This is a genomic window from Flavobacterium sp. YO64, assembly GCF_004119505.1.
Lineage (GTDB): Bacteria > Bacteroidota > Bacteroidia > Flavobacteriales > Flavobacteriaceae > Flavobacterium > Flavobacterium oncorhynchi.
This window is the reverse complement of the sequence record NZ_NRQV01000001.1, coordinates 1-57,671: the sequence shown is the minus strand read 5'-3', so window position 1 is coordinate 57,671 and position 57,671 is coordinate 1. Positions and strand designations below refer to the sequence as shown.

General features: G+C 32.7%; 56 protein-coding genes, 1 tRNA gene and 1 rRNA gene (1 of these 58 running past the window's edge). 28 read left to right on the top strand and 30 right to left on the bottom strand.

The window, feature by feature from the left end:
- Positions 1–681, top strand: the 3' portion of a protein-coding gene (meaB, locus tag BOW57_RS00290) for a methylmalonyl Co-A mutase-associated GTPase MeaB (protein WP_129052632.1). The gene continues 414 nt to the left of window position 1, outside the view; the window shows 681 of its 1,095 coding nt (coding positions 415–1,095); the start codon falls outside the window, past its left edge; it ends in the stop codon at positions 679–681.
- 184 nt (positions 682–865) lie between these two features.
- Here meaB and BOW57_RS00285 read toward each other — a convergent pair whose 3' ends face one another.
- The 3 genes from BOW57_RS00285 to BOW57_RS00275 all read right to left on the bottom strand — a co-directional run bounded on the left by BOW57_RS00285 (position 866) and on the right by BOW57_RS00275 (position 4,600).
- Positions 866–2,803 carry an LTA synthase family protein gene (locus BOW57_RS00285; protein WP_129052631.1) on the bottom strand — a complete coding sequence of 646 codons (1,938 nt, stop codon included), beginning with the start codon at positions 2,801–2,803 and terminating at the stop codon, positions 866–868.
- Between the two features lie 60 nt (positions 2,804–2,863).
- Positions 2,864–3,091, bottom strand: a complete 228-nt coding sequence (locus tag BOW57_RS00280; protein WP_055095484.1) for a hypothetical protein — start codon at positions 3,089–3,091, stop codon at positions 2,864–2,866.
- Between the two features lie 123 nt (positions 3,092–3,214).
- Positions 3,215–4,600 (bottom strand): MATE family efflux transporter, encoded by a 1,386-nt coding sequence (locus BOW57_RS00275; RefSeq protein WP_129052630.1) that lies wholly within the window; start codon positions 4,598–4,600, stop codon positions 3,215–3,217.
- Between the two features lie 191 nt (positions 4,601–4,791).
- Here BOW57_RS00275 and BOW57_RS00270 point away from each other — a divergent pair, with 191 nt between their 5' ends.
- Together BOW57_RS00270 and BOW57_RS00265 are read left to right on the top strand one after the other, a co-directional pair.
- On the top strand, positions 4,792–5,307 hold the full coding sequence (locus tag BOW57_RS00270) for a hypothetical protein (protein ID WP_089052898.1): 516 nt from the start codon (positions 4,792–4,794) through the stop codon (positions 5,305–5,307).
- Between the two features lie 169 nt (positions 5,308–5,476).
- Positions 5,477–6,412, top strand: a complete 936-nt coding sequence (locus tag BOW57_RS00265; protein ID WP_129052629.1) for a DUF6268 family outer membrane beta-barrel protein — start codon at positions 5,477–5,479, stop codon at positions 6,410–6,412.
- A gap of 2 nt (positions 6,413–6,414) precedes the next feature.
- Here BOW57_RS00265 and BOW57_RS00260 read toward each other — a convergent pair whose 3' ends face one another.
- From BOW57_RS00260 to BOW57_RS00245, 4 genes are all read right to left on the bottom strand, one after another.
- Positions 6,415–7,128 (bottom strand): LytTR family DNA-binding domain-containing protein, encoded by a 714-nt coding sequence (locus BOW57_RS00260; RefSeq protein WP_206734727.1) that lies wholly within the window; start codon positions 7,126–7,128, stop codon positions 6,415–6,417.
- A 241-nt stretch (positions 7,129–7,369) separates the two neighbouring features.
- The gene (locus BOW57_RS00255; protein WP_164973651.1) at positions 7,370–8,419 is read right to left on the bottom strand and encodes a sensor histidine kinase; all 1,050 of its coding nucleotides are present in this window, start codon (positions 8,417–8,419) and stop codon (positions 7,370–7,372) included.
- Between the two features lie 123 nt (positions 8,420–8,542).
- Positions 8,543–9,142: a porin family protein gene (locus BOW57_RS00250; protein ID WP_129052627.1), complete on the bottom strand. Its 600-nt coding sequence runs from the start codon at positions 9,140–9,142 to the stop codon at positions 8,543–8,545.
- 221 nt (positions 9,143–9,363) lie between these two features.
- Positions 9,364–10,242, bottom strand: a complete 879-nt coding sequence (locus BOW57_RS00245) for a PPK2 family polyphosphate kinase (RefSeq protein WP_129052626.1) — start codon at positions 10,240–10,242, stop codon at positions 9,364–9,366.
- Between the two features lie 97 nt (positions 10,243–10,339).
- Between BOW57_RS00245 and BOW57_RS00240 the strand changes: the two genes are divergently transcribed.
- The 7 genes from BOW57_RS00240 to BOW57_RS00210 all read left to right on the top strand — a co-directional run bounded on the left by BOW57_RS00240 (position 10,340) and on the right by BOW57_RS00210 (position 17,075).
- A complete protein-coding gene (locus tag BOW57_RS00240) occupies positions 10,340–11,176 on the top strand; it encodes a hypothetical protein (protein ID WP_129052625.1) in 837 nt (278 codons plus the stop codon).
- A 211-nt stretch (positions 11,177–11,387) separates the two neighbouring features.
- The gene (locus BOW57_RS00235; RefSeq protein WP_129052624.1) at positions 11,388–11,888 is read left to right on the top strand and encodes an RNA polymerase sigma factor; all 501 of its coding nucleotides are present in this window, start codon (positions 11,388–11,390) and stop codon (positions 11,886–11,888) included.
- Between the two features lie 2 nt (positions 11,889–11,890).
- Positions 11,891–12,865, top strand: a complete 975-nt coding sequence (locus BOW57_RS00230) for a hypothetical protein (protein ID WP_129052623.1) — start codon at positions 11,891–11,893, stop codon at positions 12,863–12,865.
- 71 nt (positions 12,866–12,936) lie between these two features.
- Positions 12,937–15,060, top strand: a complete 2,124-nt coding sequence (locus tag BOW57_RS00225; protein WP_129052622.1) for a VWA domain-containing protein — start codon at positions 12,937–12,939, stop codon at positions 15,058–15,060.
- A 57-nt stretch (positions 15,061–15,117) separates the two neighbouring features.
- On the top strand, positions 15,118–15,705 hold the full coding sequence (locus BOW57_RS00220) for an LURP-one-related/scramblase family protein (protein ID WP_129052621.1): 588 nt from the start codon (positions 15,118–15,120) through the stop codon (positions 15,703–15,705).
- A gap of 113 nt (positions 15,706–15,818) precedes the next feature.
- Positions 15,819–16,535, top strand: a complete 717-nt coding sequence (locus BOW57_RS00215) for a 3-ketoacyl-ACP reductase (protein ID WP_129052620.1) — start codon at positions 15,819–15,821, stop codon at positions 16,533–16,535.
- A 30-nt stretch (positions 16,536–16,565) separates the two neighbouring features.
- Positions 16,566–17,075, top strand: coding sequence for a hypothetical protein (locus BOW57_RS00210; protein WP_089052888.1), 510 nt, complete (start codon positions 16,566–16,568; stop codon positions 17,073–17,075).
- 208 nt (positions 17,076–17,283) lie between these two features.
- Here the strand turns inward: BOW57_RS00210 and mtaB are convergent, their stop codons facing one another.
- Positions 17,284–18,618, bottom strand: a complete 1,335-nt coding sequence (gene mtaB / locus BOW57_RS00205) for a tRNA (N(6)-L-threonylcarbamoyladenosine(37)-C(2))-methylthiotransferase MtaB (protein WP_129052619.1) — start codon at positions 18,616–18,618, stop codon at positions 17,284–17,286.
- Positions 18,619–19,107: 489 nt separating this feature from the next.
- Here mtaB and BOW57_RS00200 point away from each other — a divergent pair, with 489 nt between their 5' ends.
- Positions 19,108–19,626 carry a hypothetical protein gene (locus tag BOW57_RS00200; protein ID WP_089053087.1) on the top strand — a complete coding sequence of 173 codons (519 nt, stop codon included), beginning with the start codon at positions 19,108–19,110 and terminating at the stop codon, positions 19,624–19,626.
- Between the two features lie 106 nt (positions 19,627–19,732).
- Here BOW57_RS00200 and BOW57_RS00195 read toward each other — a convergent pair whose 3' ends face one another.
- The 11 genes from BOW57_RS00195 to hisS all read right to left on the bottom strand — a co-directional run bounded on the left by BOW57_RS00195 (position 19,733) and on the right by hisS (position 29,791).
- A complete protein-coding gene (locus BOW57_RS00195; protein ID WP_129052618.1) occupies positions 19,733–20,260 on the bottom strand; it encodes a GNAT family N-acetyltransferase in 528 nt (175 codons plus the stop codon).
- A gap of 6 nt (positions 20,261–20,266) precedes the next feature.
- The gene (locus BOW57_RS00190; RefSeq protein ID WP_129052617.1) at positions 20,267–21,070 is read right to left on the bottom strand and encodes a Cof-type HAD-IIB family hydrolase; all 804 of its coding nucleotides are present in this window, start codon (positions 21,068–21,070) and stop codon (positions 20,267–20,269) included.
- A gap of 78 nt (positions 21,071–21,148) precedes the next feature.
- Positions 21,149–21,367, bottom strand: coding sequence for a putative signal transducing protein (locus tag BOW57_RS00185; RefSeq protein ID WP_089052884.1), 219 nt, complete (start codon positions 21,365–21,367; stop codon positions 21,149–21,151).
- A gap of 27 nt (positions 21,368–21,394) precedes the next feature.
- Positions 21,395–22,060, bottom strand: coding sequence for a DEAD/DEAH box helicase (locus BOW57_RS00180; protein WP_089052883.1), 666 nt, complete (start codon positions 22,058–22,060; stop codon positions 21,395–21,397).
- A gap of 101 nt (positions 22,061–22,161) precedes the next feature.
- Positions 22,162–23,325, bottom strand: coding sequence for a sigma-54 dependent transcriptional regulator (locus tag BOW57_RS00175; RefSeq protein WP_089052882.1), 1,164 nt, complete (start codon positions 23,323–23,325; stop codon positions 22,162–22,164).
- Positions 23,326–23,434: 109 nt separating this feature from the next.
- Positions 23,435–24,751, bottom strand: a complete 1,317-nt coding sequence (locus BOW57_RS00170) for an ABC transporter permease (protein WP_129052616.1) — start codon at positions 24,749–24,751, stop codon at positions 23,435–23,437.
- Between the two features lie 72 nt (positions 24,752–24,823).
- Entirely contained in the window at positions 24,824–25,768 is a 945-nt protein-coding gene (locus BOW57_RS00165; protein ID WP_089053086.1) for an ABC transporter ATP-binding protein, read from the bottom strand.
- Positions 25,769–25,929: 161 nt separating this feature from the next.
- Positions 25,930–27,039, bottom strand: coding sequence for a molecular chaperone DnaJ (gene dnaJ / locus BOW57_RS00160; protein WP_089052880.1), 1,110 nt, complete (start codon positions 27,037–27,039; stop codon positions 25,930–25,932).
- 74 nt (positions 27,040–27,113) lie between these two features.
- A complete protein-coding gene (locus BOW57_RS00155) occupies positions 27,114–27,692 on the bottom strand; it encodes a nucleotide exchange factor GrpE (protein ID WP_089052879.1) in 579 nt (192 codons plus the stop codon).
- A 451-nt stretch (positions 27,693–28,143) separates the two neighbouring features.
- Positions 28,144–28,214 (bottom strand) — tRNA-Trp (locus BOW57_RS00150).
- A 149-nt stretch (positions 28,215–28,363) separates the two neighbouring features.
- The gene (hisS, locus tag BOW57_RS00145; protein ID WP_129052615.1) at positions 28,364–29,791 is read right to left on the bottom strand and encodes a histidine--tRNA ligase; all 1,428 of its coding nucleotides are present in this window, start codon (positions 29,789–29,791) and stop codon (positions 28,364–28,366) included.
- Positions 29,792–30,033: 242 nt separating this feature from the next.
- Here hisS and BOW57_RS00140 point away from each other — a divergent pair, with 242 nt between their 5' ends.
- Entirely contained in the window at positions 30,034–31,278 is a 1,245-nt protein-coding gene (locus BOW57_RS00140) for an ABC transporter permease (protein ID WP_129052614.1), read from the top strand.
- 54 nt (positions 31,279–31,332) lie between these two features.
- Here the strand turns inward: BOW57_RS00140 and prmC are convergent, their stop codons facing one another.
- The 3 genes from prmC to BOW57_RS00125 are packed head-to-tail and all read right to left on the bottom strand — an operon-like array spanning position 31,333 to position 33,517.
- Positions 31,333–32,187, bottom strand: coding sequence for a peptide chain release factor N(5)-glutamine methyltransferase (gene prmC / locus BOW57_RS00135; protein WP_129052613.1), 855 nt, complete (start codon positions 32,185–32,187; stop codon positions 31,333–31,335).
- A 33-nt stretch (positions 32,188–32,220) separates the two neighbouring features.
- Positions 32,221–33,027 (bottom strand): hypothetical protein, encoded by an 807-nt coding sequence (locus BOW57_RS00130; RefSeq protein ID WP_129052612.1) that lies wholly within the window; start codon positions 33,025–33,027, stop codon positions 32,221–32,223.
- 4 nt (positions 33,028–33,031) lie between these two features.
- Positions 33,032–33,517 (bottom strand): GNAT family N-acetyltransferase, encoded by a 486-nt coding sequence (locus BOW57_RS00125; protein ID WP_089052874.1) that lies wholly within the window; start codon positions 33,515–33,517, stop codon positions 33,032–33,034.
- 108 nt (positions 33,518–33,625) lie between these two features.
- Here BOW57_RS00125 and ribD point away from each other — a divergent pair, with 108 nt between their 5' ends.
- The 3 genes from ribD to BOW57_RS00110 all read left to right on the top strand — a co-directional run bounded on the left by ribD (position 33,626) and on the right by BOW57_RS00110 (position 36,034).
- Positions 33,626–34,675, top strand: a complete 1,050-nt coding sequence (ribD, locus tag BOW57_RS00120) for a bifunctional diaminohydroxyphosphoribosylaminopyrimidine deaminase/5-amino-6-(5-phosphoribosylamino)uracil reductase RibD (RefSeq protein WP_129052611.1) — start codon at positions 33,626–33,628, stop codon at positions 34,673–34,675.
- Positions 34,668–35,270 (top strand): HAD family phosphatase, encoded by a 603-nt coding sequence (locus BOW57_RS00115; protein ID WP_129052610.1) that lies wholly within the window; start codon positions 34,668–34,670, stop codon positions 35,268–35,270. Before ribD ends, BOW57_RS00115 begins: the two co-directional genes overlap by 8 nt.
- A 131-nt stretch (positions 35,271–35,401) precedes the next feature.
- Complete coding sequence (locus tag BOW57_RS00110; protein ID WP_089053085.1) at positions 35,402–36,034, top strand: YigZ family protein; 633 nt, start codon at positions 35,402–35,404, stop codon at positions 36,032–36,034.
- A gap of 31 nt (positions 36,035–36,065) precedes the next feature.
- Here BOW57_RS00110 and BOW57_RS00105 read toward each other — a convergent pair whose 3' ends face one another.
- Positions 36,066–36,470 (bottom strand): thioesterase family protein, encoded by a 405-nt coding sequence (locus BOW57_RS00105; protein WP_089052871.1) that lies wholly within the window; start codon positions 36,468–36,470, stop codon positions 36,066–36,068.
- A gap of 187 nt (positions 36,471–36,657) precedes the next feature.
- Between BOW57_RS00105 and dnaA the strand changes: the two genes are divergently transcribed.
- The 10 genes from dnaA (at position 36,658) to scpA (ending at position 46,803) form a co-directional block, all read left to right on the top strand.
- On the top strand, positions 36,658–38,085 hold the full coding sequence (dnaA, locus tag BOW57_RS00100) for a chromosomal replication initiator protein DnaA (RefSeq protein ID WP_065451227.1): 1,428 nt from the start codon (positions 36,658–36,660) through the stop codon (positions 38,083–38,085).
- A 9-nt stretch (positions 38,086–38,094) separates the two neighbouring features.
- Complete coding sequence (locus tag BOW57_RS00095) at positions 38,095–38,562, top strand: low molecular weight protein-tyrosine-phosphatase (RefSeq protein WP_129052609.1); 468 nt, start codon at positions 38,095–38,097, stop codon at positions 38,560–38,562.
- Between the two features lie 72 nt (positions 38,563–38,634).
- Positions 38,635–39,348 carry an SAM-dependent methyltransferase gene (locus tag BOW57_RS00090; RefSeq protein ID WP_129052608.1) on the top strand — a complete coding sequence of 238 codons (714 nt, stop codon included), beginning with the start codon at positions 38,635–38,637 and terminating at the stop codon, positions 39,346–39,348.
- A 17-nt stretch (positions 39,349–39,365) separates the two neighbouring features.
- Positions 39,366–39,866 (top strand): energy transducer TonB, encoded by a 501-nt coding sequence (locus BOW57_RS00085; protein WP_129052607.1) that lies wholly within the window; start codon positions 39,366–39,368, stop codon positions 39,864–39,866.
- Positions 39,867–39,877: 11 nt separating this feature from the next.
- Positions 39,878–41,005, top strand: coding sequence for a methionine aminotransferase (locus BOW57_RS00080; RefSeq protein ID WP_129052606.1), 1,128 nt, complete (start codon positions 39,878–39,880; stop codon positions 41,003–41,005).
- 74 nt (positions 41,006–41,079) lie between these two features.
- Entirely contained in the window at positions 41,080–41,961 is an 882-nt protein-coding gene (locus tag BOW57_RS00075) for an SDR family oxidoreductase (RefSeq protein WP_164973650.1), read from the top strand.
- A gap of 254 nt (positions 41,962–42,215) precedes the next feature.
- On the top strand, positions 42,216–42,824 hold the full coding sequence (udk, locus tag BOW57_RS00070) for a uridine kinase (RefSeq protein WP_089052866.1): 609 nt from the start codon (positions 42,216–42,218) through the stop codon (positions 42,822–42,824).
- Between the two features lie 82 nt (positions 42,825–42,906).
- On the top strand, positions 42,907–43,233 hold the full coding sequence (locus tag BOW57_RS00065) for a septum formation initiator family protein (RefSeq protein ID WP_089053084.1): 327 nt from the start codon (positions 42,907–42,909) through the stop codon (positions 43,231–43,233).
- Between the two features lie 17 nt (positions 43,234–43,250).
- Positions 43,251–44,615: a methylmalonyl-CoA mutase subunit beta gene (locus BOW57_RS00060; RefSeq protein WP_129052605.1), complete on the top strand. Its 1,365-nt coding sequence runs from the start codon at positions 43,251–43,253 to the stop codon at positions 44,613–44,615.
- A gap of 46 nt (positions 44,616–44,661) precedes the next feature.
- Entirely contained in the window at positions 44,662–46,803 is a 2,142-nt protein-coding gene (gene scpA / locus BOW57_RS00055) for a methylmalonyl-CoA mutase (RefSeq protein ID WP_129052604.1), read from the top strand.
- A 42-nt stretch (positions 46,804–46,845) separates the two neighbouring features.
- On the opposite strand, the gene BOW57_RS00050 is transcribed toward scpA, so the two are convergent.
- From BOW57_RS00050 to dapF, 4 genes are all read right to left on the bottom strand, one after another.
- On the bottom strand, positions 46,846–47,490 hold the full coding sequence (locus BOW57_RS00050; RefSeq protein ID WP_129052603.1) for a peptidoglycan-binding protein LysM: 645 nt from the start codon (positions 47,488–47,490) through the stop codon (positions 46,846–46,848).
- A 561-nt stretch (positions 47,491–48,051) separates the two neighbouring features.
- Positions 48,052–49,092 (bottom strand): endolytic transglycosylase MltG, encoded by a 1,041-nt coding sequence (gene mltG / locus BOW57_RS00045; protein ID WP_089052862.1) that lies wholly within the window; start codon positions 49,090–49,092, stop codon positions 48,052–48,054.
- A gap of 2 nt (positions 49,093–49,094) precedes the next feature.
- Positions 49,095–49,637, bottom strand: coding sequence for a GNAT family N-acetyltransferase (locus BOW57_RS00040; protein ID WP_129052602.1), 543 nt, complete (start codon positions 49,635–49,637; stop codon positions 49,095–49,097).
- Between the two features lie 10 nt (positions 49,638–49,647).
- Positions 49,648–50,430, bottom strand: coding sequence for a diaminopimelate epimerase (gene dapF / locus BOW57_RS00035; protein ID WP_129052601.1), 783 nt, complete (start codon positions 50,428–50,430; stop codon positions 49,648–49,650).
- A gap of 138 nt (positions 50,431–50,568) precedes the next feature.
- On the opposite strand from dapF, the gene BOW57_RS00030 reads away from it, so the two are divergent.
- Both BOW57_RS00030 and BOW57_RS00025 read left to right on the top strand, forming a co-directional pair.
- Positions 50,569–51,969, top strand: a complete 1,401-nt coding sequence (locus BOW57_RS00030; protein WP_129052600.1) for a trypsin-like peptidase domain-containing protein — start codon at positions 50,569–50,571, stop codon at positions 51,967–51,969.
- A gap of 197 nt (positions 51,970–52,166) precedes the next feature.
- The gene (locus tag BOW57_RS00025) at positions 52,167–53,615 is read left to right on the top strand and encodes a glyceraldehyde-3-phosphate dehydrogenase (RefSeq protein ID WP_089052858.1); all 1,449 of its coding nucleotides are present in this window, start codon (positions 52,167–52,169) and stop codon (positions 53,613–53,615) included.
- Between the two features lie 63 nt (positions 53,616–53,678).
- Here the strand turns inward: BOW57_RS00025 and BOW57_RS00020 are convergent, their stop codons facing one another.
- Positions 53,679–54,137, bottom strand: coding sequence for an Lrp/AsnC family transcriptional regulator (locus BOW57_RS00020; RefSeq protein WP_089052857.1), 459 nt, complete (start codon positions 54,135–54,137; stop codon positions 53,679–53,681).
- A gap of 201 nt (positions 54,138–54,338) precedes the next feature.
- Here BOW57_RS00020 and ald point away from each other — a divergent pair, with 201 nt between their 5' ends.
- Positions 54,339–55,457, top strand: coding sequence for an alanine dehydrogenase (gene ald / locus BOW57_RS00015; protein ID WP_089052856.1), 1,119 nt, complete (start codon positions 54,339–54,341; stop codon positions 55,455–55,457).
- Positions 55,458–55,590: 133 nt separating this feature from the next.
- Here the strand turns inward: ald and pafA are convergent, their stop codons facing one another.
- The gene (gene pafA / locus BOW57_RS00010) at positions 55,591–57,210 is read right to left on the bottom strand and encodes an alkaline phosphatase PafA (RefSeq protein ID WP_089052855.1); all 1,620 of its coding nucleotides are present in this window, start codon (positions 57,208–57,210) and stop codon (positions 55,591–55,593) included.
- A 254-nt stretch (positions 57,211–57,464) separates the two neighbouring features.
- Positions 57,465–57,574: ribosomal RNA gene (rrf, locus tag BOW57_RS00005) — 5S ribosomal RNA — on the bottom strand.
- Positions 57,575–57,671 lie beyond the last annotated feature (97 nt).

The following is a 57,671-nucleotide window of genomic DNA, read 5'->3' as shown; positions in this document are numbered from 1 at the left end:
AAAACCCGCATGGAGGAATTAGTAAAAGATGAAAATGCTTTTATACGCCCAAGTGCATCTGGAGAAACTTTAGGCGGTGTGGCTCGCAAAACTCGTGAATCAATAATTTTATGTGAAGCAGCTGGTTTTGATACTATAATTATTGAAACAGTAGGCGTTGGTCAAAGCGAAACTGCTGTTCACAGCATGGTAGATTTTTTTCTTTTATTAAAAATTTCTGGCGCAGGCGATGAACTTCAAGGTATTAAACGCGGGATTATGGAAATGGCAGATGCGATTGTAATTAACAAAGCCGACGGCGATAATATTAAAAAAGCAAATCAGGCAAAACTTGAATTCAACAGAGCTTTACATTTGTTTCCTCCAAAAAAATCAAACTGGCAGCCAAAAGTAACTACTTGCAGTGCTATAACTAAAGATGGAATCTTAGATATTTGGAATACAATTTCTGAGTATTTCGAATTAACAAAAGAAACAGGCTTTTTTCAAGAGAAAAGAAAGGAACAAAATCATTTTTGGATGATGGAAACAATAGACGAACAACTAAAGCAAAATTTCTATAACAGTCCTGAAATTATCTTCCTTTTAGAACAAAACAAAAAAGCAGTGCAAAATAATGAAATTTCACCTTTTACGGCTGCACAGAGTTTATTAAAATTGTATTTTAATAAAGGTTCATAGGAAATAGATTCAAAGTCGTAAAGGCTCAAAGTCGCAAAGGTTTTTTCTTAGTTTGCCTTTCTCTTTCTTTATCACACTTTCTAAAGGTATTTTAAAAAGGCTTAAAATAACAAAGGTTCAAAAAACAAAGTTTTTAACTCTGTTTTCTGAACCTTTGCTCCTTTGTTGCTATGCACCTTTTAACCTATTTTTTAGCTCTAAGCTTGTATTTACTTTCTTTATACAAATTACCTGCTGTAATTACGTGTGCCAAGGCATCTTTTGCCAATTCTTCGTTTAATTTTACAGGAACTAAAGTCGTATCATTTTTAACTTCAAACTGAAGAGGTTTTAAATTAGGCTGCATAATTACAACCTGATTTTCGACTCTAAATGCATTAATATCATTAAACTGCATTATTGCTCTTCCTTGTACCTTTTCATCAAGTTTGCTTAGATTTCTACCTACCATTGGTGTTTCAAACGGAAGTCCTAAATAACTCAATAATGTTGGCGGAATATCAATTTGACTTGCTAATTTATTATAAACAGCACCTTTTGGAACTCCAGGTCCCATAATAAAAGCTGGAATATGGAATTTGTTTATTGGCACTAAATTTTTTCCGTAAGTTCTTGTATTATGATCCGCAATTACAATAAAGATTGTATTTTTAAAATAAGGCTCTTTTTTAGCCATTTCAAAGAATTTTCCAATCGAAAAATCGGCATACTTCATGGCATTGTTTACCGTTGCAGGTTTTGCATCATAAGGTTTTATTCTGCCTGCAGGATATTCAAAAGGTTCGTGATTTGAAGTAGAAAACATTAAAGAGAAAAATGGTTTGTCGCCTTTTGCCTTAAAGTAATTATTAGCTTTAGTTACTAAATCTTCATCAGAATAACCCCAAGTACCTTTAAAAGCGTATTTATTTCCATCAGATTCAAAATCTTCTTGATCTACAATATCCTGAAAACCATTTCCATTGAAAAACGACGCCATATTATCAAAATTGGCCATTCCTCCATAGATAAAACTCGTATCGTATCCTTTTTGTTTTAAAGCATCAGCAAGTGTAAAAAATCCTTGTTGTGAGTTTCCTAATTTTACCACACTTTCAGATGGTGAAGGCAAAAATCCAGTTACAACGGCTTCTATTCCGCGTACACTTCTTGTTCCTGTGCAGTATAAATTGGTAAACAATAATCCTTCTTTTGATAATTTATCAAATTCTGGTGTCAAAGGTTTTCCTCCCAAAATTCCAACATATTCAGCACCTAGACTTTCTTGTAAAAAAATCACCAAATTGTATGGCTTTTTCATAACAGAATCTGGCTGTTGCACATGAAGAAACGGAATTTCAGCATCGGTAAAATCATTTGGACCAGCAATCATGTATTTTTTTACACGAGCTATTGCTTCTGCTTCATCCATTTTACCGTACATTTTTGTGTTTCCTTCATTCTTAATTGAATAAGCAGCAAAAGCAACAGTATAAAATGAATTTAATCCTAAAGTATTGGTCAATTGATCTGTTGAGAAAACAGCATTACTGGCATTAATAGGACGCTTTGAAGTAAGACTTGAACGTGCTCCAAAAAACAATAAAAATGCTAGTAATGGAAAAACCATTAATTTGAATTTATATTGAGTACTTGTAGTATGAAAATACTTTTTCCCTTTTTTGAAAGCAAAGTAAATCACAACTCCTAAAATTAAAAAAGTTACAATAATAGAAGTCAAATAACTTTTTAAAAGCATTCCGACAACTTCTTTTGGGTAAATAAGATAATCTAAGAAAATTTTATTGGGACGTGTGTCGTATTGTTTGACAAAATCAGGTGAAGCTAATTCTACAAAAAGAATCAGAAACAGGAATAAAAAACTATAAATTACCAAAAAATTATTGGTGAATTTGAGCCATTTATTGGGTAAAAAAGTAATCAAAACGGCTGGTAGAAATGACAAATAGCAAAGTAAAATCAAATCCATTCGCAAACCGATTGGAAAAATGTACCAGAAATTTGGTGTTTCTACTACTCTTTCTTTAAATAGAAAAAATAAAAAGATTCGGCTTAAAGTAGTAATCAGTAATCCGATTAAAATAAAATTAACTATAGGTTTTAAATAACGTAAATTTTTCATTAGATGATTTAAACTATTTTTTGATTAAGGCAAACTCCAGCGAAACACTCTGGTGCGTTTCTACTCTTCGTAACGTTTTATTTCTCTGTCATAGAACTCATTTGCCAAAACAATCAAGCCTTCCATTTCTGCATTTAACTCTGCTTCATCAAGATCTTCAGCTTCTTCCATAAATTCAACCTCATCATCTTTTAGATTGATTATAAATCTAGGGTAATCAAGGTGAATGATAAAAATATCATCTGGAAAATCAGTATTATCTCCAAGTAAAAATTTAGGTAGTTCCATTTTTATTTATTTATTATTTTGTTTTATTTTTTTTTCCCGAAGTTATCGAAACGCAAGGATTAAAAGATTTATTATTTGTTTAAGTCATTTAATCCGTGCCAAATTCTTATTTTCTGCTCAAATTTAAGTATTTGAAACTGAATTAGTATTTAATTTCTTAGTTAAATAATGAAAGCGAATGAACAAGAAAATCGCCGCCGCGGTTAATCCCGCTAAAAGTCCGATCCAAACACCTTGTGCTTTCCATTCAGTATGTTCGCCTAAATAATAGGAAATCGGGAAACCAATTATCCAATAGGCTACAAAAGTGATATACATTGGGATTTTTACATCCTGCAAACCACGTAGAGCTCCAAGAACAACTACCTGAATTCCGTCAGAAATTTGAAAAACTGCCGCGATTAAAAGTAATTTTGATGCAATACTTATTACTTCAGTATTATCAAGAATCTGCCCAGTATTTTCCATATTTAAAAAGATATATGGCAGGTAATCATGAAAAACAACAAAGAGTATCGCAAAAACAGTTTCTATTATAATGGCAAGCAGGAAAATAGAACGCGCCACAACAATTAACTTTTTATAGTCTTGCAATCCTCTCTGATTACTAACTCTAATCATCGAAGTTACGCTTAATCCCATCGCAAACATAAATGTCATCGAAGCAAGACTTAAAGCAATTTGATTGGCTGCCTGGCTCGTTTTACCAATATTGCCGCAAAGCCATATTGATGCTGTAAATAAAACAACTTCAAAAAGCATTTGCATTGCCGATGGAAATCCAATACTTATAATTTTTTTAATGGTAGCTTTTTTAATTTCCTGAAAGCTGAAATTCTTGAAAAAACGCTTTAAATCATTTCTTCTAGAAAGCATAATATGCATAAACATAACTAAGAAAATTCTAGAAATTACAGTTCCTAAAGCGGCACCAATAATTCCCATTTTTGGAAAAATCCATATTCCATAAATCAACACATAATTGATTCCTACGTGCAGTACATTTGCCATAATCATGGCATACATAGAGTATTTTGTCAATGATAATCCGTCAGCAAATTGTTTGTATCCTTGATACATAATTAGCGGAATCAACGAAAATGCCACCCAGCCTAAATATGGTTTTGCCAGTACAATTACTTCTGCCGGCTGCTGCAGTAATTCCATTATCGGTTTTGCAAACATAATTACCGTAAAAAGAACCAATCCTAAAATGGTACATAAAAATAATCCGTGATGAAAAGCAGATCTAATTTTAGTATCGTTTTTTTCAGCATCGCCTTCGGCAACTATTGGAGTAATAGCAGTAGAAAAACCAATTCCAAGAGACATTGCTATAAAAATCATACTGTTTCCAAGAGAAACTGCTGCGAGTTCAGTACTTCCTAGTTTCCCCACCATTATATTATCAACAATACCAATTAAGGTATGCCCAACCATTCCTAAAATTATAGGATATGCTAATTTTAAATTGTATGAAAACTCTTTGGTGTACTGCTTTAAATTCACTTCTATTCTTTTTTAGTGTGCAAAGATAATCAGAAGCTTCGAATTCTATTCTATTAATAAAAAGATAAGCCAATTTTAAGGTGAATTTTGGCTAAACGCAATATTATGTAACGATTTTTTAAAATTATATAACGAGCTCCAAAGGTCTTGATCCTACTTTTACAATATTAGAAATTCAAAAAAAAATTGTCATGAGAAAATTACAAATGTTATGCCTGGCGACTTTCGCTTTTTTATACGCCAATACCACTTTCGCTCAAGACAGTGAAACAAAAAATTACGATAAAGGTTTTAGATTAGGATTTGGTGTAAATGGCGGAATACCAACTGACAATGATTACAGATGGTCGCTTGGTGGAGATGTTCGTTTGCAATACGATTTATCTAAAAAAACATCGTTGACCTTAACTACAGGTTTTACAAACTTGTTTATGAAAGATCAAAATGGAGTTGAAGTAAAAGATCTTGGATTTATACCTGCTAAAGCTGGTTTTAAAGCCTTTATCTGGGAAGACCAATTTTATGTTTTAGGTGAAGTTGGTGCTGGTTTTGCTGTAACAAATGGCTATAACGACACTACATTTTTGTGGGCGCCGGGAATTGGATACGCCAATAAGTACATTGATATTAGTGTTCGCTATGAAGACTATAACAAATTCAATACCAACCAAGTGGCATTACGCTTAGCTTATGGTTTTAAATTATAAAAAGAAAGGTTTAATTTATTATTTTGTTTTTGGTAACAAGCCCGATAGTTTTCATAGTCTATCGGGCCTTGTTTTTTTATACCATTGGTCAAAAGAGAAGTGTCATTAGTCAAATGATTTTTTAGGATTGATTTAGAAGGCAGTAATTCGCGGAAAAATTAATCAAATCATGAACAAAACAGTTTTTTATTTAGCACAAGTTTTACTTTTTTTATTGCTTTCTGTTGCCACGAGGGCACAATCTGGAATCTCAGGAGAATTTAAAGTCGATTATGTTCCTTTTTCTAAGTACGTTCGACCAATGGACAGTACTAAGACAAATGCGGAAAGTAATTTCAAACGAGCTCAAATTGCTTTTGAAGTTCCATTATCTTTAAAAATGGATCAATACAATCATCCAAGGCTCTGGTCTATTTTTGTTAATGGAAGTTATGCCCGAATGGAGAACAAGAATTACGAAATTCAATCTCTGCCACCAGAATTTCAAGGAGGATTTCCAGATGAACTACTCAATGCACAAATTGGTATTAAACATTTACGCTCTCTTTCACCTTCTTGGTCATTATTGACTATGTTGTCCGTTGGTGTTTATACCGATATGGTCGAAATTAATAAAGATGATGTTTTAATACAAGGAGGTGTACTTTTTATCAAACAATTCAATCCTAATTTGGCTTTTGGTATGGGACCAGTTTTAACCAATAGTTTTGGTGTTCCGATGGTTCTGCCTGGAATTTACTTTAATTGGGAATCTAGAGGAGCTTTACATTTTAAAGTTGCGTTTCCTGAAGGTTTAGAATTAGGTTACCGAATGTCTGACAATTTTGATTTAAAAGCTGTCGCAGAAATAAGCGGAATGACTGCCGAAACAAGGGTTGGAAATAAATCGATGTTATTAGGATATCAGCAAATTATTGCGGGATTGCGTCCTCAGATAAAATTAGGAGAACACTGGACATTAGAACCTACAGCTGGAAGCACTATTGTTAGAAATTTCTCAACTAACAGCCGAAAAATTAAAGACATTTTTAAAGAAAAAGATATAGCCGATCCAAGATTCACTACTACTTTTTATGGAGCTGTCGCTTTAAAATGGAAATTCTAATGCTATCGACTTAATAAGTTTTTATACACTACCTCTTTCAGCAATGCTTCTCGGCGTGTTCTTGAAATAGGTAGTTCTTGCCCTTTTATAAACAATCGTCCGCCAGAAACAGAATCTATGTGTGTTATATTTACTAAAAAAGATTTATGAATTCTAAAAAAAATCTCTGTCGGGAGTGTTTCTTCTAATGAAATCATGGTTTGATGAATGACCAGCACTTTATCTTTAAAATGAAGTTTGGCATAATTCTGCATTCCTTCAATATACAAAATATCAACCCAAGAAATTTTTTGAAATCCTTCTTCCTGACGCACATACAAAAACGGATCCAATTGATTTTGCTTTGGAGATTGAATCATTTGACACCATTGTTTTGCTTTTAACGAAGCCTGATAAAAACGCTGAAATGTAATGGGTTTCAATAAATAATCAACTACTTGCAAACGATATCCATCTAAAGCATGTTCTGAATATGCCGTTGTAAAAATCACTAAAGGAGGATTATCCAGCGATTCTAAAAACTCTAAACCAGAAAGATATGGCATATTAATATCCAGAAATAATAAATCAACCTTTTTATCCTGAATATATGAAGTTGCTTCTAATGCCGAAGCACAAGTGCCTGCAACTTCAAGAAAATCAATTTTAGAAATAAAATCTACGATTCCGTTTCTTGCGATAGGTTCGTCGTCTATAACGAGGCATTTCATAGTCATAATCTTGTTTTGTTTCTGGTTTGGTGTTTTTTTGTTTCACGCAGATTTGGCAGATTTTTTTTGAAATCTTTTTAATCTGATAATCTGTGGCAAAAAATTTAACCGCAAAGAGCGCAAAGGTTTACGCAAAGTACGCAAAGTTTTAAGTCTTAAAAAGGATGCAAAGATCACAAAGCAACATGTTAAGATTCTACAGATTAAAAATTCGTGCTAATTCGTGCAATTCGTGGCAAAAGTAAAATCATTTTAAATCTAAAATCACTGTAACCGTAAAATCCGAAGCAGTTTTATTGATATTAAATTGATGTTTTTCTGGATACTGGATCGACAGTCTTTTCTTCACGTTTTCAAGCCCTAAACCTTGATTTTTAGACGGTATTTTATATTGTTCAGTATATGAATTTTCAATTCTAAAATTCAATTGATGGTTTACCTGTTCGCATGATAAATGCACATAACCTTTTTGGTTTGGAAGTCGAGAAACATGTTTAAAAGCATTCTCAATTAACGGAACCAAAAGTAATGGCACAATTTGAAGCTGTCCGTCTTCAATATTCCATTTGCTTTTTACTTCTAACTCATTTCCCCATCGGGTTTCTTCAACAGCAATTAAATCTTTCAAATATTTAATCTCAAGATGCAGCGGCACATATTCTTTGTTGCATTCATACAATTGATAACGCAAAATATCCGAAAACTGAACCAATAAAACAGACGCCAATTTTACATTACTCTGCATTAGAATATGAATATGATTCAGGATATTAAACATTAAATGCGGATTAATCTGATCTTGTAATATTTTGATTTGAGCTTCAAGATGTACTTGTTGCAATTGCGCGTGATTTCTTTCGATGACATTATGTTCCTGATAAAATCGAAGTCCGCAAGCAGTACCGCAAATTAAAATCGCTGACGGAATGTTGCCGTAAAATCGTGTCCATAAAAAATGAAGAGAATCCACATCTGCTTCTTCAGGATATATTCTGCTTCTCAAAACCGAATCTGAAAAAACAATATAAATCAATGACAGACAAAATGCCAAAAGCAGTACAACAATAACGCTTTGTACCGCAAAAGAGTTCATTTTATTTTGTTTTAGTGCTTTGGGTAATATAACATCGCTCAAAATATGAGCTAAAACGGCAGAACAAAACAAAACTAAAACAGCCTGAATTGTAGCCGTCAAAAAATCGTAATCTTCGATCATCTGCGCCCAGATTGTCATACCTAATAAGCTCCAAAAAAAGACTAAGAATATCCAATGCCTATTTTTATATTTTGCAATCATCTAAAAAAGATCTATAATTATGAGAAAGTTTGAGTTCAAAAATACCCCTATATTTTCTAAAGAAACAGCAAAGAACCAAAAAGATTCTGTGCTGTTCATAAGGCTAAACGATAAGTTGTGAACTTATAAGAAAAAGTATCCAACGCTTACATTAAACGAATTTGGTTTAGAGCTGAAATTATTACTTATATTATTTAATCCACCTTGGTAAATTACATCTACAGTAAATTTCCACATTTCAACTCCTGCCCCAACCTGATATCCAATATTCGATTTATCAAATTTCTTATACGAATCTTTTAACTGGTTCAATGACGAAAAATTTTCATCCAAAACATAAGAATAAACTCCGCCTCCAAATACTCTGATATTTAAAGCCTCAAGATCAATTACTTTGTAACCAATAAGTAAAGGCATTTCAAGACTTTTCCATTTTGCATTTTTAGATCCTGTTGAAGTCGTTTTTTCGATTTCTGAAGATTTCTCGCTGTATAAGATTTCATTTTGAATATAGAATCTCTTAAAATCAAATCGAGCCATAGCGCCTCCAAAATAACCAACAGCATATTTTGATTTGTAACCATCTGAAACTGGAAGCTCAGAATAATTAGATCCGCCTTTAATTCCAATATGAATTGGAAACGAAGATTGTGCATTAATTTTAGAAGAAACTAATCCGAAAATAAAAACTGTAGTCAACAATAATAATTTGTACATGTTCATAATAATAATGTTTATAATTTGATGCAAAGGAGCACAAACCTCAACCACTATTAAAATTAGTTTGATGAACTACATTAGTGTTTTGACAAACGGATTTAAATAATTGCTATTTAGCTGTTTTAACTAAACGATTCCTATTTAGAACCCAACTTCAAAAAACAAACCCAACAAATTTTAAAAACCTGTCGGGTTCATTATAAAAAAATGATCTAATGATCTAATTAATCATTTTCTAGTGCCTTTTTATACATTTCGAAATTAGCTTTTATTTTATCGTCTAATTCTGGTTCCTTAATATCGGTATGTTTTTGCATTTCTTCCCAAATAATTTTTGCCACAATGTAACGTGCCATTTCCTTATCATCGGCAGGAACTACATACCACGGCGCATAATCTGTAGAGGTTTGATTAATTGCTTCTTCATAATATTGCTGATATTCTGCCCAATGTTCACGTTCCTTCAAATCGCCTGGTGAAAATTTCCAATGGTGTTTTTCTTCTTCTAAGCGGCGCAATAAACGATTCTTTTGTTCGTCTTTACTTAAATGCAAAAAGAACTTCATGACAATAGTTCCGTTTTGAGCAATATGTTTCTCGAAATTATTAATCTGCTCAATTCTGTTTTCCCAAAATTTAGGCGTAATATCATCGATAGATTTTATATCTGGCAAATTCTCCGACAAAATATATTCTGGATGAACACGCGTTACCAAAACATTCTCGTAGTGCGTTCTATTAAAAATGGCAAACTTTCCTTTTTCGGGTAAGGCAATATAATGACGCCATAAATAATCGTGTTCCAGCTCTGTTGAATTGGGTGTTTTAAAACTATGCACCACGACTCCACGCGGGTTAAATTCTTTAAAAACTTCCCGAATCAAACTGTCTTTCCCTGACGTATCCATTCCTTGAAGGCAAATTAAAACTGCATATTTATTATGAGCATACATGACATCCTGCAAATCACTTAATTTCGCCTGAACCTTATCCAATTTCTCTTCCTTTTCATCGTCATCAGCATCAATATTTAACAAAGTAGGAAGTTTACTTAGTTTGATTTTATCTGTAACTTTAAAATCTTTCGGGTCTATTGATTTCATATTTTTTTAGTTTTTTGTATCATAAATATAGTAATTTTACGAATTCCGATAACTATCGGAACTGCTATTCATTGCAATACTTTTCAAAACAACATTCATGGAAAAATTCACTTTAGAAATATTATTTCAAATCATAGGAATCGGCTCAGCATCAGGATTATTTTATAATAATGATGCACTTTATGTAATTGGCGACAACAGTGGATTTTTATACGAATACAATATACAGAATCAGCAATTAAATCAACACGCTTTAATTGACAATCCAACACAGAATATTCCAAAAAACTTAAAACCCGATTTTGAGTCGCTGACAAATCATAATGACACTTTATATGTTTTTGGTTCTGGTTCAACCGAAAATAGAAACAAAATGATTGAGTTCGACCTTAAATCTAAAACTGTTTTACAAAAAAACAATTTGGTCGATTTATACGGTTTAATGCAAAATTTTGGAGAAATAAAACCAGAAGATTTCAATCTAGAAGGTTCTATTTTCGACGGCGAAAACTGGTATTTGTTTAATCGCGGCAATGGAGTTTCAAACAAAAACACCATTTTTACGATTCACGCCAAAAGTCTTGGTGAAGAATTTGCTTTAATTTCTGTTAATTATAAACTTCCAAAAATAAAAGGTATTCGTTCCAGTTTTACTGATGCAATTTTAGTCGAAGACAAAATCTATTTTCTTTCTACAGTCGAAAACACTAAATCAACTTACGATGACGGTGAAATCTTAGGAAGTTTCATTGGCCGAATCGATCAAAAAACCATGAAAATAGATTTTACTCAAAAAATTACTTCAACTAATAAATTTGAAGGTTTAACTTTTTACAAAAAAGAAAACAATAAAATTGAATTCTTGCTTTGCGAAGATAATGACACAGAAGTTTTAGAAACTAAGATTTATAAGTTGACGCTGCCAATTAAATAAAAACTATTCTACTACAATAATAACATGAAGACGCACTGCGGTGCGTCTCTACAATAAAACCTTTGAGCCTTTGTAGCTTTGTAACTTTGAACCTAAAAAAAATATTTTAATATTTTTTCACCCCTGTCCCAACCTTTTTATCTTTTTCTCTCTCTATATAAGAAAGACAACAATTGTGATAAACGAGACTCAAATAGCAAACTGTAAAAAAATGCATCGTGAAGCCCAGCGTCAGGTGTACGAATACATGGCGCCAAAGCTGTACCGCCTTTGCAAACGATATTTAAAAAAGGAAGAAGAAATCGAAGAAGCTTTGGCAGATTCTTTCTTTACCATTTTCACCAAATTGGATCAATTGAAAGAAGCGTATGCTTTTGAAGCTTGGGCAAGAAGAATAACGGTAAATCACTGTTTGGCGACCATTAGAAAAGAAACAAACTTCAATATGTATCTTGACGATGTTAAGCTGATTTCGCAGCCTTCAACAGATGAATTAACAACATTGGAAGAAGAAGATTTACTTAATTTATTAAACCATATTCCAGACGGCTGTAAAACAGTATTTAACCTTTTTGTTATTGAAGGTTTTGCGCACAAAGAAATAGCCGAAATGCTAAAGATCTCCGAGGGCACCTCAAAATCACAATTGAATGCCGCAAAAACCAAATTAAAAGAACTGGTTAATAAACTCTATTATCAAAAAGCAAAATAGTCATGGACAATCAAGATAAATTATTCGATAAAATAAAACAAGCTTCGCAAAATGCCGAGTTTAAAGACTTTCCAGGAATGGAAAAGGTCTGGTCACGCGTTGAAGAAAAACTGGACAAAAAAGAAGATAAAAAAACAATCGCATTGTGGAAAAAAATTGCTGTTGCTGCTTCTCTTCTTTTATTGATTTCTTTAGGTTCCCAATTTTTTCTTTCAGATAACAATGCTGTAACTGAATCTCCAAAAGTGGTAATTCAAGAAAATGAAAAACAAAAATCTAAAGAACCTGTTTTAAATCAAGAAAATACAATTCCTTCTTCTGGTTCCGGACTTATTTCAAATGAAGAAGCTGCTAAAATTTTAGAAAAACAAAATAAAGGACAAGAAGCTGTTGCCATTCATGAAACAGCAGCTCCAAATGCACAATCGATAGAGCCTTTAGCAGATAAAATAGTTTTAACAGAACCTGTTGGTTCAGCTCCTGCACTTGCTGCCCCAGTTCAACAAAATTATGCTGAAGAACAAGACAATGCTGCGTTTGCAAAAGAAGAAACAGTCTCAGCAGCTAGATATTCAAAAGCCAAAGAATCGGCTAAAGTCACTTATGCCGCAAAACAATTTCAAAGCGTTAAAAAAAGTACGCCTTTAGTAATTTTGAATGGGAATGCAGTAGCTCACAGCGATGATGCCAAAAAAGACAAAATGATGCAGGATGAGCTTCCGAATCTAAATCCCGAAAACGTAGATTCACTTGTAATTCTTGACGAACCTTTATATATTATTGATGGAATTTATTATTCAGAAAATGATTTATTTGGCAATAACCCAACGAGTCCATATGCGCCTTTAGACAAACAGGACATTAAAACAATAACCATTTTACAAGACCTTGAAGCTACAGAAAAATATGGCGAAAAAGGTAAAAAAGGAGTTGTCATAATTACTACAAAAACAGGGAAACCTACTCCGAAAAAATAATTCCAAGCTTTGTCAAAGTCTGCAGCTTTGACAAAGCTAAATCCGAACATTAATTCTTAAAACTTACTATCATGAAAAGTCTAAAACTTATTTCATCAGGCATTGCTATGCTTATATGTTTCGTAACCATGGCACAGCAAAGAACTATTACAGGAACAGTTATAGATGTAAATTCTGCTCCGCTTCCCGGCGCTAACGTCTTCATTAAAAAATCAAAAACATCTGCTGTCACCAATTTTGACGGAAAATATACTATTAAAGCTGAGAAAGGAGACATTCTCGTTTTTAGTTTTATTGGAATGAATACTGAAAATGTTGTTGTAAAAAATTCGAATGTAATTAATGTTACATTGAAAGAAAGTGCTAACCAACTGCAAGAAGTTGTTACAACAGCTTATGCTGCTACAAAAAAGAAAATGACAACAGGATCCGTAGTGATGATTCGAGGTACGGCAGCAGGCGTTGCAGTTTCATCAAATAACCAATATCTCGCAGCTCCGAGTGTTACTATGCGAGGCGTTGAGTCAATTTCTCCTAAAAATGAACCTATGTACATTGTGGATGGTGTTCCTGTAAAAGCAGATCAAATGGCAAAAATTAATCCGAATGATATTGATGATGTAAAAGTTCTAAAAGACGAATCGGCTGCCTCTCTTTATGGCAGTAAAGCTGCAAACGGAGCCGTTGTAATTGTCACTAAAAATGAACTTTATAAAAATCTTTCGGAAAAAGAATTAGACAAAAAATTAAACATTATTAGACCAATTCCAGCTCAACCAACTCAGGAAGATTATGATACTTTTGTTGAGAATGCTTTTGAAAGCCCAAAGACAGCTCCGCTTTCTACATTTTCTATAGATGTTGACAATGCTTCTTACACTAATATTAGACGTTTTCTGAACAACGGACAAGAAGTTCCAAAAGATGCCGTACGTGTTGAAGAAATGGTAAACTTTTTTAAATACAATTATCCGCAGCCAAAAGACCAGCACCCGTTTTCTATTAACACTGAAGTAAGTGACTCGCCTTGGAATTCAAAAAACAAAATTCTGAAAATTGGTTTGCAGGGAAAAAACATTCCAACAAATGATTTACCAGCTTCAAATCTTGTTTTCTTAATTGATGTTTCGGGATCGATGAGCGATATGAATAAACTGCCTTTATTAAAACAATCTTTAAAAATATTGGTAAATGAATTACGTGCAAAAGACAAAGTTGCAATTGTAGTTTATGCAGGAGCAGCAGGAATGGTTTTGAAACCAACTTCTGGAGATGAGAAAAAAACAATAATTGAGGCGCTTGATAAATTAGAAGCTGGAGGAAGTACTGCCGGTGGAGCAGGAATTGAACTTGCTTATAAAATTGCATCTGAGAATTTTATTAAAAATGGCAATAATCGCGTGATTCTAGCAACTGACGGAGATTTTAACGTAGGAAGTTCTTCTAATTCTGATATGGAAAAATTAATCGAAGAGAAAAGAAAAACTGGCGTTTTCTTAACTTGCCTGGGTTATGGAATGGGAAATTACAAAGACAGCAAAATGGAAATTCTTGCTGATAAAGGAAACGGAAATTATGCTTATATTGATAATATTCAAGAAGCCAATCGTTTTTTAGGGAAAGAATTTAAAGGCTCAATGTTTGCGATTGCTAAAGATGTAAAAATTCAGATCGAATTTAATCCAAAACAAGTTCAGGCGTATCGTTTAATTGGTTATGAAAATAGAAAACTTCGTCCAGAAGATTTTAAAAATGATGCTATTGATGCAGGAGAATTAGGGAGTAATCATACCGTTACGGCTTTGTATGAAATTATTCCAGCTGGCGTAAAAAGTGATTATTTAAATGTGCAGCCGGATGATTTAAAATACACTAAAACGGAAACTAATTCTGCTAATTACAGCAGCGAACTGGCGACAATAAAATTCCGTTATAAAAAACCTGACGGCGATAAAAGCATTGAAATGATTCAGGTTATTGACAATAAATTGGTTGCTTTAGACAAAGCAAGTGATGATTTAAAATTCAGTTCAGCTGTAGCTTGGTTTGGTTTAAAATTAAGAGATTCTAAATTGATTGCTGACAAATCATCAGAAGAAATTGTGAAATTAGCCAAACAAGGAATTTCAAATGACGGCGAAGGTTATAAAGCTGAATTTATCCGTCTTGTAGAGACTTCAAAGCAGTATAATTAATAAATATTTTATTACATTTGGGTTCTAAAATCTAAACACTAATTTTTTCGTAAACGTATGAACCCAATTTTAAGCCAAAATCTATTTTTAGTAAAAGAACATGTCGGAATGTTTAAAGCTGCTAACAACTATGATATTTATAATCCTGAAACGAATCAAATAACTATGAATTGTCGTGAGAACAATCTTGGTTTTTTCACAAAAATGCTGCGTTTCACAGATTATAAAAGAATGACTCCTTTTAATGTTGAAATTACAACGGCTTCTGGAGAAAAATTAATCTCAGTAAAACGAGGTATTGCAGTGTTTCGCTCAACGGTTGAAATTTTTGATGAGAAAGACAGATTAGTAGGAACCTTTAAACAAAAGTTCTTTTCTATTGGAGGAAAGTTTGAAATCATGGATAAAAATGAAAAACCTGTTGCGACATTACAAGGAAAATGGACGGGCTGGGATTTTAAATTTTCACACGAAAACAAGCAACTTGCTCAAGTAAGTAAAAAATGGGCTGGTTTAGGTAAAGAGTTTTTCACCAGTGCTGACAATTATGTACTTCAAATCGAAGACAATGTAGCATCAGACAGTTCGCTTAGACAATTAATTCTTGCTGCCGTAATGTGTATAGATATGGTTTTGAAAGAATAACAAAGTTGTTAAACTTAGATTAAGAAAATACTTGAAAGCATCATTTTAGTTTGCAAAAGCTTTATTTTTGTAAGACTTAAAATGATGCTTTCGGCATTTCTAAACAATAAATCATGACAAGCTTAAAAAATAAAAATGCTCTTATTACAGGAGCTGGAAAAGGAATTGGAAAAGCAATTGCAATTGCCTTGGCAAAAGAAGGCGTAAACGTCATTTTTGTTTCAAGAACTCAAGCCGATGTTGATCAATTGGCAGATGAAACGAATGATTTAGGCGTTAAATCTTTAGCTCTTTCTGCAGATGTATCGGACATTAATTCTATAAATAGTGCCGTTGAAAAAGCACTAGCTGAGTTTAAACATATTGATATTTTAATCAACAGTGCAGGAATTGCTTCTTTTGGAAAATTCCTTGATCTAGAACCTGCTGCTTTTGAAAAAATCATTCAAGTAAATTTAATGGGAACTTATTACGCAACACGCGCTGTAATTCCTAATATGATCGAAAGACAAACAGGAGACATTATTAATATTTCGTCAACAGCTGGTTTAAACGGCAATGCTTTAACAAGTGCATACAGTGCTTCTAAATTTGCAGTTTTGGGTTTAACGGATTCTTTAATGCAGGAAATGCGCAAACACAACATTCGTGTTACTGCTTTAACTCCAAGTACTGTTGCAACAGATATGGCAAAAGATTTAAACTTAACTGATGGGAATCCTGAAAAAGTGATGCAATCTGAAGATATTGCAGAATTAGTTATTGCGCAGTTAAAACTAAACCGCAGAGTATTTATAAAAAACAGCAGTATTTGGTCAACCAACCCTTAAAGTTACAAATCCCAACTTTAAAAGTATATGATGGAACAATATTTAAGACAATTAATAGCAATAGAATTTCAGGATAAAAAAGAAATTTTCACAGGATTTCTTATTGACTATTCTGATGACTGGATTCTGCTTCGAAACAATCCTGTTGATTACATTTTGGATGGTTTTGTCATTTTAAAAAATAAAAATATCGAAGCTGTTCATAGAGATCAGGATTTGGCTTTTATAGAAAAAGTGATTCGCTTAAAAGGTTTAAAAACAAATGCCGAAGATATTATTCCGATTCGGGATTTAAATTCGATTTTAAATTTCATCAACAATAAACACGGTATTTTTCAAATTTCTAAAAAATCAGCAAAATCAGCTTATTTAGGAAAATTAATTTCTTTAAACGACGAAGAACTTATAATTGATTTCTTGGATACAAAAGGTCAATTTGGCGGAGAATTAAGTTTTAATCCGCAAAAAATCCGAGTTATTGAATTTGATACAGATTATATTAATTCTTTGAAATTAGTAATTCCCGAAAACCAGAAGTAGATTTTTTATTATAAAACAACAAAGCCCTTTATAAAAAGGGCTTTGTTGTTTTTTGTCATTTCGACGGAGGAGAAATCACACTCGTAATTTCACATTAAAAATCAATAATCTTTGTCGACTCACTAGTGTGATTTCTCTCTTTGGTCGAAATGACAATACTTTGCGTATATCAATATCACATTAACTTTGTCAAAACTAAATTATGTTTTTAAGCTTCCGTTAATTTATTTATAAACTCTAAACGAACGCTTCCGTCTTCATCAATTTTAGTCAAATTAATTTCTTGCAAGGTATTTACAAGTTCTGGATTCCATGGTGTTTTTACTTTTACGTAATTCTCTGTAAAACCATGAATATAACCTTCTTTATTTTCACCTTCAAAAAGAACTGTTCTGTTTGTTCCTAATTGGGTTTCGTAAAAGGCACGACGTTTTTTTACAGATAAACCGCGAAGCATTTTACTTCTTTTTGCTCTTACATTTGCAGGAACAACTCCAGGCATACCTATGGCTTCTGTATTATCTCTTTCAGAATAGGTAAAAACGTGTAAATACGAAATATCCATTTCATTTAAGAAATGATAGGTTTCTAAGAAATGCTCATCTGTTTCTCCCGGAAAACCAACAATTACATCAACTCCTATACAAGCATGAGGCATCACTTCACGAATTTTATTCACTCGTTCAGTATACACTTCACGCAAATAACGGCGTTTCATTAATTTCAAGATATCATTGCTTCCTGATTGTAATGGAATATGAAAATGCGGTACAAAGGTGCGGCTTTTCGAAACAAATTCTATCGTTTCATTTTTCAACAAGTTTGGTTCGATCGATGAAATTCTTAAACGTTCGATACCCTCAACTTTATCTAAAGCTTGAACTAATTCCAGAAAAGTATGTTCATGTTTTTTATTTCCAAACTCTCCTTTTCCGTAATCTCCAATATTAACTCCAGTTAAAACAATTTCTTTAATATTTTGAGCCGAGATTTCTTTGGCATTCTGCAATACATTTTCTAAAGCATCACTTCTTGAAATTCCTCTCGCTAAAGGAATTGTACAATACGTACATTTATAATCGCAGCCGTCTTGAACTTTCAAGAAAGCTCGAGTACGATCTCCTATTGAATAACTTCCAACATAAAAATCAGCCTCAGCAATTTCGCATGAGTGAACTTCACCCATATCATTTTTACTTAAGTCATGAATATAATCTGTAATCTTAAACTTTTCTGTAGCGCCAAGTACCAAATCAACTCCGTCAACATTTGCTAATTCTTCGGGTTTCAACTGCGCATAACATCCCACGGCTGCAACAAATGCCTTATCATTAAGTTTCATTGCTTTCTTTACCACCTGCTTAAACTGCTTATCGGCATTATCTGTTACAGAACAAGTATTGATTACATAAATGTCTGCTACATCTTCAAAATCGACGCGGTCGAATCCTTCGTCATTAAAATTTCTGGCAATTGTAGACGTTTCTGAAAAATTCAGTTTACATCCAAGCGTATAAAAAGCAACTTTTTTTCTATTTTCCATGGGAACACACTACGTTTTAAGCAGTAAGATATTATATTTATATCTCTTTTAAAGAGTTTGCAAATTTACGTACAATATTCTTTAAAATAAAATCAATAATACACTATATATCAATATTTTGCATTAAACACCTATTTAAAATCATCTTAATTAACCATATCGCAAATCGCAGGCATAATTAATTGTAAAAAAACAAAATCAGGATTCAATAAGAATAAAATGACAAAAACATCGATTAAGTGCAAATTATATCGGTAAAGCGCATTTTTTTCAAGTTATGGCTTAAAATTTTCTTACATTTAACTTTGTTTAAGTCTTTAGCAAGATTTAATTAAGATTCTAAAAAAATGACCGTTATTAGTAATATTATAACAATTCGAGCATAACTATTTTGAAATTCAATCGTTATGTTGTTGTTTTGTTACAAAAAGCATGGGAACGCCGAAAACCAGAAAGAGTAGGCAACAATTAAAAATTACAAATTCCATTATGAAAGCATTTTTACCCACAATCTGCTTAATGTTCTTAACCATTTTTAGTTCGCAGGCGCAAACTAATACTCCTGCTGCAAATCCATTTCCGTCTATCAGTACCTTAACAACTTGGGCGAGCTTAAATTCGCAGTCTCAATTTGATATTGCCATTCGTGCTGTTGGATTTAAATTTGAAGTAAAAGAACCAGGAGAAGGATCTACAGCTTATACTTATATTCGTAAAGTTACTGTAAACGAAGTAAACTATACAGACAGAATTGTTTACAGAATTACAAACAATAACTCAGCAAGTATTATTTCATTAGTAACAGCTTCAACTGATTTGGTAAGTTTATACACACCTCAATTGGCTACTTTTAAAAATAACAATTGTAAAACTGAAATGTCTAAAGACAAAAACACAACTTGCAGCTGCTACGAAAGTGCAAACTTTGCGATTGATTTATGCGACGAGCGTGTTAAATTGACAATGGGAGACGGAAATAAATATTTTGTTTCTGTAGCTAAAAAATAAAATACTTTTCAGGTATTTACAAAAACTTCGAGCTGTTTTCCAAATCTTTGCAAATCTTAAACGAGATAAGTTTACAAAGATTTGGGACACAATTCTTAGAACAACATTATAAGTTTGGGTTCTTTAACTCATACCAAACTTCTAATTCTTCTTGATATTCAAAAGAATTTACATATCGTAAACCTAATTTTTCGAGTATTTTTCTTGAATTATCATTGCCCGCATCTGCATAGGCATAAACAGCATCAACTTTTAAATTATCAAAAGCATACTCTATAAAAGCTTTTCCTGCTTCGGTTGCATATCCTTTGCCCCAATGTTTCTCTATAAAACGATAACCAATTTCGTAGAAATTTTTATGGTTGTTAATTTCATCCGTAATAAATTTAATCCCAGACCAACCTAAAAACTCATTTGTTTCTTTTAGAATTACAGCCCAGCGTCCAGTTCCAAAATCTTTGTATTGCTGCTGAAGATTTTCAATGTATGCTGCACTCTGTTCAATGGTAGTAACAGGTTTCTTTCCAATGTAAATATGAACATTCGGATTAGAATCTAATTCAAACATTCCATCAACATCTGAGACAATTACTTCGCGTAATAGTAAGCGTTCCGTTTCGATTGGTTTTTTCATCTAAAATTAATTTAGAATAAATTTTTGTACTACTTCGGCAACGCCGTTATCATTATTTGAAGCTACAATTACATCTGCTCTATCACGTAATTCAGGTGTTACATTATCTACCCAAACTCCTAATCCAGCATATTCGATCATCGTTAAATCATTTCCTGCGTTTCCAACAGCGATAATTTCGCTTTGATTAATATTTAGTTTTTCAGCTAAAAGTTTTAAACTAGCCGCTTTATCAATTCCTTGCTGTGCTGCTTCTAAGAAAAATGGTTTAGACATCGAAACGCTTAAATGTGGCATTTCTATAATCAAATCATTTTCTACAGATTTTAAATAGGCAGGGTTTTCCAGTAAAATACATTTTACAGCTGGTCGATCGATGTAATCTTTAAAACTTACCACTTTGCGATGCGCCATTCCTGTAATTTCCTTTTCAACCTCAATATATTCAGAATCTGTTTCGCTTATGATTTCATCATCCAAATAGGTTATGATATGCGTTTTTGTTTTGACGCTGTAATCATACAATTCGTGAATTTGCTTAACCGTTAATTTCTGCTCAAATAAAATTTGATCATCTTTTGCCTGACTTATAATAGCACCATTAAATGAAATGATATATGAATCATTCAAATCTAATTCTAATTCCTTAGCATAAGCCGTCATGGCAGAAGTTGGTCTTCCAGAAGCCAAAACGACATAAACACCTTTTGCCTGAGCTTCTAAAAGTACTTTTTTATTTAAATCAGATATTTTGTGGTCGTCGGTCAACAAGGTATCATCCATGTCGAGAACTAACATTTTGTATTGCATGCTTTTTAAGTTTTCAGTTTCTCGTATTCATTCTGCCTTACTAAAACTATTCATTTCAGACTGAATACTGATAACTTTTTAAATACTCATTCTGAAATTTTCGATAACTGGATTTGCTTTTGCAAAATCTGTTTCTTGAATAAAAATCTCAACAGCCAGATCTGTACGAGGAAAACCTCCTAAACGAGACGATTGAATATTATCTTTTTTAACTGTTTCTACTCCTGCTTCCTCTAATCTTTCCTGCAAAGCAATTGCTAATACTTCACTTCCTGAATACACTTTCATTAATCCCATAACACTTTATTTTTTTCTGATTTCTGACTATTCTTCCTCTTCGATATCTTCTTCATCCTCATCCAATTCTTCTTCACCTTCTTCATCCATATCGAAAAAATAAGGTTCTAACAGCATTTTATCTGTCAGGATCTCGATACGTTCTGTCAAAGTTTCAGCAAAAACGATACGCTGTGTTTTTGCAATACTGTTTGAAATACGCATTATTTTAGTTTCATGACGCAATTTCAAAATAGGATCAGCATCATCTAAAATAAACATTTTTAAACGGTTTACATTGTAACCAGCCGTCGAAAACATGTCGCTTAATTTATTTGGTGTACCAATTAAAACATCAATTCCCGTAGAAACATAATTTTTATCGTAATCCATGTCGCCTTTATCATGTACACCGTAAACCTCAAGATTAGTATACTTTCCATACTTTTCAAAAAGTTCTTCCATTGCAAGAACCTTTTCTTTATCTTCAACAATAATCAAAGCACGAGGCGATTCTTCGGTTTTTCCTGCCAATTGCTGAATAACATTCAATACAATCGTAGTTGTTTTACCACTTCCTTCCGGAGAAACAATCAAACAATCCGCACCGCTTTTTATAGTCGAAAAAGTTTCCTGCTGTAAAGCATTTGCTTCTGTTAAACCATTTTCAATTAGGGCGTCTTGTAATTTCTCGTTTATTTTTTTTAGTTTCATTTTTTTTATGCTTTAAGCTTTAAGCTATACGCCGTAAGCAAAAATTATTTATAATTTTAACAGCCTAAAGCTTAAAGCTTATAGCCTATTCCGCGAAGCACTTATTTGCTTGCGAACATTTTCACATCAGTTTCAGAGATTTCACTTCCTCCTAAAATAATCAATCTCTCAACTACATTTCGAAGTTCACGAATATTCCCTGTCCAATCGTATTCTTGTAATAATTTTATAGCTTGTGCCGAAAATCCTTTTACAGCATTTCCTTGTTCTGAAGCAATTTTTTCTGCAAAATGCTTAATCAAAGCTGGAATATCATCACGTCTTTCATTCAATGGCGGCACTTTTATTAAAATGACTGCCAAACGATGGTATAAATCTTCACGAAAACGGCCTTCGGCAATTTCTGTTTTTAAATCTTTATTGGTTGCGGCAACCACACGAACATCTACTTTAATGTCTTTTTCAGCTCCCACTCTAGTAATCATACTTTCTTGAAGTGCTCGCAAAACTTTGGCTTGCGCCGAAAGACTCATATCTCCAATTTCATCTAAGAAAATAGTTCCTTTATCAGCAGCTTCAAACTTTCCAGCACGATCTTTAACTGCTGATGTAAAAGCACCTTTTACGTGTCCGAACAACTCACTTTCAATTAATTCACTCGGAATTGCAGCGCAATTCACCTCAATTAAAGGATAATTAGAGCGCTCACTTTTTTCATGCAATTGATGCGCGACTAATTCTTTACCTGTTCCGTTTGGACCTGTAATTAAAACTCTGGCTTCTGTTGGAGCTACTTTATCAATCATCACCTTAATATGATTAATTGATTCGCTCTCGCCTATCATTTCATAATTCTTGCTGACTTTCTTCTTTAGAATTTTATTTTCAACAACTAATTGTTTTTTGTCTAAAGCATTACGAACTGTATTCAATAAACGATTCAAATCCGGCGGTTTTGAGATATAATCAAAAGCTCCTAAACGCATGGTATGAATTGCTGTTTCCATATCGCCATGACCAGAGATCATAACCATCGGAATTTCTGGTTTTATTTTTTTTGCTTCTTCTAAAACCTCAACACCATCCATTTTTGGCATTTTGATATCGCACAAAACCAAATCGTAATCGTTGTTTTTTATTTTTTCAAGACCTGCAGCACCGTCTTCTGCTTCATCTACCTTATAGGAATCATTTTCTTCTGATAATATTTTTACCAAAACTCTTCTGATCGCTGCTTCGTCTTCGATAATTAGTATTTTACTCATTTTTTTTAAGGTTCTGAGGTTCTAAGATACTAAGGTTCTGAGGTTTTTCTGCAAGAAGCTAAAAAAATCTTAGCATCTTAGAACCTAAGTACCTTAGTAGCTTTAAAAATTAATATTTAAGCCACTTATACAATTCCTTCCAAGTTGGCTTTTTGCCGTACATTAAAATACCTACGCGGTATATTTTTGCAGCAAACCAAACGACAAGGAAAAAGGTAGCAAACAATAATGATACCGAAATTGCAATTTGCCACCACGGCACGCCAAACGGAATACGCATAAGCATAACAATTGGCGAGGTAAGCGGAATCATTGAAAATGCAACTGCAACTGTCCCGTGAGGATCATTTACAACTGTAAAAAATCCGATATAGACACTCAAAATAAGAGGCATTAAAATGGGCAGTAAAAACTGTTGAGAATCTGTTTGATTGTCAACTGCTGCACCAATTGCCGCATAGAATGAACTGTACAGAAAATATCCTCCAATAAAATAAACTATAAATCCAATTATAATACTCGCAATTGGCAGATTCCATAATTCAGTAATATACATTTGTGCTGAACCCGAAAGTTGGTGCTGTGCTGATTGCATTAATTCTGGCGAAATTCTAGCCGTTGGACCAACGTTAACTCCAAAAAATGTCGAAGCAGCAAACATTAATCCTAAACCAATAATTGCCCAAATCATAAACTGTAAAATTCCAGCTAATGAAGTTCCAACAATTTTACCAATCATTAACTGAAATGGTTTTACTGATGAAATAATGATTTCGATAATTCGATTGGTTTTTTCTTCGATTACACTTCGCATTACCATGTTTCCGTAAATGATAATAAACATCATAATCAAATAACCAAAAGCGCCTCCAATTGCAATTTTTATTTCGTTCAAGCCTTTTAAACTCTCTTCTCCAGATGCTTTTATCAAATGAATATTGACATCTGACTGTGCTTTTTGAATTGCTAAAGTGTCTAGTTTTGCTTTCTCTAGATTTAGTTTCGTTATTTTATTGCCAATGATATCTTGTGTGTTTTCTACAAAAGAAATACTTGGACTATTATTTGAAATAAATTCAATTTTACTTTCTAAATCTTTAATATCAGCTGTTTTTGGAATAACTATTAAACCGCTGAAATTTTCTTTTGTAATACTGTCTTTTAAAGCTTTTACTTCAATTTCAGATAAATTAAAGTATTTAAATTCGGCGCCTTTTTTATTCTCTTTTAAAAAATCTGCCGCAAAAAGCCCAGTTTCGTCATGAATTGCAATACGCTTTGTTTCTGCTTTCATCGAACTCAAATAGCCAATAAATACAGCTATCGCGACAAATAAAAGCGGACTCAAAAAAGTCATGACAACAAAAGATTTATTACGAACTTTTGCAATGAATTCTCTTTTTATAATCAACGAGATGATACTCATAAATGTTTTTTAATTTTCAAATCTAAAATTCCAAATTCCAACTTTTTCTGTCTCAAATTTGGAATTTGGAATTTAATTATTGGAATTTAGTTTTTTATTTTCGGTAACTGTTTGAATAAAAATATCGTTTACACTTGGAATTTTTTCTACAAAGTGCGTTACTTGTCCACGTTGTGTCAGCACATTCAATAATTCGTTTGGAGCTGAATTTCCAATTTGGATATTTAATTTTAGATCGTCATTTAAAGACTTGAAATTCGCTGGCGAAACGGTAAATTTTTGTGTAATATCATACATCAAACCTTCGACATTGTCAGTCAAAATTCCAACTTCAAAACTATTGGTTTTAAACTGACGTTTTACGTCGCTTACTTTTCCTTCAATCAATTTATTTGATTTATGAATTAAAGCTATATGATCGCAAAGCTCTTCAACACTTTCCATTCTATGGGTCGAAAAAATAATAGTAGCTCCTTCTTCTTTCAGAGCCAAGATCTCGTCCTTAATAATATTGGCATTTACAGGATCAAACCCTGAAAAAGGTTCATCAAAAATCAGCAGTTTCGGTTTATGCAATACACAAACCACAAACTGAATTTTTTGTGCCATTCCTTTAGATAATTCTTGAATTTTCTTATTCCACCAGCCTTGAATACCTAAGCGATCAAACCAAAACTCAAGCTGCTGCTTTGCCTCAGCTTTAGAAAGTCCCTTCATTTGTGCCAGATACAAACACTGCTCTCCCACTTTCATCGAGCTGTACAAACCTCTTTCTTCGGGAAGATATCCTATAGTTTGAACGTGTTTTGGCTGTAATTTTTCGCCATCTAAAATTACTTCACCGCTGTCTGGCATTGTAATTTGATTGATGATTCTGATAAGAGAAGTTTTTCCAGCTCCATTAGGTCCTAAAAGTCCATATATACTGCCTTTTGGCACATTTAATGAAACTTCGTTAAGCGCTACATAATCGCCATATTGTTTTACGACTTTATGTACTTCGAGTAAGTTGCTCATTTTATTTTTTAGGTTTTCTTTCAGTGGCTTTTTTATTTTTGCCAACAGTCTGTAAAAGTAAATAATTCACACGGAATCTACATTATAATACGCAAAAAACCCATTCTATTTATGTTTAGAATGGGTTTTGATTTTATGTACATCTTCAAAAAAAGTGCGGCTTATGAGAACATGTCTTTTACTTTCTCGAAAAATGATTTCTCTGATTTTTCCGGGCTTGGTACAAAATGTTCATCATTTAGAGCTTTTTCAAAGAATTGTTTTTGCTCTTTATTTAATGTTTTTGGAGTCCAAACGTTTACGTGAACTAGTAAATCACCACTTCCGTAACCGTTTATACTTGGAATTCCTTTTCCTTTTAATCTTAAGATTTTTCCAGATTGAATTCCTTCTTCCAGTTTAATACGAACTTTTCCGTTAATTGCTTCGATGTCTTTTGAAGCTCCTAAAACAGCTTCTGGAAAACTAATGTATAAATCGTAATGAATGTTCTCGCCTTCGCGTTTCAAGAATTCGTGTTCTAACTCTTCAATGGCAACGATTAAATCTCCTGGAATACTATTTCCTGGCGCATCATTTCCTTTGTTAGAAACTTTCAACTGCATTCCGTCAACAACACCAGCTGGAATTTTGATAGAAACTGTTTCGTCTTCTACCACCATTCCTTGTGCATCTGCTTCAGAAGGTTTTTTATCTAAAATTTGACCTGAACCTCCACAAGTAGGACAAGTTGATGCTGACTGCATTCTTCCTAAAATGGTATTTGTAACACGCATAACCTGCCCTTGACCATTACAAGTCGTACAAGTTTTATACGTTACACCTTTGGCTTGAACTTTACGTTTTACTTTTACTTTTTTCTCTACACCATTTGCAATCTCTTCTAAAGTTAGTTTCACTTTAATTCGAAGATTACTTCCTTTAGCGCGACGAGGACCTCCGCCTCCGCCTCCGAAACCGCCAAATCCACCACCAAAAATATCACCAAACTGGCTGAAAATGTCATCCATATTCATACCGCCGTGACCACCGCCAAATCCGCCAGAACCATCAAATGCTTGATGTCCGTATTGGTCGTATTTTGCTTTTTTGTTAGGATCGCTTAATACTTCGTAAGCTTCTGCCGCTAATTTAAAGTTTTCTTCTGCCTCTTTGTCGCCTGGATTTTTATCCGGGTGATATTTCAACGCACTTTTTCTGTACGCTTTTTTTATTTCGGCAGCATCAGCACTCTTAGAAATGCCTAGTATTTCGTAAAAATCTTTTTTCATAATTTAGGTTAAATTCCAATACTACAAATTCCAAATTTCAATTTAAAAACTGATTTCTAGAATCTATTTGCATTTTAGTTTCCAACAACAACTTTAGGAAAACGAATAATCTTGTCTCCTAATTTGTATCCTTTTTCAATAACATCAACAATTTTGCCTTTTAATTTATCCGAAGGAGCTGGAATTTGAGTAATTGCTTCAGCAATATCTGCGTTAAAAGCATCACCTGCTTTAATCTCAACCTGCTCTAAACCTTTAGAAATTAAAGTATTTTTCAATTTTTCATGAATCAACTCAACTCCTTTTTTCAAATTTTCATCGTCAGATTTATTGATCTCTACAGTTGCTCTGTCAAAATCATCTAAAACAGGAAGCATTGCTTGCAAAACGTCTTGATTTGCCGTTTTGAATAAATCGATGCGCTCCTTTGAAGTTCTTTTTTTGTAATTTTCAAATTCGGCAAATAATCTCAAAAACTTATCTTTTTCTTTTGCCAAGTCTTGAGCCAATTGCTCTTCAACACTTAATTCTTCAACAATTAACTGCTCACCGTTGGCATTGTTCTCTAACGTTACATCATCTAATTCCTGATCGAATTCTGTATTTTCCGTAGTCATATTACTTTTATTTTTAAAAATATTTTTAAACTTCATTTTTTATTCTTTCTGTTGGATTGCAAAAGTACTGCCAAATCTTATAAAATGTCAAATTGTCACTTTATTAGTTATGAGAGTTTTAAAAACCGAATCCCTAAATTAAAATTTAGTATAATTTTAAGACTATTACGTTTTAGTTTATGTTAAATTTGAGTTCAAAATTGGAAACTAAATTATTACCTATCAAAATTGAATTTAAGGGTTGGCTTCGGCCTCATAAATAATTATTAATTCAAGTTTACCTTATATTAAAAAAAGCTTCGCCTTATAGAGAGACGAAGCTTTTTTTTTATGCTTTTTTGAGAAAAATTTACCGCAAAGAACGCTAAGATTTTTACTCTTGGCTTCAAAAAAAAAGTCCGCAAAGCTTTGTATTGATTTAGCTTTGCGAACTTTTTTGATAATATCTTAGATAAAATCCTTGTGTCCTTTACCGTAAAAAATATTGCACGGGCGGAGGGATTCGAACCCCCATCAACGGTTTTGGAGACCGCTATTCTACCCTTGAACTACGCCCGTAACTTAAGGTCGGCAAATTAAAAGTTTTTTTCTTTACCAGCAACTATTTTACGAAGAGATTTAAAAAGAAATTCCTTTTAATCCCAGCAATATAGAGCAAAACCCTCGCAAAACGACACATAACACTCTGTGCTCTTTACGGTTAAGTATTAACTCAGCAAAGCTTTTTTTAATCCTTCAAAATCTACAGAAATCTGCTCTCCTGTCACTAAATTTTTAAGTGCGTAAGAATTTGAAGCGATTTCTTGATCTCCTGCAATTACAGCAAACGGAATCAAACGCTTATCAGCATACTGAAACTGTTTACCCACTTTTACATTATCAGGATATAATTCTACTTTTATATTTTCTTTTCTTAATTTTTGAATGGCTTTTGAAGCATACAAAGCCTCATTATCTCCGTAATTAATAAACAATGCTTTTGAAGTTGCCGCAACGGTTTCTGGAAATAACTGCAGTTCTTCTAAAACCAAATAAATCCTATCTAATCCGAAAGAAATTCCAACACCACTCATATTTTTTAATCCAAAAATACCCGTCAAATCGTCGTATCTTCCGCCGCCGCCAATCGAACCCATTGAAACAGTTTTTGGTGCTGCAACTTCAAAAATAGCTCCAGTATAATAATTTAAACCGCGGGCAAGTGTCACATCAAGATCTAAAATTGCGGTAGACAAACCTAAAGTTGCCACATTGTCACAAATAAATTTAAGTTCCTCAACTCCTTTTGTTCCTTCTTCAGATGACGCTAATAATTCTGAAAGCTGTTTGATTTTATCTGCAAATGTCCCTGTAAAACTAAAAAGCGGCTGTACTTTTACCAACGCTTCTTCAGAAATACCTTTTTCGATCATTTCTTTCTTCACGCCGTCTTCACCAATTTTATCCAGTTTATCAAGAGCAACTGTAAAATCTATCAATTTATCAGAAGCACCAATAACTTCAGCAATTCCAGATAATATTTTTCTATTATTAATTTTAATAGTTACACCTTCTAATCCTAAAGAAGTAAAAACAGTGTCATATAATTGAACCAACTCTACTTCCTGCCAAAGTGACTTTGAGCCAACAACATCGGCATCACATTGATAGAATTCTCTGTAACGTCCTCTTTGCGGACGATCAGCTCTCCAAACAGGTTGAATTTGATATCTTTTAAAAGGGAATTCAATTTCATTTTGGTGCTGTACAACGTATCTTGCAAATGGAACTGTTAAATCGTAACGAAGTGCTTTTTCAGAAATTTTTCCTGTAAATTTATTCAGTTCGATTCTTTGATTAAGATCGATAGTTTCTGCTGAATTAACTTGTAGTGACGCTATAGATTCTGGTAATTCAATTTTATTTTTATTGAAGAAAAAATTCCCTGAATTCAATATTTTAAAAATCAAACGATCCCCTTCTTCTCCATATTTCCCCATTAAGGTATCTGAATTTTCGAACGAAGGTGTTTCAATGGGCTGAAAACCAAATTTTTCAAAATTATTTTTTATCGTCTGAATTATATATTGACGTTTTGACACCTCTGCAGGCGAAAAATCTCTTGTTCCTTGTGGAATGCTTGGTTTTGAAGCCATCTTTTTTATTTTAGATTGTTGATTTTAGATTTTAGATTTCTTTGAGATCTAAAATCTAAAAACTTTAAAATTAATTTATTTCTAGATTTTCTTTTTAGGTTGTTGGCTCATTAGACTTTCGACTTTATAACTTTCCAACTTTCGACTTAATTAAGTTTGCAAATATCTTACTTTTTAAAATAAATAATACGTGTTCGAAAACAAACTTGTAACAAAAACCGTATTTTCGTGACAAATTGGTCATGATGCTAAAATTATTTAAAGAAAATATCCGAATTGCTTTTGGTTCTATCAAAACACAATTATTGCGAACCATTCTTACTGTATTAATTATTGCTATCGGAATCACAGCATTGGTTGGAATTCTTACTGTTGTAACGGCACTCGAGAATACTGTTTCGACCAATTTCGCTTCAATGGGCGCTAACACATTCAACATCAAACAGTATGCAAATACGGTTCGAAATCGCGGCGGAAACGAACGTGAAGTTATTAATCCTATTATTTCTTATCCAGAAGCTGTTGCCTTCAAAAACAAATACAAATATCCTTTTACCGAAACTTCTCTTTCGTTTACTGCCACATCAAAAGCGGAGGTAAAATTTCAGGATACTAAAACTGATCCTGAAATTTCGATCATTGGAGTCGATGAACATTATATTTCTAATTCTGGTTTAGAGACAACTTTAGGCAGATCGTTTAATCAATTTGACATTGACAATAACACTTACACCTGCATAGTTGGTTCTGATTTTGAAAAAGGCTTACTGAAAGATGTTAACCCTATTGACAAAGTTATTTCTATTCGAGGCGCTCGTTTTAAGGTAATTGGAGTTTTAAAAGAAAAAGGATCTACTTTTGGAAACAGTCAAGATTTACGCGTTTTAATTCCTATTCAGGTGGCGCGATCTTTATTTACTGCCCCCAATATTAATTATACGATGAGTGTAATGGTTTCTAAAAAAGAGCTTTTAGATCAAGCCATTGATGATGCAACAAGTGTTATGCGCAGAGTTCGCAAATTAAGCCCGGTTAAAGATAATAATTTTGGGATTGGACGAAGCGATGATTTAATTAATAGAATTCTCGGAATCACCAAATATTTAGGTTGGGCTTCGTGGATTATAAGTATCATTACTATTCTAGGTTCATCAATCGCTTTGATGAATATTATGATTGTATCTGTAACTGAACGTACTCGTGAAATTGGGGTTAGAAAAGCGCTGGGTGCAACAAAAGTTACTATTTCGGTTCAATTTTTTATCGAAACCTTATTAATAGGACAAATTGGCGGTTTGGTTGGTATTGTTTTAGGAATCTTGGTAGGTTTTGCTTTTGCTGCCGCAATGAGTTTTGCATTTGTAATTCCGTGGATGGCAATTTTTGCTGCGTTTGCAACCAGTTTTATGGTTGCAATTGTTTCTGGTTTATATCCAGCAATTAAGGCTTCACAGCTAGATCCAATTGAAGCACTTCGATACGAATAAATTTAGGTGTTCAGTTCAATGAAGATTCATTAGAATGTTCTATTTACCGAACACTTAAATATTGCCTTTAATCATTCGATCATTATCATAAATATCTTTTCGTAATTCGATACTTTTAAAATTCATTTCCTCCAGTAAGTCCGTCATTTCTTTTCCAAGATATTGGTTAATTTCAAAATACAGCTGACCATTTTCTAAAAGGTTCTTTTTTGCTAAATCAGCAATTTTTCTATAAAAAATCAACGCATCGTTATCCTCAACAAAAAGCGCCAAGTGCGGCTCATAATCCAGAACGTTTTTCTTGATTTCTTCTTTTTCTAAATTGCGAACGTAAGGCGGATTGGAAACAATTATATCATAATTTGATTTCAAAATTTCTAATTCCAGAACATTCTTAAGCATAAAAATAATTTCAACTTTATTGCTTATTGCATTTCTCTTCGCAGTTTCAAGTGCTTTTTTCGAAACATCGATTGCATAAACTTCCGCATTTGGTAAATTTTTAGCCAGTGAAATAGCAATACAACCGCTTCCTGTTCCTATATCAAGAATTTTAATTTTCTTCTTTTTATCAATCGCTTTATTCTCGTTGATAACCCATTCAACCAACTCTTCGGTTTCTGGTCTTGGGATCAATACATTTTCGTTTACTTCAAACTCTAAACCATAAAAATGTGTTTTCCCAAGTAAATATTGAATTGGAACTTCTTTTTTTAATTCTTCCAATATCGAATTCCATACTGTAAAATCAGCTTCACTAAAAGTCAAATCATGATTTAATGCTAAATCTATTTGTCTTAATTTATGTTTATCTTCTAAAATCAAATAGAAAAAACTCTCCGCTTCATATGCATCATAAAAAGGCGATAATTCTTTTATAAATTGAGTCCGGTATTGTTTAATTTTCATTTTTATATCTCTGTTATTAGATAATCTTTTTAATTAGCAGTCAAACTGCACTGCTATTTCCGAAACTTTCTTCACTGAGTCTCCATTTTCGGCTTTTGAAGAAAGAAACAAAATTACTCGTTCTTCTTCGTAATTTCTATTTGCCCCAAAAACAAAATCAAGTTTTCCATCTCCGTCAATATCTCCTGCAAAAAGCAATTCTACAAAGGTGTCGTTAAACGACATTTCGGTCAACAGCAGTTTTTCTGGATTATTACCAACGGTCAAATACAGTTTATAATCTTCTACTTTCTTAAAAATCTCTATTTTATCATCGTCAGTACTTACTTGTTCCTCCGAAAGAACTTTTCCTTCTCCACGTAAAGTGTAATTAAGATTACCAAAAGTAAAACTCAACTTTTCTTTGGGCCAGATTTTATCTTCCTCAATTTTTATTGATTTTACTTTTCCTGTTTTCAATTCAGGATAATCCATCAATAGTAAAACTTTCTTTTTAGGCAAAATTGAAAGAAGAGAATCACCTGAACATTCGCTGTATCCTTTTTCAATTTTAAAATTAGATTTCCCTAAAAAATACTCGTCATTTTCCTGATACAACTCAATCCATTTATTATTTAAAGCTGTTACAGGATTTTGATTATCATAAGTTCGATAGTTTTGTGGTATCAGAATATTGAATTCATTTTTAAATTCCTCTTCCGATGTGGTAATTTTACTTTCGTCAGTTGTGATTACAGAGTCTTTTGCAATTACGTTATTCTTTACTGACTTTGCTTCTTTAGCATCTTTACAAGAAAATAAAATTGAAATCAAAAGAAAACCAAAAACACTTTTTTTCATAAACTTATAATTTTTTCAACATCCATACAGGGCAAGAATCGTGCCCAGTAGAACCCAATGGGGCATCTAAATATTCAAAACCTGATTTTTTATATAATTTTTGAGCAGCATGCATAAAAGGCATTGTTTCGATATAACATTTTTCAAAGCCAAAATTTCTTGCCTGCTCTAAACATTTTTCCATCATTATACTTCCTATTCCTAAACCGCGTGTTTCAGGCAAAAAATACATCTTTTGCAATTCACAAATCTTCGGATCGCTGTTTTCTAATGGAGCAATTCCCGCACAACCTAAAATTTTACCATCGTTTTCAACTACAAAATAAACCGAATTTGGCTTACTGTATTCTTCAAACATTAAATCCAAATAGGGATCTTCGTATGCGGTACCCACTTTTGGAATTTCCATTTCATCAAAAACAGATCTTATTAATTTCGCAACCGACTGATTGTCTTTATTTTCAATTTTTCTTATAATCCAATTATTCATTTTCCTTATATTATTCAATCCTATTGTAAATGTAAAATAGTTTTTTTGATCATTAATCGAATCCGAACCATTATTGAGACTAAACTCAAAAATAACTACTTTTGCAGGGTGAATATACATGAAAAATACATAAGACGCTGCATTGAACTAGCCAAAAATGGCCTCGGAACAACGTATCCAAACCCAATGGTTGGAAGTGTAATTGTTTATAATGATACAATTATTGGAGAAGGCTGGCACAAAAAAGCCGGCGAACCACATGCCGAAGTAAATGCAGTACGTTCTGTAAAAGACAAATCGCTTTTAAAGAAAGCTACAATTTATGTTAGTTTAGAACCTTGCAGCCATTTTGGAAAAACACCTCCATGCTGTGATTTAATTATTGAAAATAAAATTCCGAATGTTGTTGTAGGAACTGTTGATCCAAATGAAAAAGTAGCTGGAAACGGAATCAGAAAACTTGTTGAGGCGGGCGCTAATGTGGTAGTAGGTATTTTGGAAGATGAATGTAACGAACTCAACAAACGCTTTTTTACTTTTCATCAAAAAAAGAGACCATATATTATACTAAAATGGGCAGAAAGTCTGGACGGATATTTAGCTCCTGAAAAAGAAATTAATCAGGAACGCAAACCAGTTTGGATTACTAATAAATATTCTCGTCAATTAGTTCACAAATGGCGCAGTGAAGAACAGGCAATTCTAGTTGGCACACAAACTGTTATTGATGACAATCCTAAATTAAATGTTAGAGATTGGTCTGGAAACAATCCTGTTCGCGTGGTTTTAAATCAAAATAACCGAATTTCAAAAGACAGTTTTGTTTTTGATGACAGTGTAAAAACAATTGTTTTAACAAAATCAGAAAATACTATTTCGACTGAAAATACACTTTTTAAAAAGATTGATTTTAATAAAAATACGATTGAGAATATTTTATCGGTTTTACATCAACACCAAATTCAATCCATAATTATTGAAGGCGGGAAACAAACACTGCAATCTTTTATTGATAAAAACATTTGGGACGAAGCTAGAATTTTTATCGGAAAAAATACTTTTGAAAAAGGTACGAAAGCGCCAGAACTTAAAAAGAAGAATGAAGTAAAAACTTATATTCAGAACGACGAATTAATATATGTAAGAAATCATGATTGATACTATAATTTTTGACTTTGGTGATATTTTTATCAATCTAGACAAACAAGGAACTATTTCGGGATTACAGAAATTAGGATTAAAAGAATGGAATACTGATCTTGATCGTTTGAATCTATTATTTGAAACTGGAGATATTTCATATGATGATTTTGTAACTGGTTTTCAAAAACAGCTTCCAAATGCAAGCATTGAAGAAATTCTCGAAGCTTGGAATGCCGTTTTGGCTGATTTTCCCTCTTATAGATTAGACTTCTTAAAAGAGCTTTCAAAAAAGTATCGTTTGTTTTTATTAAGCAATACTGATTCTATTCATATTGCGACTTTCGAGAAAAAAAGCGGCGTACCATTTTATACTGATTTTTACAATTGTTTTGAAAAAGTTCATTTTTCATTCGAGATCAGAAAACGAAAACCAAATGCAAATTCATTTCAGCATTTAATTGACGAGCATAATTTAATACCTGAACAAACGTTATTTGTTGATGACAAAAAAGAAAACACAGATGCTGCAGCTACATTAGGTTTTCATATTTGGAATTTACAAGTTGGTCAAGAAGATGTTATCGATTTACTTAATAAAGGAATATTATAAAAATACTTAGTCACCAATTAATGTGATTAAAAGGATTAAAAAACACCGCCACGAATTACACAAATTTTCACTAATAAAATTCGCGAAAATTTGTGTAATTCGTGGCAAAAACTCAATTTAGAATTTTAATTTTGGAATACAGCGATACTTATCAAACCATAGCAATTGAATCTGAAGAAGTGCTTTTTAAAGAAAAAGGCAGCAAATTCTTTGGTTACGCTTTTCCTATAGAAAATGAGGAAGAAGTAAAACCAATAATTGAGAATTTAAGAAAACTTCATCCGCATGCTGTACATTACTGCTATGCGTATCAATTGGGCACAGCTCCAAAAATTTCCTACCGAGCAAATGATGATGGCGAACCGAGCAACACGGCTGGAGCGCCAATTTATGGACAAATACAATCTTTTGGTGTAACAAACGTTCTTATAGTTGTGGTTCGTATTTTTGGAGGTACTAAATTAGGTGTTGGAGGCTTAATAGCTGCTTATCGAACAACGGCGCAAATGACATTAGAAGTTTGTGAAATTGTTGAAAAAACAATTGACGTTCATTTTTTAATTTCGTTCGATTATAAAAACATGAACAAAGTAATGCGGGTTATAAAAGAAAAAAAACTCGAAATTACTTCTCAAGAAATGGAAATGGATGAAGATTCTGGACTTCCAATTGGCAAAATAATCACAAAAACGCGAAAAAAAAATGCCGAATCAGTATTCGACATTTTTGATTTAATGTTTGAAATCGATATTAAAATTATATAAATTAACATTAAAACACATCTCATTTTAACAATTATTCAAGTGTTTTAAATAATTCTAAAATGTAATTTGGAGGTGCAGTCGGACGACCCGATTTTAACGAAATAAATACTAAAATAAATACTGCTGTTGTTAATAACTCATTTGACTCATTATAAATTGCGCAGTCGAATTCAATCTTAACAGAAGACTGACTTTTGAAGGTAGTATGAATTGTTAAAAGCTCATCATAACGTGCCGATTTTTTGTAATTAATCTGCATCGAAACAATTGGCAGACCAATTCCGCTTTCTTCCATGCTGGCATACGAAATCCCTTTGTTTCTAAGCCATTCGACGCGTCCAATTTCAAAATAGGGTACATAATTTCCGTGATAAACAACCCCCATTTGGTCAGTTTCAGAGTAACGAACACGCACTTGCGTTTGATGATTTTTCATTATTTACAGATTAAAAAAAATTAACTTTTAAAAACGTCCTTACAACATTTTTTTATAAAATTAGACCCCAAAATATTTTTTTTTACAGAAATTTGTTCACATATTTGTTATCCCGAAATACGGAATAAAATTGCTCCTTTTTTATTAGGAGAATCTTTATCAATAATAAAAAAACTTATCTGAATTTATGACTAAAACTGCTCAATCGGTATGGGAAAACTGTTTGTCCTTTATAAAAGACAATATTCAAGATCAAGCTTATAAAACTTGGTTCGAACCAATCAAATCAGTTGAGCTAACCGACAACGCATTATATATTCAGGTACCAAGTAAGTTTTTCTACGAATGGCTCGAAGAGCATTACGTAAAATTATTGAAAGTTGCGCTTACCAAAGAACTAGGAAAAAACGCAAAGTTACTCTATAAAATTAAAATGGAGAACACTTATGGAAATAAACAGCCTTTTACCGAGCAGCTGCCAAGTTCCAACAGAGTGCCAATGAAACCGCAAGAGGTTGATGCTCCGTTTAAAAACTTAAATCCAGAGCTTAAAAATCCTTTTGTAATTCCGGGAATTAGAAATTTAAAAATTGAATCTCAATTAAACCCTAATTACAGCTTTGATAATTTCCTTGAAGGAGACTCAAACCGTTTAGCTCGTTCTGCAGGTATGGCTGTTGCCAACAAACCTGGAGGAACTTCATTTAATCCATTGTTGATTTTTGGAGGAGTTGGTTTAGGAAAAACACACTTAGCACATGCTATAGGTGTAGAAGTAAAAGATAAATATCCAGAAAAAACGGTTTTATATATTTCTGCCGAGATTTTCACACAACAATATATTGATTCGGTTAAAAAGAATAATCGTAATGATTTTATTCACTTTTACCAATTAATCGATGTTTTGATTATTGATGACGTTCAGTTTTTATCAGGAAAATCAGGAACTCAGGATGTATTTTTCCATATTTTCAACTACCTGCACCAAAACGGAAAACAGGTAATTTTAACTTCGGATAAAGCTCCTGTTGATATGCAAGATATTGAACAGCGTTTATTATCTCGTTTTAAATGGGGACTATCTGCAGAATTGCATCAGCCTGATTACGAAACTCGTATCTCAATCTTAAAAAACATTTTATATCGTGATGGAGTTGAAATGCCAGAAGATATTATTGAGTATGTTGCTCGTAACATTAAATCTAATGTTAGAGAATTAGAAGGCGCGATCATTTCGTTAATCGCTCAATCTTCTTTCAACAAAAAAGAAGTTACTATTGAGTTGGCAAAAAGTGTTGTTGAGAAATTTGTTAAAAACGTTAAGAGAGAAATCTCTATCGATTATATTCAAAAAATTGTATCTGACTATTTTCAACTTGACATTGAAACACTTCAATCTAAAACACGAAAGAGGCACGTTGTTCAAGCGAGGCAGTTGGCTATGTTTTTTGCAAAAAAATTCACCAAAGCTTCTTTGGCAAACATTGGTTCACAAATTGGAGACCGAGATCATGCCACTGTTTTACACGCCTGCAAAACTGTTGACAATTTAGTTTCTACAGACAAACAATTCAAAAAATTTGTCGAAGACATCAACAAAAAACTAACGCTATAAACGCGAATCATGCCAGTAAAAATTTTAATGGTTTGTTTAGGAAATATTTGCAGATCTCCTTTAGCAGAAGGAATACTAGCTTCAAAATTACCTAATGATAGATTCATCGTTGATTCTGCTGGAACAGGATCATGGCATATAGGTCACGCGCCAGATAAACGCTCTATTGCTGCGGCTAAAAAAAACGGCTTATGTATTGACAATCAAAAAGGAAGACAATTTAAAACTTCTGATTTTGATGAATTTGATTATATCTATGTAATGGATAATTCAAATTTACGTGACGTCCTTCATCTTGCCAAAACTCCCGAACACAAAAACAAAGTTCATCTTATTCTGAATGAATTATTTCCAGATGAAAATGTAGATGTTCCAGATCCTTATTACGGAGCTGTAAACGGATTTGATAATGTTTATCAAATGTTGGACGAAGCATCTGAAATAATTGCCCAAAAACTTATCAAAAAACATTCATAATTTAATTTGTATTTTAGTTATTCATAAATAATTAAAATACATTTTTTGTTTTAAACTATAAAATATCACAAAATGAAACTTCTAGGAAAACTATATTTAATTCCAACTACAATGGGCGAAAGCGATCCGATGGATGTTTTGCCGCAAACCGTTAGAAGAAGTATCGAACTTATAGATCACTATATTGTCGAAAATGACAAAACTGCTAGAAAATCAATAAAAGCAGTTTATCCTGAAAAAAAACAATCAGAATTGGTTCTTTTCACTCTTAATAAACGAACGGAACCAAGCGAACATTTAGACTTTATCAAACCTTTACTAGAGGGAAAAAATATGGGTTTAATGAGTGAAGCGGGCTGCCCAGGCGTTGCTGATCCTGGTGCTGTTATTGTAAAATTAGCGCATGAAAAAGGAATTCAAGTAGTCCCATTAGTTGGCCCCTCTTCTATCCTATTAGCCATGATGGCTTCTGGAATGAATGGTCAAAGCTTTACTTTCAATGGCTATTTACCAATTGACAAAGACGAAAAAAAATCAGCATTGAGACATTTTGAAAAATTATCTCAGGATAAAAACCAATCGCAGATTTTTATTGAAACTCCTTACAGAAATAATAAATTAGTTGAAGATCTTGTACAGATTTTAAATCCATCAACACATTTATGTATTGCAACAGATATTACTTTACCAACAGAATTTATTAAAACAATGAAAATTTCTGACTGGAAAAAATTAAAAGTAGATTTACATAATCGACCGACAATTTTTATTATTCATAAAATGTAAATTTAAAAGTTCTTGCAATGAAAAAGCTTTTAATCCTGATTTTGCTATGCTGCCTGCAGACTGTGTTTTCTCAAAACACTAAACAAGTTTCTAAAACAAAAGCTTCAGAAACAAAAAAAGCAGAACCTGTTATAGTTGAAGATAAAGATCTTTATTTCGATTCACATTTAATTATTGACGAAAACGTTCCGACGAATAGCGATAAAACAATTTACAATACCGCAGGAATAGACGTTAAACCAATCTTTCCGGGAGGTTTTGAGAAATTCTATAAATTTGTAGAAAATAATTTCAAAAATCCTGATGAAGGTATTGACTTCAAAGGAAAAAAAATCTACGTAACTTTTATAGTTGAGCAAGATGGCGCATTAACTGATATAAAAATCCTTAGAGATGCAGGCTTCAATACAGGAGCTGAAGCAATTCGAGTTTTGAAAAAATGCCCTAAATGGTCTCCTGGAGAAAAAGATGGTAAGAAAGTTAGAGTTTTATATTCACTTCCAATAACTTTAAAATAGTTAAACTTATCATGAGTAAACTTCCAAACGTAACTACCAGCATTTTCACGGTAATGTCAAAAATGGCAGCCGAATACAATGCTATTAATCTTTCGCAAGGATTTCCAAATTTTCCTGTTGATGAAAGATTAACAGATATAGCAGCAAGATTATCAAAAGAAAACGTACATCAATATACGCCAATGGCAGGTTATCCGCCATTGATGAACAAAATTGCCAAGCTGACTCAGAGTTCATACAATAGAACTATTAATCCCGAATTAGAACTTTTGATTACTGCTGGCGCAACACAGGGAATTTTTACATCGATTTTGGCTTTGGTTAAAGAAAATGATGAAGTAATTATTCTTGATCCAAGTTATGATTCGTACGAATCTCCAGTTTTACTCTGTAATGCAAAACCTGTTCGTGTGGCGCTAAACAATGATTACACTCCAAATTGGGAGACAATCGAAAAAGCGTGTTCTCAGAAAAGTCGAATGATTATTATTAATAATCCGCATAATCCAACAGGAAAAATATTAACTGAAACTGATTTTGATCAACTAGAAAAAATACTTTCAAAATATCCAGATCTTTTGGTTTTATCTGATGAAGTTTACGAATACATTACTTTTGAAGAAAAACACATTTCGGCACATACAAAACACTTCCTTTTAGATCGTTGTATTATGGTTTCCTCTTTTGGAAAATCATTTCATATTACGGGTTGGAAAATTGGTTACACTATTGCTCCGGAACATTTAATGACAGAAATCAAAAAAGTACATCAGTTTTTGGTTTTTAGTGTAAACAGTATTTCTCAAGCTGCAATCAGCGAATATTTAGACGTTGTTGATGTAAATTTACTTGGAAAATTCTATCAAGAAAAAAGAGATTATTTCCAGAAACTGCTTCAAAACAGCCGTTTCGAATTGAAACCATGTGAAGGAACTTACTTTCAGGTTGCTTCTTATGCTGCTATTTCTAATGAAGATGATGTAACTTTCTGCAAAAATCTAATTATTAATCATGGCGTTGCTGCGATTCCTATTTCAACTTTCTACTCTGATCATAAAGACCAGAAATTAATTCGTTTTTGCTTTGCTAAAGACAATTTCACACTAGAAGCTGCCGCAAAAAAACTATGCGAAATATAAAGTTTATCAAAATTTTACAACTTTATTATGCGTGCATCCTATTTTTTTAATTAATATTGTAAAAAAAGAAAAGTATGAGCTATACAGATAAAATGTTACGTGATGACGCTTTAAAAGGAAAAGTTATCGTTGTTACAGGCGGCGGAAGCGGTTTAGGAAAAGCTATGACAAAATATTTTCTAGAATTAGGCGCTCAAGTCGCTATAACTTCTAGAGATTTAGAAAAGCTAAAAACTACTGCGGCGGAACTTGAAAATGAAACTGGCGGAAAATGTTTACCTCTTCAATGTGATGTTCGTCATTATGAAGAAGTAGAAAACATGCTTCAAGAAACCTTAAAGGTATTTGGAAAAGTAGATGTTCTTCTGAACAATGCAGCTGGAAATTTTATTTCTCCAACAGAGCGTTTGTCAGCAAATGCATTTGACACTGTTATAGACATTGTACTTAAAGGTTCTAAAAACTGCACATTGGCTTTTGGAAAACACTGGATTGACACTAAACAAACATCGGCAACGATTTTAAATATTGTTACCACTTATGCGTGGACAGGTTCTGCCTATGTGGTGCCAAGTGCTACTGCAAAAGCTGGAGTTTTGGCTATGACAAGAAGTCTTGCTGTAGAATGGGCAAAATACGGAATTCGTTCGAACGCTATTGCGCCAGGACCATTCCCAACAAAAGGAGCTTGGGACAGATTATTACCCGGAGATCTTTCTGAGAAATTCGATATGGCAAAAAAAGTGCCTTTGAAACGAGTTGGAGATCACCAAGAATTAGCCAATTTGGCGGCTTATTTAGTATCTGATTTTTCAGCTTATGTAAATGGAGATGTTATCACAATCGACGGAGGTGAATGGCTTAAAGGCGCAGGGCAATTCAATTTATTAGAAGCAATCCCAGAAGAGCTTTGGGATCAGCTTGAAATGATGATAAAAGCAAAAAAGAATAAATAATTTTACGTGCTTACTAAATTCAGAATATTTTATTAAAACTATACTGATTGCGCGAAATCCCGAAGGTTTACTTTCGGGATTTTTTTTATATTTTTCACCATATAAGTGATATTAGTTCAATGAAGTAATAAATTGTTTGAATATTCTACTTGCTTAAATTTACTTACATTAGTTATATGGTTAAATACATTAATATGCTTACACAATTCACTTAAATTATTATTTTTGCCAAACAAATAACAAACAAAAATTTTATGCTCATTATTGGACTTGCAGGAGGAACAGGAAGTGGAAAAACAACAGTTGTACACCAAATCATGACCGAATTACCCGACACTGAAGTTGGTGTAATTTCTCAAGATTCGTATTACAAACAAACCGATAATTTATCTTTTGATGAAAGAGCATTAATTAACTTTGATCATCCAAGATCTATCGATTTTGAACTTTTAGTAAAACATCTAAAAGCTCTAAAATCAGGCGAAACTATCGATCAACCTGTTTATTCTTTCATACAACACAACAGGACAGATGATACCGTGTCAACACACCCTAGAAAAGTAATGATCGTTGAAGGAATTTTAATTTTAACGAATCCAGAATTACGTGAACTTTGCGATATCAAAATTTTCGTTCATGCCGATTCTGATGAAAGATTAGTTCGTCGTTTAAAAAGAGATATTTCAGAAAGAGGACGTGATATCGACGAGGTTTTAAACCGTTATCAAAACACATTAAAACCTATGCACGAGCAATTTATAGAACCATCTAAGGCTTTTGCTGATATTATTATACCTAATGACAAATACAATACTGTAGCAATTGATGTAGTTCGCGCTGTAATTAATCAGAGAATTTCATAATTTTTATTGTAAATTTAAACCATTAAAAAATGATCTGATCCTGATGTAATCGGGATCAGTATAATAGGTAATGAAAAGTAAAATGAAAAATCCTTATAAAGACAAAAAATGGTTTAAACTCCTAGGCAATAAGTATGTTTGGGTACTTCTCTTTTTTGTTATCTGGATGCTGTTTCTAGACAATTATTCCTATTTTGATCATCGTTTTTTAGACCAGCAGGTCAACGAGCTGCAAGACAATAAAAAATACTATCAGGACGAAATAAAGAAAGATCAAGAACAGATCAAGCAGTTAAAAAATCCTGAACAAATAGAAAAATACGCTCGCGAAAAGTATTTTATGAAAAAAGACAGCGAAGATATTTACATCATTCAATTCGAAGGAGATACTATTCCAGATAAAGAATAATCAGAAAAAAGCAACTAATGGCTAATACACTATTCAACGATTTTAATCCTATTTCATCCAAACAATGGAAACAAAAAATTCAGTTTGAATTAGATGGAGCTGATTATAACGAAACTATGATTTGGAATTCTCCCGAAGACATTCAGGTTAAACCTTTTTATCATCGTGACGAATTTGCAAAAGCTGCATCCGTTAAAACTCAAGCTTCAAATTTTCAAATCTGTCAAAATATCTTTGTACATGATATCGAAAAATCGATTAAACGTGCAATTGATACGATCGAAAGAGGTGCAGAAAGTCTTCGTTTTACAATTCAAAACGAAAATACTGATATTCAAAAATTATTAAAAAATCTTCCTTTAGAAAACAAAATCGTTTACTTCAATTTAAGTTTTCTCTCAATCGATTTCGTAAAATTATTAAACGTAATTTCTATTCAAAAAAAGGCAGTTTTTTATTGTAATTTAGACCCTGTCGGACAATTGGCCCGTGACGGAAATTGGTTTACTACTTCAGATAAAAATAATTTTGAAACGCTTGAAAAAATTTCAAACGAAACAAAAGATCTTTCATTGCTAAGTATTGACTCTGGTTTATATCAAAATGCCGGAGCAAATATTACGCAGCAAATTGCATATAGTTTAGCGCACGCAAATGAATATTTAAATCGTTTACCAAGTATTACAAAACCAATTGTTTTTCAAGTTTCTGTTGGAACAAATTATTTTTTTGAAATTGCGAAACTTCGAGCTTTACGAATGCTTTTTAAATTAATTGCAGCTGAATACGACTCTAATTTAGAATGTCATTTATTGGTTACGCCAACAAAACGAAATAAAACTATATACGATTATAATGTCAATATGCTTCGCACTACAACTGAATGTATGTCGGCAATTTTAGGCGGTGCGGATGCTGTTGCTAATTTACCTTATGATGCTCTATACCATAAAGACAATGAGTTTGGTGATAGAATTTCGAGAAACCAGCTTTTAGTTTTAAAGCATGAAAGTTATTTCGACAAAGTCGATAATCCAGCGGATGGAAGTTATTACATTGAAAGTTTAACCATGCAATTGGCAGAAAAGAGTTTGACTTTATTTAAAGATATTGAAGCCAATGGTGGTTTCTTAAAGCTTTTGAACGATGGAACTATCAAAAAGAAAATTCAGGAAAACGCTGCTAAAGAACAAGAATTATTTGATTCTAAAAAAGAAGTTTTGTTAGGAACTAATAAATATCCAAATAAAGAAGACAAAATGAAACATGACTTAGAGCTGTTTCCTTTTGTAAAAATCAAACCCAGAAAAACATTAATTACACCAATTATAGAAAAAAGATTAGCCGAAAAACTAGAGCAAGAAAGGCTTGAACAGGAATAATTTTTCTTTATCTGTAATTAATAAAACAATATAACAAAGCGTCTCCATGATAAGAAAAGACCTTAAACATATTAAGTTAAATGTTAAAAGTGAAAAGTTAGACGAACTGATACATAACTCAGACTCTTTAACGCACAATTTCACAACTGCTGAAGGCATTGAACTCAAAAAAAAATATTCTGAAAAAGACATAGAAGATTTAGAGTTTCTTGACTTTGGAGCTGGTTTTGCACCTAATTTGCGCGGACCATACGCTACGATGTACGTTCGTCGTCCGTGGACCATTCGTCAGTATGCTGGATTTTCGACTGCAGAAGAAAGTAATGCTTTTTATAGACGAAATCTTGCTGCAGGTCAAAAAGGACTTTCAATAGCTTTTGATCTACCTACTCATCGCGGTTACGATTCTGATCACGAAAGGGTTGTTGGAGATGTTGGAAAAGCTGGCGTTGCCATAGATTCTGTCGAAGACATGAAAGTATTATTCGACCAGATTCCGCTTGATGAAATGTCTGTTTCAATGACCATGAATGGTGCAGTTTTACCTATTATGGCATTTTACATTGTTGCTGCTGAAGAACAAGGCGTCGAACTTAATAAACTTTCTGGAACAATTCAGAACGACATTTTGAAGGAATTCATGGTGCGCAACACTTATATATATCCACCGGCGCCATCCATGAAAATTATTGCTGATATTTTTGAGTTTACGAGCAAAAAAATGCCAAAATTCAATTCTATCTCCATTTCTGGATACCATATGCAAGAAGCTGGAGCAACTGCCGATATTGAATTGGCCTATACTTTAGCAGACGGATTAGAATATATTCGAACTGGATTATCAACTGGAATGACGATTGACGAGTTTGCTCCTCGCCTTTCTTTCTTTTGGGCAATTGGAATGAATCATTTTATGGAAATTGCCAAAATGAGAGCCGGCCGAATGATTTGGGCAAAGCTTCTTCAACAGTTTAACCCGAAAAGCGACAAATCATTAGCATTAAGAACACATTGCCAAACGAGCGGATGGAGTTTAACGGAACAAGATCCTTTTAACAATGTTGCCAGAACTTGTATTGAAGCCACGGCGGCGGCTTTTGGAGGAACACAGTCTCTACATACCAACGCACTTGATGAAGCTATTGCATTACCTACCGATTTTTCGGCAAGAATTGCTCGCAATACGCAAATATATTTACAAGAAGAAACTAAAATAACTAAAACAGTTGATCCTTGGGGCGGAAGTTATTATGTAGAATCGCTTACAAATGAAATTCTAGAAAGTACTTGGAAACTGATTGAAGAAGTTGAAGAGCTTGGCGGAATGACAAAAGCGATTGAAGCTGGAATTCCAAAATTAAGAATTGAAGAAGCAGCCGCAAGAAAACAAGCTAGAATCGACAGCGGTCAAGACATAATTGTTGGCGTAAATAAATTTAGATTAGAGAAAGAAGATCCTCTTCATATCTTGGATGTTGACAACCAAATGGTTCGTAAACAGCAAATTGAACGACTTACAGAAATAAAAGAAAAAAGAGATTCACAAAAGGTAAATCAATCACTTGAAAAATTAACTCATTGCGCAAGAACCAAAGAAGGGAACTTATTAGAAATTGCTATTGAAGCTGCCCGAAATAGAGCAACTTTAGGCGAAATAAGTGATGCTCTTGAAAGTGTGTTTGGAAGGTTTAAAGCGCAAATTAAATCATTTAGCGGTGTGTATAGTGCAGCAATAAAAAATGACGAGAATTTCGAAAAAGCAAAACAGCTGGCTGATGCTTTTGCGAAGCAAGAAGGAAGACGCCCTAGAATTATGATTGCAAAAATGGGACAAGACGGTCATGATCGAGGTGCAAAGGTTGTTGCAACAGGTTATGCTGATGTGGGCTTTGATGTTGATATAGGGCCTTTGTTTCAAACTCCTGCTGAAGCAGCTAAACAAGCTGTCGAAAACGACGTTCACATATTAGGCGTTTCATCTCTTGCCGCAGGGCATAAAACATTGGTTCCGCAGGTTATTGAAGAACTTAAAAAACACGATCGTGAAGATATTATGGTAATTGTTGGCGGAGTAATTCCTGCACAAGATTATCAATTTTTGTTTGATGCTGGTGCGGCTGCGGTATTTGGCCCGGGTACTAAAATAAGTGAAGCTGCTATCAAAATTTTAGAAATATTGATTGACTAGATTAAAAAAAATATCCCGATTGCTCGGGATTTTTTTTTAATGTTAATCGTTTATTGTCGCATTACTGTCTGCTTCAATAAAAGAAAGATCATAACCACCAAAATCGCGCATGTAACTTTTTAATGAAGTTCCAAAAGCATCTCTAAAATGTCTATTGCCTTTATTTTTAAAAAAGTTCTTTACTGATCCAGCACCACCTAAATGCGCTGCCGCTAAAATACCTGACTCGGTAATTTGAATACCACTAACAACTTTTCCTTCATACTTTTCAATTTCATTACGCAAAATCCATTTGTTTTTAGATAGTAATGCTAGAAAAGCTTTTTCCTGTAAGGCAGGATCTTTTAGAAATTCTTTTTCATTGCTGACTCCGATAGCACGTAATGCTTTAGAACCAAATTGATATTTTCCCATATATCCTAGAGAATTTACCATTCGGTATTTTCCTTGAGACTCTTTAAAAGCAACTGCTTCTTTAAAACCAATAAGACGATTTCCTGTGTATGGGACGTTTAGACTAACTTTAGGATAATCATCCTTTTCTGTTGATGGAAATATGTACTCAGATCCATCTGTTTTTTCTGTTAAAAACCAAGGTTTGGTTTCCAAAGTAAAGGGTTTAAAACCCAAACTTAAAAATGTAATAATAACGATCAAACTCGCATAAAAATACCACTTCTTTATCATAAATTGTTTTTCTTCAAAACGCTGTCACCTTTTTGAAATTTCTACGCTGCAAAGATAACGAATATTAAACAATGCTATAAATCAGCACTTTACACGTTTTTAAGATTTTTAAAATTTAGTCTAAACCCTTTAATCACGCATTATTAGAGCTTATTTTTTTAAAATGAAGAAGGCTTAAAAAAGGGAAAAAACTAATTCAATAAAATGTCATTTTTATCAAATTTTTATCAAATTTGTTAAAATAAGGAGATTAAACCTACGATTTTATATGGTTTTTAACGTGAAAAAAAACTTCAATTATAAAAATCGAGAAAAAAAAACATAGAGAAAAAACAAACTTTTCGTCAGATAAATTCCAATTCATGAAATAAAAATTTTAAATCTAACCTTAAAGTTCTTTGCATTCACATTTTATTAAAATTGAATGTTAAATGCTTTTACTTTTCAAACTCAAAAAAAACTTTGAATTGGAAAATCAGCTATACTCAAAACATAAAAAAACCGAAGCAAAAACTTCGGTTTAATATCTTATATTTTATTTTAAAAAAGCGCTGCACTAATTTATCTGGTTACACCTTGACTTGCAATCCAGTCAGAATATTTTTTAGCATTCACATTATGTTCTGCTAAAGTTGAAGCAAATTCATGATAACCAAAACGATCTACACTTGCACAAAAATAGATATAATCGTTTTTCTCAGGATTCAAAACAGCTTCTAATGCCGTTATATCAGCCATTGCAATAGGTCCTGGAGGAAGTCCTGTATTTACATAAGTATTGTAAGGTGATTTCATAACCAAGTCATTATAAAAAACTCTTTTTATTACTTGATCAAAATTGTTATCTCGCAGTTTTAAAGCATAAATAACTGTAGGGTCTGCTTGTAATGGCATATCTAAACGTAATCTGTTTAAATAAACGCCGGCAATACGCGGACGCTCATCTTTTTTAACTGATTCTTTATGAACTATAGATGCTAAAATAGATACCTGAACTGGCGTTAAACCTTGTTTTTTAGCTTGCTCAATTCTTTCAGGAGTCCAAAAATTATGATATTCTTTTATCATTTTATCTCGGAACTTTTCTGCAGATGTATTCCAGTATACTTCGTATGTATTTGGAATAAACATAGCAAAAACATTATCCTCGTTAAATCCGTTTGCTGCTAGAAAAGTAGAGTCTTTAAATGCTTTCATTAAAGACAAACTATCTGCTTCGATTTCAGAACCAACTCTTCCAGCAAAATTCTCTAAACGCTCTTGATTATTAAAAGCCAATTTTACAGGAACATTTGAACGCATAGCACGAACTAAATCAATATTGTTCATGTCTTTTTTAAGAAGAAAACGTCCAGATTTTACATTTTCTGGATAACTTCTTTTGTTTGCCACCATTTCAAAATTTTCAAAATTCTTGATATAGGGTTCTAATATCTTTTTTACATCAGTATAGTTTGCGCCAGTTGGAACGTAAACATAAACCTCTTTTTCCTGAAATTTTGTATTGGCGCTGAATATTTGGCTAATTAATATAAAACCGTAAACTATTAAAACAGAAATTACGGCTACAGCAGTTATTGTGATGATTTTCTTTAGATTCAAAGCTATAAATTTAAATGTTCTTTGTTAATTAATTGAAAAATTGCTTCGTCATGATAGTGGTTATTCAGCAAAATCCAATCTTTTTTAATTCCAATTTTCTCAAAACCAAATTTAGTAAAAAGAGCTATACTTGCGGCATTGCTTGTACTAATATTTGCATAAAGCTGATGCAGATTCAAATTAAAAAAAGAATAATTAATCAACAGTTCTAATGCCTCAGAACCAATGTTTTTACTCCGATTTTCATTTTTTTGAATCACAATCCCTACTCCTGCTCTATTATTTTTTGGATCAAAATCAAATATATCGATCAAACCAATTGCTGGAAAATCTTCATCCTGACAAATAGCAAGACGCAATTGCTTTGCTTCATAAATATCTTGCTGAGCATTCTCGAGATACTGGCGAATTAAAAAACGACTATATGGTGTATGGGTGTTACTGACTTCCCAAATACTTTGATCATTTTCCATCGCAAATACAAACTCTAAATCATTAGGCTCTAATGCACGCAGATAGATTGTATCTCCTTTGAGTGTAATCATTGATTTAATTTTAGATCTCGATTGTTCCTTTAAAAACAAATTTTGCTGGTCCAGTTAAAAAAACATTTGTAAAATGTTCTCCTAGTTTATCAAAAGAAACATTTAGTTTTCCGCCTTCAACATTTAGATCTATCGAAGTTTTATCAGTCTGACCAATTGCATTCATTGCAATTGCAACTGCCGTGGCTCCAGTTCCACAGGCCAAAGTTTCATCTTCAACTCCTCTTTCATAGGTACGAAGTGAAAAAGTTTGATCATCAACTTTTTTCACAAAATTAATATTACTTCCTTTTTCTCCATACAATTCTCCATAACGAATGGCTGCTCCGTTTTCTTTCACATTATAATGTTCTAAATCATCAACTAACTGAACATGATGCGGCGATCCTGTATTTAAAAAAGTATAAGAATCGTTTTTTTTCACTTCGTCAACATCAATCATTTGCAATGAAACAATTTCATCGTTATTTACTGATGCATGGTGCAAACCGTCTGTTGCTATAAAGGTTGTTTTATTATCGATTACACCCAGCTGATTTGCAAAAGCTACTAGGCAGCGTCCTCCATTTCCACACATTGAACTTTGGTTTCCATCAGAATTATAATAAACCATTCTGAAGTCAGTTTCTTGGTCATTTTCTAGCAGAATAAGACCGTCAGCTCCAATACCAAAACGTCTGTCACATAGGCGTTCAATCAATTTTACATCTTCTTTTGGGAAAAAATTTGTACGATTATCAATCATGACAAAATCATTGCCAGTTCCTTGATATTTATAGAATTCTATTTGCATTTTTTAGTCATTAAGTAATACAAAAGTACGAACTAATAATTAATGAAATGTTAATCATTGTTAAAGAGAGTTAAACCACTTTACAAAATATTTTTTTGCTTTATTTTTACATTAAATAACTTAAACAAAATTGTAATTATGAAAAGATTTTCATCCTTATTTTTAGTATCACTTTTCAGTGGCGCTATTACCCTTGGAGCTTACAAGTTATTATTTGAGAGTAACAATTCTCTTTTTGGAAAAGGAAACTCTGTTGTTACACTTGCGCCCAACTCATTCGGAAAAAATGTCGCTCTCTCTGCTGAAACTGTAGATTTTACAGAAGCTGCGGACAAAACAATTCATACTGTTGTTCACGTTAAAAATGTCAGCAGGCGAACTGTGAGTAATCCTATGCTTGAATTTTTCTATGGTTATGGAGGACAGCAGCAACAGGAACAAGTAGGAACTGGATCTGGTGTTATTATTTCTGAAGACGGCTATATTGTAACAAACAATCACGTTATTAAAGATGCTACAGAAATTGAAATAACATTAAACAATAAAAAGTCTTATAAAGCAAAACTTGTTGGCACGGATTCTAAGATGGATATAGCGCTTTTAAAAATTAATGCTGATGAAAAATTACCCTACACACCTTTTGCAAACTCTGACAGCGTAAAAGTTGGTGAATGGGTTTTGGCAGTAGGAAATCCTTATAATTTAACTTCGACTGTAACTGCAGGAATTGTTTCGGCTAAAGCTAGAAATCTAGATCAAAGCGGTATTCAATCCTTTATTCAAACAGATGCTGCCGTGAATCCAGGAAACAGCGGCGGGGCATTGGTAAACACAAGAGGTGAATTAATTGGAATTAACACTATGATTTCATCTACAACAGGATCGTATGTAGGATATTCATTTGCAGTTCCTTCTAATATTGCTCGAAAAATTATTGAGGATATAATGGAGTTTGGAAATGTTCAAAGAGGAATTTTAGGCGTTGAAGGCGGAGAACTGAATAGTGCTGTGTCTAAAGAATTAGGAGTTACTGAAACTCAAGGTTTTTATATAAGTAAGGTTTCTAAAAATTCTGGAGCAGAAAAAGCTGGTCTTGGCAAAGGCGATATTATTGTAAAACTTGATGAACAAAATATTTCAACTTATGCAGATCTTTCTGGTTACATTAATACTAAACGTCCAAATGATGTTATTAAAGTTACCTATATTAAAGAAGGAAAAACTAAAACCGTTCCGGTTACTTTAAGTAAAAATGAATTTTTTAGTACTGAATATAAAGGAATGGAGCTAGAAAATATTGATGCTTCTGACAAAAAGAAATTCAGAATTGATTATGGTGTAAAAATCAAAAATATTACAAACGAGAATTTAATGCAGTACCAAAACGAGCTGCAGGGTAATATCATTTTAAGTATAGACAATGTAAAAGCAACAAATGTTGAAACTGTTTCTAAACTTTTGAGTAAAAAAGACGAAGGACAGAGTTCCCGCATTGAAATGATAAACAGAAATGGTGAAATTTTTAGAATCATAATCTAAATCTCTGTTTACAAAATAACATTGCTAAAAGCCATCTTAAATAATTAAGATGGCTTTTTTTTATTTAATGAAAAGAAAAAGCCTTTATATTAATTTCAAAAATAAATGCTAAAATAGTTTACGAAATCGATTGAAATGGATACTTTTGCGCAAAATTTTAAAATAGTGAGCATTTTATTTTTTTAATTTAATCAATTATGAGCAAAAAATCTTTGTACCAAAAAGAGGTATCATTACAGGTCGACCGAAGAAGAGCTGGTGTCGAATTAATCAAAGTAATAAGTGATTTATGGTACGACAAATCCATTGAAATGGTTTTATTCAAAAACCAATTACTGGATAAAAATGTCAGTGACATTATCAATCTTCATCAATATGCAGGTGAATTTGTAGGTAAGCCAATTACAATTTTTGATTCGGTAGAAATCGCAAAAGTTGTTTTATCATTAGATCTTCCGCCTGCAAAAATAGATCTTGGTAAACTTACCTACGAGTATCGTTTAGAAGATGAAAAATATCCTGATGCAAGATATTTTGTTATCGAAAAATTAAAAAAGGCTAAATCATCAAAAGAAATTCAGCCAAAAGATGTTGTTCTATACGGCTTTGGAAGAATCGGACGTTTATTGGCGAGAGAATTAATGTCTAAAACTGGAAAAGGAAACCAATTGCGCTTAAGAGCAATTGTTACTCGAGATAAAAATGATGCATCAAGTTTAGAAAAAAGAGCTTCTTTACTTCGTTATGATTCAATTCACGGAGACTTTCAAGGTTCAGTAATTGCCGATCCAAAAAATAATGCCTTAATCATTAATGGAACTACTGTTCATATTATTACAGCAAATTCTCCTGAAGAAATTGATTATACTCAATACGGAATAAATGATGCTTTAGTAATTGATAATACAGGAGCATTCACAACTGAGGAAGCTTTAAAAAGACATTTAACTTCTAATGGAGCAAATAAAGTATTACTGACTGCACCAGGAAAAGGAGTACCAAATATAGTACATGGTGTAAACCATAATGAGTATAATCCAGATGAAAACGATATTTTTTCAGCTGCTTCATGCACTACAAATGCCATCACACCAATTCTAAAAGTTATTGAGGAAACATTAGGTGTAGTAAAAGGTCACTTAGAGACTATTCATGCATATACAAATGATCAAAATTTAGTTGATAATATGCATCGAAAATATCGCCGCGGCAGAGCTGCTGCTCTAAACATGGTAATTACCGAAACTGGTGCAGGAAGTGCCGTTGCAAAAGCTTTACCATCTCTAGAAGGAAAGTTAACTTCAAATGCTATTCGAGTTCCTGTTCCTAATGGATCACTTGTAGTTTTGAATCTAGAGGTAAAAAAAGCCACTTCAATTGCTGCGATTAATAAAATTATGAAGAAATATGCACTTGAAGGAGAATTGGTAGAGCAAATAAAATATTCTTTAAATAATGAATTGGTTTCATCAGATATTGTTGGAACTTCTGCCCCTTCAATATATGATAGTAACGCAACTATTGTATCAAAAGATGGTAAAAATATCGTATTATATATCTGGTACGACAACGAATACGGCTATAGTCATCAGGTAATACGTCTTGCAAAATATATAGCAAAAGTAAGACGATTTACTTACTATTAACAGAAACCTAACCAAAACCAAATTACCTAAAAACCATCAAGGAGACTTGATGGTTTTTTATTTTTAAACGGGTAAAACTGTAGTACTTTTAACTTCAGAAATAACAAAAACAGTATTTATAAGGGATACTTCCGGCAAGATAGAAAGTTTTTTTTGATGAAAATGATGATAGCTTTCCATATCTGGAATTATAATCTTTAGCATATAATCAAAATTTCCAGATACATAATTGCACTCCACCACTTCTGGCAGATTCAAAATTGATTGATTAAAACCTTCAGAGGTATCATAGGTCTGTTTAGTGAGTGTTACTTGGCAATAAACAGTCAAATTATTCCCAAGTTTTTTCTTATCCAAAATGGTCACATATTTCTCTATAATTCCATCTTTTTCAAGTCGTTTCACTCGATCATGAACAGGAGTTAAAGACAAATTTATTTTGTTTGCAATATCTTTTAAAGTGTAATGTGCATCTACTTGTAAAAGACGTAAGATTTTTTTGTCTATTTCATCTAAAGCCATAACGAAAACGTTGTATTAAAATTTATGAAATTTAGTTTTTTTTTCTCTTTGAAGATTTAATCTATCACTTAAAAAGAATAATTTTCTGTAAAATTAAAAAATAAAATAATATTTTCTTATTTATTACCCCATAAACCATAATTTATTCTCTATCTGTAGATTTGTAAAACAATTTCAATAAAAACAAAAAAATATAACAAAATGATAATAGGAGTTCCAAAAGAAATAAAAAACAATGAAAATCGTGTAGCATTAACTCCAGCAGGAGTTTCTGAAATGAAAAAACACGGGCATGTTGTTTATGTTCAATCTACTGCTGGTTTAGGTAGTGGTTTTAGTGATGATGAATATGCACAGGCAGGAGCAGTAGTTTTACCAACAATTGAAGAAGTATACGCTATTGCTGAAATGATTATTAAAGTAAAAGAACCAATTGCATCAGAATATCCATTAATCAAGAAAGATCAACTATTATTTACTTATTTCCACTTTGCTTCGTCAGAACCATTAACTCATGCAATGATTGAAAAAGGTGCAGTATGTTTAGCTTACGAAACAGTTGAAAAAACAGATCGCAGTCTGCCATTATTAGTACCAATGTCTGAAGTTGCAGGTCGTATGGCAATTCAACAAGGTGCAAAATATCTAGAAAAACCATTAAAAGGAAGAGGAATTCTTTTAGGAGGTGTTCCAGGTGTTCCACCAGCTAAAGTATTAGTTTTAGGAGGAGGAATTGTAGGAACTCAAGCTGCAAAAATGGCTGCTGGATTAGGAGCTCAAGTAACAATTATGGATTTAAGCCTACCTCGCTTACGTCAATTAGACGATATTATGCCTGCAAATGTAAATACCGAAATGTCTAACCATTATAACATTACAAGAGCAATTAAAGATGCAGATCTAGTTGTTGGAGCTGTTTTAATTCCGGGAGCAAAAGCGCCTCACTTAATTACTCGTGATATGCTAAAATTAATGCGTCCAGGAGCTGTTGTAGTAGACGTTGCGGTTGACCAAGGAGGTTGTATTGAAACTTGTACTCCAACAACACACGAAAACCCAACTTTTATTATTGATGATATTGTTCACTATTGTGTAGCTAATATGCCAGGAGCTGTTCCTTATACATCTACTTTAGCTTTAACTAATGCTACTTTACCTTATGCTGTACAATTAGCAAATAAAGGATGGGAAAAAGCTTGCGCTGAGAGTGAAGAATTGAAAAAAGGTTTAAATATAGCTAACGGAAAAATCCTTTATAAAGGAGTTGCTGAAGCATGGAATCTTCCGTATAATGAAGAATTAGTATTGGCAAACGCATAGTACCAATATTAAATAAGTGCTTACTAAGCAATAAAGTAAAAGGCTTTTCGTAATGAAAAGCCTTTTTTTTATGTTAAAAAAAACCTGCTCTTTAAGGAGCAGGCCATAATTTTTATTATTTTTTAATAGTTACTTATTTCTTTTCATCTAAAACTTCCTGCAAAACCTTTGCCTCAGTTCCGTTCGGGAAAGTAACTTTAATTTTTTGTGCAATTGTTGGAGCTATTTCAGTTATTGCTTTTTTATCATAAGATTCACCTTTTTTAATATGCCATCCGTAAAAAATAGCTGGTACATGGGTATCATAGCTGTAGATAGTACCATGAGAAGTTCCTGTAGTAGAATATTCAATATCTCCAGGTTTATCAACAATTACTAAATCTCCATTTTGAGTAACATCGTAACCTTTAGCAACAAAATTTAATGAATAGTCATTTCCACCATTTGCTAAAATTTCCTCTTCTGTATAAACCTTTTTCACTTGTGGTTGAGAAATCAAGAACTCTTTAAAAGCTTGCTTAACTTTAGCCAATTCTAAACGTTTATCTTTTATGATTTGTCTATTAAAAAAAACATTAAAATTTGAGTAATTTAAAATCAAATCAACACCAAAAGTTTTTGTTGAAAAATCTTGTAAGCTTTTCTTAACTTGCTTAGAAGGGTAATTATCTACATTATACTTACGATCCTTTAAATAAATTACATTTTCTGCTCCTGCATGATCAGCTGTTAAAAAAAGCAAATAATTTCCTTTTCCCACTGTCTTATCCAAATAAGCTAAAAAGTCAGCAATAGTTTGATCTAATCTCAAATAAGTATCTTGAAGTTCCATTGATCTAGGCCCAAGTAAATGCCCAACATAATCAGTAGATGAAAAACTAACAGTTAAAAAATCTGTTATATTATCCTTTCCAAGTTCTTCTTTTTCTATTGCTCTTTTAGCAAATTCAGCTAAAAGATCGTTCCCGTACGGAGTTGCACGGATAACTCCTGCATCGTTCTTCTCATACATTGATTTTAAATCATATGGAAAAACGGGAGCTGCACTTCCATAAAGTTTCCCTTCATAAGGATTATTATCTGGAAGACTCTCATTATACACTGAAGCAGGTTTATACAAATCCCAGCCTTTATTAATGTATTTTAAGTAGTTTTTTTCATTATTAAATTCAGAAACCCATTCTGGCAATTTCTCTCCATAAAAAGTACTAGAAATAAAAGATCCTGTCTTACTATACCAAAATGCCCAATTGGCAAAATGCCCAGCTGGCAAAATTGCACCACGATCTTTAAGACTCATTCCAATTACTTTTCCATTAAAATTGGTTGCCATTCTAACTTCATCAGTAATCGTAGTACTTTGAAGATTCTTAGGAGACATCGCTCCTTCGTCAGCAGTTCCATCACCAACAGTTTTTACATCTGCATCATCTGTACAATACATTTCTTTTCCAAGAGTCCTACTGAACCATTCGTTACCAACAATACCATGTGTAGCAGGAGTTGTACCAGTATAAATGGAAGCGTGTCCAGGTGCAGTATAAGTTGGCATATAATTATAATGCATATTTTGAAAAACATATCCATTATTCATTAATTTTTTAAAACCATTTGGGGAAAAATCATCAGAAAATCGATATAAATATTCCATTTTCATTTGATCAACTACTATACCTACAACTAATTTGGGACGTTGTTGTGCACTTAGATTTGTAATAACAAAAAGTGTCAACAGTAAAATACTTTTCTTCATGTTTAAATAAATAATTTAAAGACAAAAATACTCATTCAAATCCAAAAATTCTAAAGTATTAATACCTAAGACTAAACAAATAATCATAATTTAACAAAATTAAACTACAAACTTTTATTGAAGTAAAGAAATTCTCATTTAAAAACTCTGTTTTCTAAAATAAATAATATTATAAAGTAAGCTAGCAACCTAAAATCCAAAACATTAATAAAACAAAAAAATCCTCATCAAATACATGATGAGGATTCTTAAAAGAAAGGCGACGACATACTCTCCCACAAAATTGCAGTACCATCTGCGCAGGCGGGCTTAACTACTCTGTTCGGGATGGGAAGAGGTGAGCCCCGCCGCAATAACCACCTTAAGGTTTTTAGTCTAAAGTCTAAGGTCTTAAAGTTTAAAAGTCTTTTGACTTTATGACTTTAATCTTTCGACTTAAAGACTGCTCTGCGTCGAGCAAA

What these genes read in the sequence shown, in the direction of transcription:
- BOW57_RS00155 (WP_089052879.1), bottom strand. Translation starts at nt 27,692, where the DNA reads ATGAAGTTTAAAAATATTTTTAAAAATAAAAGTAATATGACTACGGAA.
- prmC (WP_129052613.1), bottom strand. Translation starts at nt 32,187, where the DNA reads ATGAAAATTAAACAATACCGGACTCAATTTATAAAAGAATTATCGCCT.
- BOW57_RS00065 (WP_089053084.1), top strand. Translation starts at nt 42,907, where the DNA reads ATGAAAAATCCTTATAAAGACAAAAAATGGTTTAAACTCCTAGGCAAT.
- pafA (WP_089052855.1), bottom strand. Translation starts at nt 57,210, where the DNA reads ATGAAGAAAAGTATTTTACTGTTGACACTTTTTGTTATTACAAATCTA.
- BOW57_RS00280 (WP_055095484.1), bottom strand. Translation starts at nt 3,091, where the DNA reads ATGGAACTACCTAAATTTTTACTTGGAGATAATACTGATTTTCCAGAT.
- BOW57_RS00250 (WP_129052627.1), bottom strand. Translation starts at nt 9,142, where the DNA reads ATGAACATGTACAAATTATTATTGTTGACTACAGTTTTTATTTTCGGA.
- BOW57_RS00240 (WP_129052625.1), top strand. Translation starts at nt 10,340, where the DNA reads ATGGAAAAATTCACTTTAGAAATATTATTTCAAATCATAGGAATCGGC.
- BOW57_RS00225 (WP_129052622.1), top strand. Translation starts at nt 12,937, where the DNA reads ATGAAAAGTCTAAAACTTATTTCATCAGGCATTGCTATGCTTATATGT.
- BOW57_RS00170 (WP_129052616.1), bottom strand. Translation starts at nt 24,751, where the DNA reads ATGAGTATCATCTCGTTGATTATAAAAAGAGAATTCATTGCAAAAGTT.
- udk (WP_089052866.1), top strand. Translation starts at nt 42,216, where the DNA reads ATGCTCATTATTGGACTTGCAGGAGGAACAGGAAGTGGAAAAACAACA.
- BOW57_RS00230 (WP_129052623.1), top strand. Translation starts at nt 11,891, where the DNA reads ATGGACAATCAAGATAAATTATTCGATAAAATAAAACAAGCTTCGCAA.
- BOW57_RS00040 (WP_129052602.1), bottom strand. Translation starts at nt 49,637, where the DNA reads ATGATTACACTCAAAGGAGATACAATCTATCTGCGTGCATTAGAGCCT.
- BOW57_RS00125 (WP_089052874.1), bottom strand. Translation starts at nt 33,517, where the DNA reads ATGAATAATTGGATTATAAGAAAAATTGAAAATAAAGACAATCAGTCG.
- BOW57_RS00265 (WP_129052629.1), top strand. Translation starts at nt 5,477, where the DNA reads ATGAACAAAACAGTTTTTTATTTAGCACAAGTTTTACTTTTTTTATTG.
- BOW57_RS00235 (WP_129052624.1), top strand. Translation starts at nt 11,388, where the DNA reads ATGCATCGTGAAGCCCAGCGTCAGGTGTACGAATACATGGCGCCAAAG.
- dnaJ (WP_089052880.1), bottom strand. Translation starts at nt 27,039, where the DNA reads ATGAAAAAAGATTTTTACGAAATACTAGGCATTTCTAAGAGTGCTGAT.
- BOW57_RS00220 (WP_129052621.1), top strand. Translation starts at nt 15,118, where the DNA reads ATGAACCCAATTTTAAGCCAAAATCTATTTTTAGTAAAAGAACATGTC.
- BOW57_RS00175 (WP_089052882.1), bottom strand. Translation starts at nt 23,325, where the DNA reads ATGAGTAAAATACTAATTATCGAAGACGAAGCAGCGATCAGAAGAGTT.
- BOW57_RS00255 (WP_164973651.1), bottom strand. Translation starts at nt 8,419, where the DNA reads ATGATTGCAAAATATAAAAATAGGCATTGGATATTCTTAGTCTTTTTT.
- BOW57_RS00090 (WP_129052608.1), top strand. Translation starts at nt 38,635, where the DNA reads ATGAAACTTCTAGGAAAACTATATTTAATTCCAACTACAATGGGCGAA.
- BOW57_RS00095 (WP_129052609.1), top strand. Translation starts at nt 38,095, where the DNA reads ATGCCAGTAAAAATTTTAATGGTTTGTTTAGGAAATATTTGCAGATCT.
- BOW57_RS00025 (WP_089052858.1), top strand. Translation starts at nt 52,167, where the DNA reads ATGAGCAAAAAATCTTTGTACCAAAAAGAGGTATCATTACAGGTCGAC.
- BOW57_RS00185 (WP_089052884.1), bottom strand. Translation starts at nt 21,367, where the DNA reads ATGGGATTAATGAAAGTGTATTCAGGAAGTGAAGTATTAGCAATTGCT.
- BOW57_RS00130 (WP_129052612.1), bottom strand. Translation starts at nt 33,027, where the DNA reads ATGAAAAAAAGTGTTTTTGGTTTTCTTTTGATTTCAATTTTATTTTCT.
- BOW57_RS00060 (WP_129052605.1), top strand. Translation starts at nt 43,251, where the DNA reads ATGGCTAATACACTATTCAACGATTTTAATCCTATTTCATCCAAACAA.
- BOW57_RS00260 (WP_206734727.1), bottom strand. Translation starts at nt 7,128, where the DNA reads ATGACTATGAAATGCCTCGTTATAGACGACGAACCTATCGCAAGAAAC.
- BOW57_RS00215 (WP_129052620.1), top strand. Translation starts at nt 15,819, where the DNA reads ATGACAAGCTTAAAAAATAAAAATGCTCTTATTACAGGAGCTGGAAAA.
- BOW57_RS00140 (WP_129052614.1), top strand. Translation starts at nt 30,034, where the DNA reads ATGATGCTAAAATTATTTAAAGAAAATATCCGAATTGCTTTTGGTTCT.
- BOW57_RS00245 (WP_129052626.1), bottom strand. Translation starts at nt 10,242, where the DNA reads ATGAAATCAATAGACCCGAAAGATTTTAAAGTTACAGATAAAATCAAA.
- BOW57_RS00210 (WP_089052888.1), top strand. Translation starts at nt 16,566, where the DNA reads ATGGAACAATATTTAAGACAATTAATAGCAATAGAATTTCAGGATAAA.
- BOW57_RS00075 (WP_164973650.1), top strand. Translation starts at nt 41,080, where the DNA reads ATGAGCTATACAGATAAAATGTTACGTGATGACGCTTTAAAAGGAAAA.
- BOW57_RS00020 (WP_089052857.1), bottom strand. Translation starts at nt 54,137, where the DNA reads ATGGCTTTAGATGAAATAGACAAAAAAATCTTACGTCTTTTACAAGTA.
- BOW57_RS00180 (WP_089052883.1), bottom strand. Translation starts at nt 22,060, where the DNA reads ATGAAACTAAAAAAAATAAACGAGAAATTACAAGACGCCCTAATTGAA.
- BOW57_RS00050 (WP_129052603.1), bottom strand. Translation starts at nt 47,490, where the DNA reads ATGATAAAGAAGTGGTATTTTTATGCGAGTTTGATCGTTATTATTACA.
- hisS (WP_129052615.1), bottom strand. Translation starts at nt 29,791, where the DNA reads ATGGCTTCAAAACCAAGCATTCCACAAGGAACAAGAGATTTTTCGCCT.
- BOW57_RS00115 (WP_129052610.1), top strand. Translation starts at nt 34,668, where the DNA reads ATGATTGATACTATAATTTTTGACTTTGGTGATATTTTTATCAATCTA.
- BOW57_RS00030 (WP_129052600.1), top strand. Translation starts at nt 50,569, where the DNA reads ATGAAAAGATTTTCATCCTTATTTTTAGTATCACTTTTCAGTGGCGCT.
- BOW57_RS00285 (WP_129052631.1), bottom strand. Translation starts at nt 2,803, where the DNA reads ATGAAAAATTTACGTTATTTAAAACCTATAGTTAATTTTATTTTAATC.
- BOW57_RS00080 (WP_129052606.1), top strand. Translation starts at nt 39,878, where the DNA reads ATGAGTAAACTTCCAAACGTAACTACCAGCATTTTCACGGTAATGTCA.
- dnaA (WP_065451227.1), top strand. Translation starts at nt 36,658, where the DNA reads ATGACTAAAACTGCTCAATCGGTATGGGAAAACTGTTTGTCCTTTATA.
- scpA (WP_129052604.1), top strand. Translation starts at nt 44,662, where the DNA reads ATGATAAGAAAAGACCTTAAACATATTAAGTTAAATGTTAAAAGTGAA.
- dapF (WP_129052601.1), bottom strand. Translation starts at nt 50,430, where the DNA reads ATGCAAATAGAATTCTATAAATATCAAGGAACTGGCAATGATTTTGTC.
- ald (WP_089052856.1), top strand. Translation starts at nt 54,339, where the DNA reads ATGATAATAGGAGTTCCAAAAGAAATAAAAAACAATGAAAATCGTGTA.
- BOW57_RS00105 (WP_089052871.1), bottom strand. Translation starts at nt 36,470, where the DNA reads ATGAAAAATCATCAAACGCAAGTGCGTGTTCGTTACTCTGAAACTGAC.
- mtaB (WP_129052619.1), bottom strand. Translation starts at nt 18,618, where the DNA reads ATGGAAAATAGAAAAAAAGTTGCTTTTTATACGCTTGGATGTAAACTG.
- BOW57_RS00165 (WP_089053086.1), bottom strand. Translation starts at nt 25,768, where the DNA reads ATGAGCAACTTACTCGAAGTACATAAAGTCGTAAAACAATATGGCGAT.
- BOW57_RS00085 (WP_129052607.1), top strand. Translation starts at nt 39,366, where the DNA reads ATGAAAAAGCTTTTAATCCTGATTTTGCTATGCTGCCTGCAGACTGTG.
- BOW57_RS00200 (WP_089053087.1), top strand. Translation starts at nt 19,108, where the DNA reads ATGAAAGCATTTTTACCCACAATCTGCTTAATGTTCTTAACCATTTTT.
- BOW57_RS00270 (WP_089052898.1), top strand. Translation starts at nt 4,792, where the DNA reads ATGAGAAAATTACAAATGTTATGCCTGGCGACTTTCGCTTTTTTATAC.
- BOW57_RS00195 (WP_129052618.1), bottom strand. Translation starts at nt 20,260, where the DNA reads ATGAAAAAACCAATCGAAACGGAACGCTTACTATTACGCGAAGTAATT.
- BOW57_RS00190 (WP_129052617.1), bottom strand. Translation starts at nt 21,070, where the DNA reads ATGCAATACAAAATGTTAGTTCTCGACATGGATGATACCTTGTTGACC.